Genomic DNA, 57,213 nt, shown 5'->3' on the forward strand with positions numbered 1-57,213 from the left:
TACGGCGTTTGATCTCAGTGATTCCGGTCGGTTGGTTTACGCCTACATCACGTATACCGCGATCACGATGGTCTACACTGCGATCAACGTGCCGTATTCCGCACTGATGGGCGTGATGACGGCGAAGTCGGAGGAGCGCACGGTGTTGTCGTCTTTCCGGTTTGTCGGCGCGTTTGCCGGCACTGCGGTGGTGAGCGGCACGATGTTGCTGCTGGTGAAAGTTCTGGGCGGCGGCAACGAGCGTCTGGGCTTCACGTTGGCGGTGAGTGTTTACGCAGTCATCGCAGCCATTTCGTTCTTCATCACATTCAAGACGTCGAAGGAGCGCATCAAGCCGCCGCCCGCGCAAAAGAGCAACGTGTGGGCAGACCTGAAGGGACTCGCGAAGAACGGGCCTTGGGTGATGATGATCATCATCAGCGTGTTGACCATCATCTGGATCGCGGTGCGTGGTGGTGTCACCATTCACTACTTCAAATACGTGTCCGGTCACACGGAGTGGGGCGGGTATTTCCACCTCACCAGCAACATCGTCCAGTTGGTGGGCGTGTTGTTCACGAAACAGATCGCAGAGTTCCTCGGTGGAAAGCGTCGCGCGTTCATCATCATCAATTTCGCCTCGGCGATTTTCATCGCGCTGTTCTATTTCGTGCCGGCCGACAATCTGCCTCTTCTGATTGGTCACCAGATCATCAGTTGTGCGGTTTCCGCGCCGCTCATGCCGCTCTTCTGGTCGATGATCGCAGACACGGCGGACTGGGGCGCCTGGAAGCTCGGGCAGCGTTCGACGGGTCTGCTGTTCTCCGCTGGCACCTTGTCGCAGAAGATCGGTTGGTCTCTCGGTCCGGCTCTGTCCCTCGTGCTGCTCAACAGCTTCGGCTTCATTGCCAATCAGGATCAGTCCCCGGAGACCATCGAAGGTCTGCGCCTGATCATGAGTTGGATCCCGGCCGGTTTCGCGGTGCTCGCGGGCGTCGCGGTGTTCTTCTACAAGATCACGCCGGAAGTGGAGAAGGAGATGGAGGCAGCGATCGCGGCGAACCGCAGCGACGAAGCGGCGGCGAGCTAAGTCGACCGCGCCGCACCTCGATCCTCACCAACTATACGCAAAAAGACCGCCGGGTTATCCGGCGGTCTTTTTTGTGTGTGGGCCCCGCGTCCGATGGAGAGTGGGGCCGGCGGCGGGCTTTGCCGCTTCGTGTTATTGGGCGGCTTTTACGCGGTCCCAGGCGGCGGTGTATTTGGAGAGGTGTTCGCCGACGTCCTTGATCTGTTCACCCTTGGCGAGGAGGTCCTGCGGGATGACCACGATGGGGTTCTGCAGCACCTCTTCGGAGAGGTGGTTGTAGGCGGCCCAGTTGGGGCAGAGGTAGGAGTTGAACTCGGTGTTGCGGGCGGCGATCTCCGGATCGTGGAGGAAGTTGATGAACTTCTCGGCCAGCTCGACGTTGTCGGCGCCGGACGGGATGGCCATGGTGTCTTCCCACATCGGGAAACCCTCACGGGGCAGGGCGAAGGCGATGTTGGGATCTTCGTTCTCATCGATGATCTGCTGGATGTCACCACCCCAAGCCTGCACGACGTAGAACTCGGAGGAGGCGATACCGGCCTTGAAGGCTTCGGAGGCGAACTGGGCGATGTTGCGCTTCCATTCGATGGCGAGATCGGCGGCCTGCTCGATCTCAGCGGCATCGATGCTGTTGAGGCTGTAACCCTTGACCTTGAGGGCGGCGCCCAGGACTTCGCGGTAGTCGTCGAGCAGGGTCATGCGGCCGGCGAGCTTGCTGCGGCCGAACATGGTCCAGGTCGCGTCGAAGTCATCGATCTGATCCTTGCGGTAGGCGATGCCGGTGGCGCCGGTCATGTAGGGCACGCTCCACTCCATCTTTTTGTCGATGGAAACGTTGCCCACGAAGATCGGGTCGAGGTTCTTGAGATTGGGAATGTTGTCGTGGTTGATCTTCTGCAGCAGGCCCTCGTCGGCCATCATGCCCACGACGTAGCTGGACGGAAACACGAGGTCGTAGCCGGTGGCGCCGCCCTTGAGCTTGGCGTGCATGACTTCATTGGAGTCGTAGACGTCGACGATGACTTCGCAGTCGTTGGCGGCGGCGAACTCCTCGACCAAACCATCGGCCAGGTAGTCACTCCAGATATACACATGCAGCACCGGCTTCTTCTTGGCGCAGGAGGTGAAGACGAGGGCGAGGGCGGCGACCAGGCCGACCGCGAGGAAGCGCAGGATGGGTCTTTTCATGTTTGGGATCGGGTGAAACGTTGGCTGAGGAGAACGATGACAAAGGTCACGGTCATGAAGATGACACTCAAGGCATTGATGACCTGCGGCGAACTGCGGCGCATCATGCTGAAGATCTTCACCGGCAGGGTGGTATTGCCGGGACCGGACACGAGGAAGGTAATCACAAAGTCGTCGATGCTGAGGGTGAACGCGAGCAGGGCGCCTGCAGCAAGACCCGGGCCCAGCAGCGGCAACAGGATGCGACGGATGATCGTGCCCCAACCCGCACCGAGATCCTGGGCGGCCTCGATCATGGCCGGGTCAAAATCCTGCAGACGGCCGAGCATCACCAGCGTGACGTAACTCAGGCAAAAGGTGGTGTGGGCGAGCACGATGGTGGTGAGGCTGAGCTGCGCGCCGACGTTCACGAAAAGGAACAGCAGGCTGAGGCCCATGAGGATGTCGGGCACCACCAACGGCGCGTAGATGAGGCCGTAGTGGACGCGCTGCGTGCGCGTCTTGAAGTGGTGGATACACCAGGCGGCGAGGGCGCCGAGCACGACGGACAGCAGCGTCGAGAGCAGGGCGATCAGGAGCGTGTTCCAGGCTGCCTGATGGATGTCGGTGCGGGCCCAGAGCTCTTCATACCAGCGGAAGGAGAAGCCGTTCCACTGGCCGCCGAACTTGGCGGCGTTGAAGGACTGCACGATCAACATGCCGATGGGCAGGTAGAAGAACACCAGCACCAGCAGGCCGGTGAGCAGCGGGATGCGGCTCTGCTTCACGGGTGGCTTCCTCCCGGTCCGGCGGCGACGGCGGGACCGTCGGTGGCAGCCGGGGTTTCCCGTTGATCCTTGCGGCGCAGGAAGGCGGCGATGCCGAGGGGCACGAGGATGACGAGGGTGAGCACGGCGCCGAGCGCGGCGGCTTCGGGCAGGTTGCGATCGGTGGTGGCGCGCTGGGCGATCTTGTTGCCGATCATCTCACTGCTGGGACCACCCACGATGGCCGGAATGGCGTAGGAGCCGAGCGCCGGGATAAAGACGATGAGGAACGCGGTCAGGAGGCCGGTGCGAATGCCGGGCAGGAAGATGGAGCGGAAGGCCCGCCATTTGGTGGCGCCGAGATCGCGGGCGGCGTCGAGCAGGGAGAAGTCGAATTTCTCGGCGGCGGCGTAGAGCGGCAGGATGGCGAACGGCAGGTAGGTGTTGATCAATACCAGCAGGATCGCGCCGTTGTTGTAGAGGAGCTGGTCGTTGGGCTGGGCCCAACCGAAGAACACGAGCAGGTTCTTCAAACCGCCGTCAGGGTGCAGCAGGGTGCGCCACGCGAAGATGCGGATGAGGAAATTGGTCCAGAACGGCAGGATGATGAGGATGAGCACGCGTTGCCGCCAGAGGCGCGGCAGGCGGGCGATCCAGTAGGCGACGGGCACGCCGAGCAGCAGGCAGACAACCGTGCAGATGATGCTCAGCCAGATCGTGCGCCAGATGATGGCGGGGTAAATCGGGTTGGCGAGGGTGCGCCAGGTGTCGAGGGTCCAGCCCTCGCCGACGCTGCCGCTGAGCTCGGCCGGTTTGAAAGAGTAGGCGAAGACCAGCAGCGTGGGCACCGCGAAGAACGCCACCAGCCACACGAAGCTGGGCACCGTCAACAGGGACTCCGTCCAACGCGGCCGTTTCATGAGGCGGCGGTGACCTCCTTGACGGGCTCCTCGATGAGGTATCCGTCATTGGCATACCAGCTGAGGAACACCTCTTCGTTCCAGGTGATTTCCTTGTAGTCGGGCAGGTAACGTCGGTGTTGTTTCCAGACCGAAAGCATGCGGTCGCCGACTTTGATGCGGTAGTGGGTGCGGGAGCCGAGATAGATGAGGTCTTCGACGACGCCGCGAATCGTATTTTGGCCGTGGTGGTGCGGCGGGCATTCGCGGCGCAGGGCGATACGCTCGGGGCGGATGCTGAGCACGGCGCGGGCCCCGGGTTGGAGGGCGTGTTCACCGTCGGCGAGGAAGACGCGACCGTGGGCTTCCTGGCCGTCCCAGCCGTGGCTGATGGTGCCGAGCTCGTCGGTGGCGAGGGCGAGAGTCGGTTCGCCGTTGCCGCCGGGCACGACGGTGGCGTCGATGAGATTGGTATCGCCGACAAAACCGGCGACGAAGCGGCTGTGGGGCGTTTCGTAAACCTCCATGGGCGTGCCGACCTGCTCGAGACGGCCTTCGCTCATGACGCCCACGCGGTCGCTCAGTGACATGGCTTCACCCTGGTCGTGAGTCACGTAGAGGAAGGTGATGCCCACTTTATCGTGAATGTTCTCGAGCTCGATGAGCATGCGCTGGCGCAGCTTGAGATCGAGGGCGGCGAGCGGTTCGTCGAGGAGGAGGAGGCGCGGCTGATTGACGAGGGCGCGGGCGATGGCGACGCGTTGTTTTTGGCCACCGCTGATCTGGTGCGGGCGCTTGGCGGCGTGCTCGTGCAGGTCGATGAGGTCGAGCATGCGATCGACCTCGGCATTGACCTCGGCGGGAGGGCGCTTGGCGACGGTGAGGCCGAAACCGATGTTTTCGCGCACGGTCAGGTGCGGGAAGAGCGCGTAGTTTTGAAAGACCGTATTGATGGGGCGCCGGTTGGGCGGAACGTTGGTGAGGTCCTGTCCATCCACGATGACGCGACCGGCCGTCGGCGTGAGGAAGCCGCCGAGAATGCGCAGCAGGGTGGTTTTGCCGCTGCCGCTCGGCCCCAGCAGGGAGAAGACCTCGCCCTGATTGAGCGCCAAGGACGTGTCGGTGACCACGGTCTGGTCGCCGTAACGATGGGTGATGTTCTGCAGCTCAATAAACGCGCCCATTTTGGGGGTTCAATTGGAGGACGAAGCCGGGGGTGGCCAGCACGAACATGCACCGGACCAATCGGATACGGCTTCGGCGAGGTAGTGGGCGCAAGGATACCGTGTTTTTGCTGTCGGCGCGCGGCGAATTCGTCTGAATGGCGCGCATGAGACAATGGCTTGCAACGCTTTCGGTGATCGCGGTGGGAATGGCGGCAGTGGGCGCGCCCGAAGCGCGGACGGAGTCGCGGCCGCTGTGGGTGCAGGGCGGCGCGGGGATTCATCGCTTGGAGTTGGACGACGAAACCGGCGCGTTGGCGGGACCGGAGGCGTTGGAAGCGTTTGCGGGCAGCTCGTGGCTGGTGGCGCATCCGACGCGCAACGTGGTGTTCTCCAGCCGCGGCGGCGAGGTTGCCGGGATCGGCTATTATACGTTCGATGCGGGCGGGACGCTGACGGAGTTGGGGCGGCGGGCTCTGCCGGGCGGCGCGCCGACACATATCGCGATCTCGGCGGACGGGCGAATACTGGCGACCGCGCATTACGGCAGTGGGACGGTGAGCGTCATGCGGCTGGGCGATCCGGCGGTGATCGGTGCAGACGGCATCACGACCCTGGCGCTGCCGTTCATCGGCTCCGGCTCATCGCGGGCGCAGCAGCAAGCCCGGGCGCATTGGTTGGGTTTTCGCGCGGATGGGCGCCGTCTCGACGTGGTGGATCTGGGCAATGATTGCGTGTGGACGTTGGCGGTCGACGAGGAGGCAACGGCGTTGACGATCACGACCCGCTTGGAATTTCCGGCTGGAACCGGCCCGCGGCACATGGCGTTCGCGCCCGATGGCGAGTGGGCCTACGTGAACGGCGAACTCGACAGCACTGTGCACCTGCTGCGGCCGGCGGCGGACGGCATCGGCTACGAGCGTGTGGCGGGCTGGTCGACCTTGCCGGCTGATCACGACGAACCGAGCAACAGCACCTCGGAGGTGCGGGTGCACCCGTCGGGTCGTTTTCTCTACGTCGGCAATCGCGGACACGATTCCATCGCCGTGTTTTCCATCGATGCGGACGACGGGACTTTGACGGCAGTCGAGCAGGAGCCGGTGCGAGGCAGTTGGCCGCGCAACTTTGTGATCGACCCGAGCGGCCGCTGGCTGGTGGTGGCGGGACGTCACTCGAATACGGTGGCGGTGTTTGCGATCGATGCGGAGACCGGACGGCTGAGTTTCGTGCGGCGCAGCATCGTGAATGTGCCGGATCCGGTGCGGGTGTTGTTTGTGCCGAAGGCGCGGGAGTAGGCCGACGGGGACGGGGCGGTCCCTGATTGAAGGACCCTACGAGTTGACGGATGTCGTGCGGTAGACCTGGCCGAGTTGGCGGAAGAGGACTTCGAGGGCGTCGAGGTAGTCGGACTCGGGCATGCTGTCCCGGCGGGTGCGGAGTTGTTCGAGTTCGGCTTCGAGGGCGTCGCGGCGGCTGCGTTGCTCGGCGGTGAGCGCGCGTTCGGCCGCGGAGGGCACGAGGGACCAAACGCGGGCGCGGGCACCGTCCGGCACGGCGGTGGGATCGGTGGGCTTTTCGGCGAGGCGGGTGCCATTGAAGAAGTCGTAAGGCGTGCCGCGGCCGTCGCCGTTGTCGTCGATGAGAGCGTGTTCGGTGGCGAGGCGGTTTTGCTCGAGGTAGAAGGCCTGCACCTGCTGCGAGGCGGTGAGGAAGGCTTCGAGCAGGGAAGTCTGACCGTCGCGGTCGATGTCGGCTTCCGGATCAATCACGGCGCGAGCGAAACGCAGACCGAAGCGAGCATAGTTCACCTCATGACCACTTTCGGTCGCGGTGATGATGATGCGATTGGGCCGCGAGAGGGCGTTGACGAAGGGCGCGCTGGCGGAGCCGCCGTGCACAAACACCAGCGGGCGTTCGAAGCCGCCCAACCATTCGCCGAGCTCGGTGGCGGAGACGTCGGGACCGGCGAGGTTGAGCTGCGCGTTGCGCAGGTCGTAGGTGCCGTGGCCGACATAGACGATCCACAGTGGATCGTCCGCGACGGGGCGTTGGGCGGCGAGGGCAGTGATGAGTTGATCGCGCGGGGCCAGGCCGTCGTCGCTGTATCCATCGATTCGCGACACCGTGAGGTTGGCCGCGGCCGCGGCGTCGGCCCAGGCTTCGGCGGTTTCGGCGAAGACCTCGGCGTAGTCTTCTTCGCCGGGGGCGCCAACGAGGAGCAGCAGGTCGGCGGCGCGGAGGGCGGGGACGGTGATGAAGGAGAGAAGCGCCAACAAGGTGACGATGACGGGGCGTAGCGCGATGTCGGGCATAACCACGCCAGAGGACGGGCAAGAGCCCGACCCACATGGAGGTGCGGTGAGTTGAGGCAATTGTGGGTCGGGCTTTACGCCCGACAGGATAGCGTGATCGAACGTGCTCACGGCAGGCCTTTCCAGCGTCGCCAGATCCATTCGGCGGTCCAGCAACCGAGCATGAGGATGAAGATGACGCCGTTGTGCCAGAGCGGCAGGGAACGCGATTCGGTGATGGGCGCAGGGGCGCGCGTGAGGGTGGCGGAGAGATTGGCTAAACCCTCGCGATCGGCCAGCTGGAGCACCTGTCCGCCTGTCTTGAAGGCGAGGGCTTCGAGCAGGGCGAGGTTGGGTTCCAGGGAGGCAAACTCGGCGCTGAGCGGATCATGGACCCAGCCGCCATCGTCGCGGCCGAGGAGTTTGCCGGTGCGATCGGTGACTTCGGCGCTCACGCGATACGCGCCCGGATCGCGGGCGGTGAAGGTCGCGGTGTAGCGGCCGGGGGCATCGATCTCGGGTTCGGCGGTGAGGGTGACGGTGGTGAAGGCGTTTTGGGTCGGTTCGCCGGATCCGACGACGTGCTCGATGGTGAGGTTCACGCGGGCCAGATCGAGCGGGCGGTAGGCTTCGTCGCGCACCGTGACGCGCAGGCGCATGGCTTCGGGGGCGTCCTCGGCGGGCGCGAGCTGGAGTTCGACCTGGCTGGGCACGTCGGTGACGAGCCAGCGTGAAAGTTGACGCCAGAAGCGGGCGAGGTCGGCTTGGCTGCCGGCGTCCTGCAGGCCCCAGCGCCAGAGGTCGCCGACGGTGACCGCGGCGACGCGACCGGCGCCGAAACGTTGGGCGGCGAGACCGGGAAAGGTGCGTCCCTCGTCGTCGGTCAGCGAGGCCAGCACGGTCGCGCCCGGTTTGGTGTCGGTGAGACCGTTGGCGATGAGGAAGGCGGGCATGTCGGCGAGCCGGTTGCGCTCGTCTTCGGCGTTGGGCAGGATGCGCACCCAGGGCTCGACCCAGCCCTCGCGGGTGAGGTCCCAGCGCAACTCGCCGCGCGGCGCGCGATCGGCGCGGCGGTCGAGGTAGATGGGCAGGGCGGCAGCGAGGGGGGAGTCGGCGTAACCGCCGTTTTCGAGGGTGTCGGCGCCCCCGAGGAAGAGCAGGCCGCCGCCGCGTTCGGCGGCGAAACGGCGCAGCAGCATCTGTTGGCTGGTGTTGAAGAACGCGGCCTCCACGTCGTCGAGAATGATGGCGTCGTAGGCAAAGAGCTCTTCGGCGGTGCGCGGGAAACCGGCCCGCAACTCCTCCTCGTCGCGGGTGTTGAGGCGGGTGAGCACGGGTTCGTCGTAGCGGGGCGCGGCGTCGGTCTCGCCATCGAAACCGCGGAAGAGCGGGTTGTTGGATTCGCCCGCGCCGCCGCGGAATTCGAACTTGGGCTCGCGGCGGGCGAGGCGGAGGAGGGCGACGAGGTCGAGCTGCGGGTCGTCGGCAAGGGCACGGTTGAGGAACTTAAACTCCCAGTTGGGACGGCCGCCGACGTAGAGAATGCGGTAGGCGGGGCGACCGCGATCGATCATGAGATGGCGGCGGTTGTTGAGCGGGGTGGCTTCTGCGTTGGTGGAGTCGGCATCGGTCAGTTGGGCGCTGACGGTGTAGAACTGCACGCCGCTGCCGCTCGGGCGCCACTCGAAGGTCGTGTCGGCGACGGCGGTGGGATCGGTGGGCAGGTCGAGGCTGCGCGCGGGTGGTAGAGCGCTGGCGAGGGATTGGTCGAGCGGAGCGATGCGGAGGGTGGTAGCTGCGCCGTCGAGGCCGGTGCCGGTGATGGCGGTGCGCACGGCCACCGGCGCGTCATCGAAGGCGGTTTGGCGCAGGTCGGCGCGACTGATGCGCAGATCGCGCACGCTGTTGGGCGCTCCGATCACGACGGGGTAGATAGGCGGCAGGCCGTCGAGGTTGGGGAGCGTGGCGTCGAGGTCGGTGGCGTTGCCATCGGTGAGCAGCACGACGCCGGCGAGCGGTTGATCGGCGAGGCGGTCGCGGAGCTGGCGCAGGGCCGTGCCAAGGTCGGAGCGGTTGCCGCGATGGTCGAGTTGTTCGAAGCTGGCGATGCGACGCAGGTCACGGTCGAAGGCGTAGGAACGCAGTTGAAACTCGCGGGACAGGTCGTCGAGCCACGGGGTGTCGGGCGCGAGCAAGGCTTCGCGCAGGACGGCGGCGCGGGTGGTGTCGGCACCGATTTCGGTGATGTCGAGACCGCGGCTATTGTCGGCGATGACGGCGACGATATTGGCGCCGCGTTTCGCGCGGGACACGATCCACTGCGGATCGAGGAGCGCGAGCAGGAGGAGGGCGATGCCGAGTCCGCGTAGACCGAGGCCGACGGCGAGTGCGGCGCGGTTGGGCTGCGCGGGTTGGAGCGCATACCAGGCGAGGGCGCCGAGGAGGGCGGCGAGCGGAAGGGCGAAGACCCACCAGGAGGCGCCCGCAAAGGAGATGAGGGCCAACGGGGTCATGCCGGGTGGGGATGTCGGGCGTTGGCGTGGAGATGTCGGGCGTAAAGCCCGACCCACAGCGAGGAAGGATGGGCGTGGGCGTGGGGATGTCGGGCATGAAGCCCGACCCACAAGGGAAAGTGGGCGGATGCCGGGTGTGGGTCGGGCTTTATGCCCGACGTAGTGAAATTTTCGCTACGCACGCTCATTCTTGATTTGGGGTGGAGGTGCCGAGGGACTCGTAGTAGCGGCGGACGGATTCGGCGAATTTCTCCGGCACGGGATCGCGGTCGATGGGTTGCAGGGAGGTCGGATCCTCGCGGCGGGCGAGTTCCTGCTGCAGCCAGGTCTGCACCTCGACCAAGGGCTCCAGAATGCCGGTTTCCACCAGGTCCCATTGCGGATCGGCGCCGTGACGTTGCCACTCGGCGCGCTGGGCTTCGGCTTCGGCGCGGGCTTCGCTGAGGCGCTGACGCAGCTGTTCGTCCTCGAGCAAGGATTCGACGGTGCGGAGGCGATCGGCCCAGTCGGCGAAATCGGAACCGGTGAGCGGGCCGTTGCCGGGCTGGCGTTGGTTGCCGCCGGGTTGCTCGGACGGATTGCCGCCGAGGAGCTGGGCCAGGGCTTGGGCGAGGGCTTCGTCTTCGGTTGGGGAGTCGCCGGGGGCGTCGCCCGGAGAGTCGCTGGGCGAGTTGGATGCGGAGCCCGAGGGGGACGGGGATTGGGCGTCGCTGGGGCGGTTGTTGGGGGGGCCGGGGTCACCGACTCCGGCTACAGATTGGGTGGTTTCTGCGGAATCGGGTTCGGTGCCGTTGGGGCCGGGTTGATTGCCGTGCTCGGAACCGGGGTCACCGACCCCGGCTACAGATTGGGTGCCTTGCTCTTGGCCGGGTTCGGTGTCGCTAGGGCCGGGTTGATTGTCTTCTTCTGAACCGGGGTCACCGACCCCGGCTACAGCGGTGGGGTCTGAACCGGGCTCGGTGCCGGGTTGGGTTTCATCTTCGCCGGTGGCGGCGCGGCGTTCTTGGGCGAGTTGTTCGGCGAGGTCTTCCAGTTCGTTGGTAGCGAAGCGCATTTCGGTGGCTTCGTTGCCGAGCACGGAATCGGCGGCGCGTTCGATGCCTTGGCGGAGTTGTTCGAAGTCTTCCTGGATGCCGGCCTGACGTTGGCCGGCCTGTTCGAGGAATCCCTGGCGCAGGAGTTCGGCGGTGGTTTCGAGATCGCGGGTGGGGCCTTGGGTGCCTTGCTCGCGCATGAGGTCGTAAAGTTGGCGGTGGAGCGTCGGTTCGGTGCCTTCGCTGTCTTCGGTGACTTGACGCAGGTCGTCGAGGAGTTCGGCGTGGCGTTCCTGCTGGGCGGCGATGGCCTCGGCGAGGTCTTCGTTGGCGGCGGAACCGTCGAGGCTGGGCGGGGCGTCGGCGCGCTCGTTGAACTGTTCGGCAAGTTGCTCCTGTTGTTCGCTCAGTTCGCGGGCCTGACGGCGGAGCTCGCGTAGTTGATCGGCAAATACGCTGGAGGATTCGTCGCGCATTTCGTCGCTGGTCTGTTGGAGTTGTTCCTGGGCGCGGGTGCCGGCGGCGAGCGCGGAGGAGACTTCGCCATCGGCGAGGCGCTCGCTGGACTGCTGCATGTTCTCGCGGGTGTCCTCGAGTTGCTGGCGGGCCTGTTCGCGTTGCTCGCCGGGTTGCATGCGGTCGAGGCGTTGGCGGGCTTCGTCGAGGTCGGCGAGCATGCGACGTTGCTCTTCCTCGAGGCGCTTGAGTTCGCGGCGGATCTCCTCGCGCTCGGCCTCGGACGTGGCGGCGGCGAGGGCGGTCTGCAGTTCCTGGAGACGATCGTTGAGGTCCTGTTGGCGGCGGGAAAGTTCGCGCAGTCGGGAGAGGAGGTTGAGTTGTTCGCGATCTTCCGGAGTCGTCTCGTTCTCGGCCTGGCTTTGGGTGGCGTAGTCGTTGGAATCGCGCCGCATGCGGAGCTGGTCGATCTGGTTGCGGTTGCGGCTGCCGCTGCCTCCTCCGTTCTGGTTTTGGACAATGTTGTTTTCTTTGGGCTGGAGACGGAGCAGGGCTTGGAAGGCGGCCTGTGAGCCTTTCCAGGCGGCGTCGAGCGGATCGGTGCTGGGCGTGGATGCAGCGTCGGCGAGTTCGTCGAGAGCGATATCCATGGAGCGGTCGGCGAGTTCGGCGGCGCCGCGCAGGCGCGGGTCGTCCAACTGGGCGCGCACCTCGGCGAGTTGGGAACGGGCCTGGGCCTGGGAGTCGCGCAGGACTTCGACATCGTTGACGTAGCTCTCATCGGTGGCCTGCGCCTCCTGGCGGAGTTTCCAGATGGCGATGGAGAGCTGGCGTTGAATCTCGATCAGCTCGCCGGCCGGGCCGCCGCTTTGCATACCGGATTGGGCACCGCCGGCGCCGTCGCTGTCTTCGCGGAAGATCTCGTCGAGCGGGCGAACCTCGGCGAAGAAGAGATCGCCGGTGGAGCGGCGGACACTGCCGTCGGGGGCGTAGTCGTCGGCCCAGGCGAACCAGGTGATGAGTTCGTCGACTTCGACGTCACGTTCTTCGAGCGGGATGAGGTGACTCACCTCGGCCTGGAGGACGGCATCGGGTGAGTCGTGATAGGAAATGTATTCGGGATCGGCGCTGCCGATGGCGGTGGCGATCCCGTAGTCGAGCAGGCCAAAGTCGTCGCGGAGTTCGGCCTGCAGGGTGATCTCCTGGATGGGCGAGACACGTTGATCGCCGCGTGGGAAGAGCAAGGTGAGTTCCGGGCGGGTGTTGGGTGCGACCTCGATGCGGATGTCGGCCGGGACGGGATCCGTGCGGCCATCGGCGGTGACGAGGTGCAGTTTGTAGCGCGCGCTCTCGCTGAGGGTGGTGGTGAGGTTGAAGAGCGTGGCGTCGTCGTTGGCGGCGGTGAGCGGGGTGACGGTGCCGTGCTCGTCGTCGTGCAGTTCGGCGCGGGCGACGGGGCGATTGATGATGAACTGATAGTCGAGGTGCGTGCCTTCGACGGCGCTGATGCGACGGGTGTCGGTGATGGTGCGATCGCTAAAGCCGGTGTAGTCGGGGTAATCGAGGATGGCGTCGGCGCGCACGAGGGTCGGCAGCTCAAAGACGGTGAGGGCGAAGTCAGTGGTGGAGTCGTCGTCGTAGGAAACCGAATACACGGTGTCGGCCGTGATGTCGCTGAGCGTGGTGGCGAAGACCGGATCGGAGAGACTGCGCACCATGGGCGTGCGAGCGGAAAGACCATCGGCGTTTTGCCAGACGAGGTGCGCGGTGGTCGGCAGCGCGTTGGCCGGGAAGCGGGCGGCGATCACGACGGTGGCGCCGCGTTCGACCTCCTGGTTGCCGGGCGTAACTTCGATCGTGGTGGTGGGCGTGATGCCGGGGGCGTGGCTCCAGACGAGATCCCAGGTCGTGCGCCACGGAGCGCTTTGGTGGAGGGCGAAGAAACCGATGATGACGGCGGCGCCGAGGGTGGCGAAGTGGGCGAGGGCGTATTGGCGGGCGGCGGAGCGCGGCGTGGTATGCCAGGCGGAGACGGCGGCGTGGTCGAGGGCGTGTTTGAGCAGGCGGCGCTGGAGGAAGGTGAGGGGGGCGCCGTCGCGGGGTTTTTGTTCGGCCGCGGTGCGCAGGGCTTCCTTCAGCTCGGGGTAATCCCGCTCGATGGCGCGGGCCGTCGCGATGAGATCGAAGCGGTTGCGCACGGCGCGCCAAAGCGTGGCGCTGACAGCAGCGAGCAGGGCGAGCAGCAGCAGCGGACCGAGCCAGGGCGCGAAGCCGGGGACGATCCAGCGGAGGGTCAGCAGGACGAGTGCGATGGCGGCGAAGATGCCCCAAACGTGGATGCCGTGGCGGTGGAGCTGGGCGGACTGATGGTGGCGCGCGATGCTGCGCAGCTCCTCGTGGAGCCGAGCGTCGAAGGAAAAGAAAAGGCGGAAGGGACGGCGCATGGGGTCAGTTCAGGGCGGTGGCGCGCCGGGCGATGCGCAGGGAAAAGAAACTCTCGGCCGCGAGCAGGAGGGCGGCGGCGAGGAGGAGCCAGCGCCAGAGCTTTTGGCGGGATTCGGTGAGGTAGGCGGCTTCGGTGCGTTGTTGGGCGGCATCGAGCGGAGTCGCGACGCGGTCGGCGCCGGCGAGCGGAGCGCCAAGTTGGGCGAAGACATCTAGATCGAGCGGGGGGAGGTCGCTCTCGCTGGAAGGGACGTTGAGCGCGACGGTGCGCGGGGGCAGGTTGTCGCGACGAAGTTGATACAGGCCCGGGGCGGTGCGAGGGAGATCCGGATCAAGTGAGGTCAGGCTTGCGTAGGGGCCGAGGCGGTCGAGTTGATCGAGCTCGCTGACGGAGGCGCGCAGGGTGCCGCCGGCGGTGCGTTCCGCGAGAGCCTGAAGCCAGGGGACAAATTTGGAGGAGAGGACCCATTGGCTGGAGGTGGGCGTCCAGCCGCCGGTCCACCAGACGATGCGTCCGCGGCCGAGGGAGGCTTCGAGCACGGCGGGGCTGCCATCGTCGAAGCGGGCGGCGACCACGGCGGTCGAGTTGGGCGGCAACGTGAGGTGCGGGCGCGACCAGAAACGGATGCGGCTGAAGTCGCTGTAGCGCGGATCGGCGAAGGGCAGGAAGAGCGGATGGGTGAAATCGATCTGACCGAAAAGCGCGTAACCGGAGGACGTGGTGGCGGCGTCGGCGAAGCCCCAAGCCGGCTCGTCGAGGAGGCGGGCGGCTTGGGTCGCGGCGGCAGGGGAATCGAGCAGGAACACGGCGGTCGCGCCGGCTTCCACCTGCGCGCGGATGGCGGGCAGCAGCGCGTCGGCGGGCGGCGACGGGGCGAGGATGAAGGGTGGCAGGCTGGCGGAAGTCGTCGGATCGGCCAGCGGCGGCAGTTGATCGGTCAACGTCGGCACGGGATCACGCCAACCGGCGAGGGCGCGGGTCAGATAGTAGGCCGGGTCTGCGGGATCGTCGGCGTTGGTGGAACCGAGAAGGACGGTGGGCAAGGCACGTTCGGCGGGACGAACGACCCAGAGTTGGTTGTCGAAGGGCACGGCATCGCCTTCGAGGCGAATGGAGAGGGCGTCGGGCGCGTTCTCCGGCACGGGCAGCAGCACGGTGGTCGCACCGCCGCGGGCGACAACTTGAGTGGTCGGGGCGCTGAGCGGAGTGTTGGTGGACGGATCGAGCAGAGTCAGTTGCACCGAGGTGGTTGGCGTGTCGTATCCGGCGACAAGGCGCACGCGGGCGGGCGGCGACGGTTGTTCGCTGGTGGCGATGCCCCAGCCGAGCCATTGCAGGGCGATGTTGCTCGTCGAGGCTGAGGCGTCGGGGTCAACGCGATCAAGGTGCAGCTCGAGTCCATCGGGCCAAGCGATGCTGGCGAGACCACTCACGCGGGTGCCGCGAGCGAGATCGGATACGACGTGGAGCACGGGGGCGGACGGTTGGGTCTGGTCGGCGGCGCTGAGTTCCTGATGCCGTTCGAGGGCGGCGCGCACGGCGTCGTCGAGATGGAAGGCGGAGCCGCCGGGCGCGGGCAATTGATCGAGCAAACCGGCGACGAGGGATTCGCGATCGTCGGGCGCGGTCGCGCGCCAGGTTTCGGTGGTGATCAGCGGGAGGCCGCTGTCATCCGCGACCAGCAGGGTGAAGTCATCCAGGGGCGCGAGTTCCGTCGCCAAGTTCTGGATACGGAGCTTGGCCGCGGTCCAGAGTCCCGCGCGTTGCATGCTGGCGCTGCGATCAAGGATGGCCATCACGTGGTGCGGCGGTTCGGCCGTGGGGGTGATGGGATTGGCGGTGTTGAAGAAAGGGCGGGCAAAGGCCAGCGCGAGCAGGGCGAGGATGAGCAGACGGAGCAGGAGCAACCACGGATGCTGGATGCGGCTGCGACGGTCGAGGCGGGGCGCGGACGGCGTGAGAAAACGCACGGCGCTGAAGGTCACCCGGTCTTTGGTGGCACGGCGAATGAGGTGCGCCAGGATGGGCACCGCGAGCGCGGCCAGACCGGCCAGAAACCACGGAGCGAGCAAACTCATGCGGCGGCGGATTGGCGCAGGAAGGCGCGCAGGGTGAGGTCGAGCGGGCGACCGGTGTCGACGGACTGCAAGGGCACGCCGGCGCGGTGGAGGGCGTCGCGCACGGCGCCGGTGTGGGCGGCGAAGTTTTTCTGGTAGGTCGCGCGGGCCTGAGCGGGGTCGACGTAGAGGTTTTGGTCGGATTCGAGATCTTCCCAGATCGCGGCGTGGCCGAAGCCTTCGAGGGTGAGTTCGGCCGGATCGAGGATCTGCAGCGCCCGCAGATCATGACCGGCGGCGGCGAGGTGGGCGAGGGACGCGGACCATTCGTCGGCCGGGGAGAGGAAGTCGGAGAGCAGGACGATGAGCGTGCGTTTGGGGCAGAGGCGGCGGACTTCGTCGAGGGCCGGGCCCATGGCGGTGGTGCGGGAGGCGGGTTCGCGGGCGAGGGCGGCGTATAGGTGGGCGAGGTGGCCGGGGCGCCAGCGCGGGGGCAGCGTGTGGTGGACGGTTTGGTCGAAGAGCGCGAGACCGACGACGTCGCGTTGGGCGTGCAGGAAACAGGCGAGGGTGGCGGCGAGGGTGCGGGCGTAGTCGAGTTTTGAATACCCGCGGGAGCCGAAGGTCATGGAGCGGCTCGTATCCAACACGATGAGACAGCGCAGGTTGGTTTCGTCCTCGTATTTCTTGAGGTAGAAGCGGTCGGTGCGGGCGAAGGCTTTCCAGTCGAGGTAGCGCAGATCGTCGCCGGGGCTGTATTGGCGGTATTCGGTGAACTCGGACGAGAAGCCCGAGTAGGGACTGCGGTGCAGTCCGCTGGCCAGACCCTCCATCACGGTGCGCGCACGCAACTCCAGATCGCGGATCGCGAGCAAGGCGGCAGGATCGAGAGAGACGGACATGGGGAAGTAAGAAGTAGGAAGTATGAAGTAGGAAGTTGAGGGGGCGGGCTTTAGGGCGTGGGGACGTGGGCGATTAGTTTTTGAATGACGTCGTCGACGGTGACGCCGTCGGCTTCGGCGCGGTAGTTGAGGAGGAGGCGGTGACGGAAGACGGGGGCGGCAAGGGCGCGAATGTCGTCGGCACTGGCGTGGGTGCGGCCGAGCCAGAGGGCGCGGGCTTTGGCGCCGATGACGAGGGCTTGGGCGGCGCGGGTGCCGGCGCCCCAGTTGAGCCAGTTGTTGACGAAGTCGGGCGCACCGTCGCGGTGCGGGCGAGACGCGGCGGCGAGGCGCACGGCGTAGGAGACGTTGTCGCTCGCGATGGGCACGTCGCGGGCAAGCGATTGGAAGGCAATGGCTTCCTCGGCACTAAAGACCGGCGTGATGGGCGCGGGTTTGGCGGAGGTGGTGCGGGTGACGACCTCGATCTCCTGCGCTTCGGGCAGGTAGTCGATGAGGACGTTGAAGAGGAAGCGGTCAAGCTGGGCCTCGGGCAGCGGATAGGTGCCTTCCATCTCCACCGGGTTTTGGGTGGCGAGGACGAAGAAGGGTTCAGCGAGTTGGTGGCGCACGCCGGCGGCGGTGACCTGATGCTCCTGCATGGCCTCGAGCAGGGCGGCCTGGGTTTTGGGTGGGGTGCGGTTGATCTCGTCGGCGAGGAGGAGATTGGCGAAGACCGGACCGGGCACGAAGGTGAGTTGGCGGCCGGAGTCGGTCTCGGTGAGGATCTCGGTGCCGGTGATGTCGGCCGGCATGAGATCGGGCGTAAATTGGATACGCTGGAACTTGAGGTGGAAGGCCTGGGCGACGGATTTGACGAGGAGGGTTTTGGCGAGGCCGGGCGCGCCGGTGAGCAGGCAGTGGCCGCCTGCGAGCATGGCAACGAGGAGCTGCTCGATCACGTCCTCCTGGCCGACGATGGTTTTGGCGAGTTCGGCGCGGACGCGGTCGCGGCCCGCTTCGAGGGCGGCAAAGGCGGATTCGTCGGAGAGAGGTGGGGTGGTCATGTAGGATGTAAGATGTGGGATGTAAGATGTGAGTGGTGTGGCGCGGCCTCAGTGCGTCATGGCGTAGTAGATGATGTTGATGGCCATGGGGTAGGCCATCTTCTCGGCGAAGCGGCGGAAGTAGGTTGGGTCTTCGCCTTCGCGTTCCCAGCCGTCGCCGAGGTCGGTGTTGTGGCAGAAGATGGCCATCATGCGGCCCTTGTCGTCGTAGTAGGCCCAGTAGTGCGGCGGGCCGGAGTTGCGTTCGTCGGAACGGCCACCGCGCATGTAGAAATCGATGCCGGGCATTTGGGGCTTTTCGTCGAGGTCGAAGATGATGTGGAAGATGGGATGATCGATCTCGAGTTCGACGGGGTCGCGGTCGGGGAACACGCGGGCGAACTCGCGGCGCACGTTGTCCCAATCCTCTTCGCCCCAGAAATCGTCGAGCATGATGAAACCGCCGTTGAGCAAGTAGTCGCGCAGCGCGGTGACTTCCTCGTCGCGGAACATGAGGCGGCCCGGTTCCACCATGTAGACGAAGGGGTAGTGGCGGAGTTGCTCGGGCTCGATGTCGATGTAGGTGACCTCCGGATTGACCTTGAGGGCGGTCATTTGCTGGAGGCGGAACATCAAGTTGAGATCGGCGTCGGGGGCGTCGGTGGCCCAGCGGCCGCGGCCTCCTCCCCAGCCGCCCCAACCTCCCCAGCTGCCGCCCCAACTTTCGTAGCGGAGGCGGGCGAAGGAGAAGACATCGTTTTGAAAGGCCGGATCGACCGTCCACTCGGGCGTGTTGCGGCGATCACGATCGCGGTCGTCGCGACGGTCGCGACGCTGGGCGTCGGCGGGGACGGCGCAGGTGAGGGCGAGGATGGCCAGAAGGGCGAAGGTGGGGAGACGCCAGCTGAAGCCGGCGCTACGGGAGGGGCGTCGGATCATGGCGTGGCGGAGGCAGTGGCGGGAAGTCGGGCAAGGAGACGGTAGGCGTCGCGGTAGCGCGGGGCTTCGGCGAGGGCTAGGAGCACGTGACGGCGGGCGGAGGCGGGATCGCCTTCGGCTTGGAAGAGTTCGGCGAGGTTGTAGTGCAGGGCGGCGCGGTCGGGCGGATCGAGTCGGAGCAGGGTTTGCGCGGCGGTGATGGCGGTGCCGGACTCGCCGAGCGCACGGTGCGCTTCGAAGCGGGCACGCCACGGGGTAGTGGCAAGGGGATTCACAGCGATCCACGCATCGCTCCAGCGGGCCATGGCGGCGGTGTCGTCGGCGGCGGTGGCGAGGGACAGCAGACGCGTGATGGCGGAGAGGGCCTCGGCTTGGTTGGCAACGATGGCCTCAAGCGTGGCGCGCTCGGCAGCGGTGTCACCAAGTTCTCGATACGCGCGGGCGAGCAGGGTGTGGACGTTGAAGGGTTCGGGCAGGTAGAGACCGGTGGCGGCGATGGGGGCGAGTTCGTCGCGGATCTTTTCCCAGTCGCCGGCTTCGACGGCGGGGCGGAGGGAATCGAGCAGCTGCGGGAGGTTGTCGTCGCCGAACGGCAGCGGCAGCGAGGAGAGGTCGACGGGGCGGAGGAATTGAGTGAGCAGGTTGCCCTCTTCGGCGGGATCGGGTTCGGCGGGCGGTTGCGGCAGATCGAGATCGTAATCGGGGGCGAGGGCGGCGGCGCGTTCCTCGGCGAAGGCGACGAAGCCGGTCTCGAGATCGGGCAGAGGATCGAACCAGGCGGCGAGGGCGTCGTTGATGGGTTGGCCGCCGGCGAGATCGGCGAGCATGCCGCGGAGCGGTTCGAAGCCGTAGCGTTCCACCAGGAATTCGACGACGAGGTAGGATTGGTAGTAGGCGAAGAGGGTGTCGTCGGAGGTGCGGGCTTCGACGAAGGCGGCGCTCATGTCGGAGATGGGCTGGATGCGGCCGTTGACGATGCGGTTGTAGTAGTCGACCGACATGCGTTGGCCCCAGGCGGGATCGCGGCGCAGCTCCTCGTAAACGGAGATGCCTTCGCTGAGCCAGCGGGGCATGCGGTTTTTGGTGAGCGTGAGGGTGATGACGTGGGCGAATTCGTGCCAGAGCACGGCCTCCCAATTGGCGCGGGAGGCGGCAGGGCTGTTGACGGTGAAGACGGGGCCGAAGCAGACGCCGAGGTAGCCGCCCACGCCGGGCATGCCGAAGGTGCGCACGGCGAAGTCGGCCGGGTCGGGATAGATTTCGACGGTGGTGATTTGCTCGAGTTGAATGCCGTAGCGCTCGCTCAGGTCGACCCGGGCGGATTCGAGGAGGGCGAGGGCGCGTTGACCGTAGATGGGCGCTTCTTCGGGCGACATGCGGATGCGGAAGTGCGGGCTCTCGACGGTGGTGAAAGCGGCGACGCGGTCGCGCAGAGAGGTGAGGTTGTAGGCCTCGATGTTGTAGCCGTCGTTGGCGTGGACGAGTTCGGCGATGGCCCAGCCCTCGTCTTCGTGGCCGAGGCGGAGCAGGTCCTGAGCGAGTTGGAGGCGGGCGGGCTGGTAGGTCGGATCGAGGGCGAGGGCGCGGCGTTGGGCGGCGGCGCCTTCGGCGAAGCGATATTGGCGGGAGAGCTTTTCGCCGATGAGGTAGTCGGGACGCGGGTTGGTGGGCCAGAGGGCGAGGGCGAGTTCGCGTTGGATGGCGGCGAGGTCGTTTTCGTCGCGCAGGTAGGAGATGGCGGCGCGGTAGGCGAGGGCGTCGGGTTGGCGCGGGTTGACCTCGAGGACCTGTTCAATGGCGTTGGCGGCGGCGGCGTAGTCCTCGGCGTCGATGTGATGATCAGCGAGTTGGAGGTGGGCGCCGATGTGGCGGGCGTTGCGGGCGAGGGCGCGGTAGAGGTGGCTGATGAAGGCCTGGGTGTTGGACGGGCGGAAAGCCTCGGCGAGGCCGAGGAGCAGATCCGGATCTTCCGGATAATGTTCGAGCCCGGCGCGGAAGGTGCGAGAAGCGAGAGCGGGGTCCTGTTTGTCGAGCGCGAGGCGGCCGGCGACGATGAAGGCCTCGCGGGCGGGGGCGGGTTTTTCCTGGGCGGGTTTAAGGAAGCGATCGAGGACGAACTTGGGTTCAACGCCGGCGGCGAGGGCGCTGTGGGCGATAGCGGCGAGGAAGCCGGAATCCTCGAGAGCATTGGAGCCGCGGTAGGCGGCAGCCATGTTGATGGAGCGCACGAGGTCGTTCTGGGAGAGGGGCTCCTGGGGGCCGGCGGTGGCGATGAAGCGCTCGGCGTCGCGGCGCAGCATCATGAGCCAGAGGCTGTCGCTGTTGACGACGACGCCCAGACCGAGGAGGTCGTAGGCTTCGCGGTAGCGGCCGAGAGTGAGCAGCGAGTCAGCTTCGATGCGCCACCAATCCTCGTTCTCTTCGTCGGCGGCGCGACCGGCTTGGGCGAGCTTGATGGCCTCCTCGTAACTGCCGGTGATGAAGGCGTCCCAGGCGCGGTCGAGGTCGGGCGCGGATTGGGCCGTCGCCGAGATAGCGGACGCCAAAATGGCGGCGGCGACCCCGAGAATCTTCAGGTGGCTCCAACGGAGAAAGGCGGCGGGCAAAGCGATGTGGCCTGCGGTCATCAACGGCACGGTGGAATAGACGGACGAAGGAACCATTTCGCGACCGCAAAGCGCGTTTTTTGTTCAGCAAAACCGCAGGTTCGCGGTCGAAAGGCTCGGGGAGCGCGGGGTGGCAATCGTTCGTTGCTTCGCTGCGGGGATGTGATCAGGGATAGCGGCTCCAAGGCGGCGACGCTGCGGCTGGAGCGCGAGGGGAAGGCGGAAGAATGAGGGCAACAAAAAGCGCGCCCGGGATGCGGGCGCGCTGAGAGTGTTTTGGGCTCTGGATTCCTGAAGAATCAGAGGGAGGCGCGCAGGTCCTCAAGCTGGCCGGCGGAGCCGAGGAGCTCGTTGCGGCTGGCGATGAACTTGGCGTATTCCTCGATGAAGATCTTGCCCGGGGGACGGAAGTCGAAGGCGGAGGAGTTGTCCTTGAAGAACTCGCGGTGAACGCGGGTCCAGACGAGGCGACCGTCGGTGTCGATGTTGATCTTGGTCACGCCGAGTTTGGCGGCCGGGAGATACTCGTTCACGTCGACGCCCATGGAGTCCTGGATGGTGCCGCCGGCCGCGTTGATGCGGGCGACTTCGTCCTGCGGGACGGAGGAGGAACCGTGCATGACGAGCGGGAAGCCTTCCATGCGGCTCTTGATCTTCTCGAGCACATCGAAGTGCAGGGACTGCTTGCCCTTGAACTTGAAGGCGCCGTGGGAGGTGCCGATGGCGCAGGCGAGGGAGTCACAGCCGGTGAGCTTCACGAATTCCTCGGCCTCGGCCGGGTCGGTCAAGCAGGCGTTACCTTCTTCGACGACGATGTCTTCCTCGACGCCGCCGAGCATACCGAGCTCGGCCTCGACGGAGAGACCCTTGGCGTGAGCGGCTTCAACGACGCGCTTGGTGATGGCGACGTTTTCCTCGAACGGGTCGTGGGAGGCGTCGATCATGACGGAGCTGTAGAAGCCGGAGTTGATGCAGTCGTAGCAGGTCTCTTCGTCACCGTGGTCGAGGTGCACCGCGAAGATGGCCTCCGGGAAGATCTCGTCGGCGGCACGGATGATGGCCTCGAGCATCTTCTTGTCGGTGTATTTGCGGGCACCCTTGGAAATCTGGATGATGAAGGGAGCCTTCGAGTCGATGCAGCCTTTGAAGAGGCCCATCGCCTGCTCGGCGTTATTGATGTTATAAGCTCCGACGGCGTATTTGCCGTAAGCGTGCTTAAAGAGCTGTGCGGTGGTTACGATCATGGTTTATGAGGGAAACTGATAGTGAAACTGACTGACCGAAAGGTCACGCTATCGGCGTCGTGAAACGAGCGGCAAGGTGTTTTTAACCGACCCGACAGGTGTTTACGCTGCAGCCCTTGCCGGGCGTTGCGCGAATGTTGCGAGATCGCGCGGTCGTTGCGCAAAACGCTGAGGAGTCGAACGGTAGCGCGAACGACGGTGGTGGGCTGGCGATTCAGCCGCCGGGAGGCGGGGTCGGGGCACCGCCCCCGCGCTGGGCGCGAAACTCGGCCCGCATGGCGTTGCGCACGGTGGCGGCGGCTTGTTGTTCGGCCTGCAGGTCGCGCAGGGCGTTGACTTGGTCGGGCGCGAGCACGCCCGTGGCGCGGACAATCATGTCGTCGGTGATCGGGGTGGAGCTGTTGCCTCCGCCCCGGCCAAAGAAGCGGGAGTTGCCGCTATCGCCCGTGTCGCCTGCAGCCTGGGCCATGATGGTGACCAAGGCTTCGCTCTGGGCGGTATTGAGCGGCGTGCCGGCGTAGGAGAGGCGGTCGGCGAGGTCGGCCACCACGTTGCGCTGGGCGGTGGTTTGCTCGTATTGATTGAGGGTGGCAAAGGCGTCTTCGCCGATCGTGGCGCGAATATCGGCGTCGATCTCGGCTTGGGTGGCGGCGATGAGGTCGTCGATCTCGCCTCGGTTTTCGCGGCCGAGGCCCTCGGCGCGGGCGGCGGAAAAGACGTCGCGGGGGACGTTTTGTTTCTCGGCCAGCAGGTCCTTCAGGGCGGTAAGTTGGGCAGGGGGGAGATTGAGCTGGGCGAAGAGGGCGGCGTAGCGGTTGTCGAGTCCGGCGCGTTGCTGGGTGCGCATGGCTTCGGCGAACTGGGGATCCTGCAGCAGGCGCTCCATGATGACGCCGGGATCGCGACGGTTGCCGCGGTCGCGACGCGGAGGACCTCCGGCGTCGTCGGTCGCGCTGTCGTCGAACGCGAAGTCTTCGGAGCCGGGGGCGGAGCGTTCGTCGAGGTGGCCCGGTTTTGGCGCGGAATCTGGGGCGGGCGGAGGCGTGGTGGCGGCGAGCTTTTCGGCGGCTTGGTTTTGCGCGGCGGCGAGTTCGGCGGCGAGGGCTTCGGCTCGCTGGTATTGTTGCCAGGCGAAACCGGCGGCGGTCACGGTGGCGAGGCCGAGAATGGCAAGGGCGGCGAGTCGGGGCGAAGGCATGTCCTACGATAGACGGCGGAGGACGGGGGAAGTTTCAAGCACGGGGCGGAAATGGCGGTGGGGCGGGCGGTGTAGTGGAGGTGGCGCCGAGGCTGGAAGCCTCGGCCACGGGGCAGGGCACGGGGGGCGAGCGGAGGGGCAGGGTGGAGCGGCCGAGACGGCCGCTGCTACATCCCCGCAATAGGTCGTTGCGCTTAAGCCGGAGGCGAAAGCGTGGCCCAACGTCTCGCTGTCGCGCTCCGTAGAAGTCGATTTTGAGTTCTCTCCTCAGCGAGGCGGAAACTCAAAATCCGCTTTGGCTTTGGTTTTGGAGAGGACGAGGTGGGCGTTGAATTTGCTGCCGCGCTTGGAGACGAAGCCTTCGAGGACCGGGGTTTTGCCGTCTTTGAGCAGGGTCTCGATCTCGGGTTGGGTGATCTCGCGGTCGCAGAGTTTCTTCTTCACCTCAAACACCACGCGGGGCTCGTTCTCGGCGCCGCTGGGTTTGGTGACGACCCAGGCGTCCTTGGTGGACTGGAGCTGGGCTTCGTCGCCATGCGCCGGACTGGGGCCGATGAGGGTGGCTTTGGTCGGATCGAATTTCTTCTTCTCGCGGGTCTTGGCACCGGGTTTGGCCTCGCGAGGCGGGAACTCCCAGCGGACGCGGTTGCCGGCTTTGAGCAGGAAGGCATCGAAGGGGCGGCCGCGCTTGGAGATGAAACCTTGGATGAGGTCGGATTTGCCCGTCTCGACCATCTTGATGGCCTGATCGCGGGTGACCTCTTTTTGGCACATGATGCGGCCGACGCGGAAGACGCGCTTGTAGTCGTCGCCGTCTTTTTCGCGGAGGATGAAGTTGGTGGAGTCCTCGCAGAGCTCCTGGCCGGTCTTGGGATCGGTCCAGAACGGTTCGAGTTCGCCGAGGTCCTCTTCCTTTTGGCCGAAGTCGAGTTCGACCTTCTTTTTGCCCTCTTCGCCGTTGTCGACGAGCTTGAGCTTGGCCGGGAAGTGTTTGCCGGTGCGGGCGGAAACGAAACCGTCGATGGGGCCAACCTCGCCGGCGGTGACGAGTTCGCGGATCTCGGGCTCTTCGAGACGGCGACCGCTGGTGACCTTGTAGACCAGGATGCTGCCGTCCTGCGAACGGTAGGTGCGCAGGGTCTCGAGCATGGGTTTGCCGTCGGAGGGCGAGACGATGTCGGTCTCGCGGACGTCGCCGTCCTCTTCGTTGAAGTTCTTGGTGCGGTCGACGACGCCCTCGGTGACCTTGACGATCTCCTGCATGAAGGTGTCGCGATCGTAGCGGCCAAACTCCATCTGGCGCAGCTTGTATTCCCAATCGCCGGTCATGTCGGGCTTGGTGAGGTCGTCGGCCTGGACGGCGTGGAGGAACTCGAGGAGCTGCTCGGCTTTGGCGGTGGGGATGAGGTCGCGTTGTTCGCGCTCGAGATACTTTTGGCGGATGAGGCCGTCGATGGTGTCGGCACGGGTGGCCGGGGTGCCGAGGCCGCGTTCCTTCATGGCTTCGGCGAGTTCCTCGGAATCGACGAGCTTACCGGCGGTTTCCATGGCGGAGAGCAGGGTGGCTTCCGTGTAGCGCGCGGGCGGCTTGGTCTGCTCGGCGTGAAGGATCGCTTCGAGGGTCTTGGCGTCTTCGCCGTCGGCGACGGCGGGCAAGGTTTTGTCCTTGGAGTTGCCGGGAGCGGCGACGGCGGAATCGGCGGCATCGCGGCCGTAGACGCCGAGCCAGCCCGGCTCGGTGAGGACCTTGCCGTCGGTCTTAAATTGGTGTTCGCCGGCGACGGTGGAGATGCGGGTGGTGACGTCGAACTTGGCAACCGGGAAGAACGCCGCGACGAAGCGGCGGGCGATCATGTCGTAGACCTTGGCCTCGAGGTCATCGAGTTTACGCGGCTCGGCGGTGGTGGGGATGATCGCAAAGTGATCGGAGATCTGCGCGTTGTTGAAGATGCGTTTGTTGGGGCGCACCCAGCCGTTGTTGAGGGCGGTGGAGGCGTGTTCGCCGAGGTCGCCGTCGAGTTTGCGCAGGGTTTCCTGGCAGGTGGGGATGTAGTCCTCCGGCAGCGCGCGGGAATCCGTGCGCGGGTAGGTGATCATCTTGTGCTTCTCGTAGAGCGCCTGGGCGATCTGGAGGGTGCGGCGGGCGGAGATGCCGAAGCGGTTGTTGGCCTCGCGCTGCAGGGTGGTGAGGTCGTAGAGGCGCGGCGCGATCTGGGTCGTGGCCTTCTTTTCCTCGGTGACGACGGCGGGCGGCTGGCCGGCGCAGGCTTCCACCACGGTCTTGGCGGAGGCTTCGTCCCAGAGGCGATCGACGCGGTCGTGTTCGCCGGACTTTTTGAAGTTGGGGCGTTGGTAAACACCCTCGTAGTTGCCGGCACCCACTTGGAAGGTGGCGGTGACGCGCCAGAAGTCTTCCGGCTTAAAATTGCGGATCTCGAGCTCGCGATTGACGAGCAGGGCGAGTGTCGGGGTCTGGACGCGGCCGACGGAGGCAACGTTGCCGGCGCGAGAGCCAAACATGCGTTTGGTGAGGGCGCGGGTGCCGTTGATGCCGATGAGCCAGTCGGACTCGGAGCGGCAGCGGGCGGCGTCGGCGAGGCCGGCCATCTGTTCGCCGTCGCGGAGGTTTTCGAAGGCGGTGCGGATGCCCTCGGGGGTCATCGTTTGCATCCAAGCGCGCTTCACCGGGAGCTTCGATTTGGCGAGCTGGTAAATATAGGTGAAGATGAGCTCACCCTCGCGCCCGGCGTCGCAGGCGTTGATGACTTGATCGATGTCCTTGCGCTTCAGCTGCTTCTTGAGGGTTTTGAGCTTATCCTCGGAGGCCTTGATGGGCTTGAGACCGAAGGTGGTTGGGACGATGGGCAGCGTCTCGAGGCGCCAGTAGCCGTATTTCTTCTTGTCGATGTCTTCGGGCATCTCGAGTTCCACGAGGTGACCGACAGCGGCGGCGATGACGTAGTCGTCGTTTTCGTAGACGTCGCCCTTCTTGGGGACTCGACCGAGGGCTCGGGCCAAGTCTTGGGCTACGCTGGGTTTTTCGGCGACGACAAGGGACTTCATATAAGGGGGGCGAGCGGTAAGGGGGCTCGCTAGGTAAGATCAAGGCTTAGTTTTCGGAGAAAAAAAACGGGCGGACCGAGGTCCGCCCGAAATCGAGGTGCAAATAGCTGGCTGCAATCAGCCTTCGAGGACCGGCGTTTTGGCCATGGCGGCGACCACGGAGTCGAGCATGGCGGCGATGGTTTCGTCGGTTTCGTCACCCATGTTGGAGATGCGGAAGGTCTTGCCCTTCAGCTTGCCGTAACCGCCGTCGATGACGAGGGCGTGCTCGGACTTGAGGGTCTTGTTGAGCGCGGGCAGGTCGATGTTGCGGGTGTTGGCGAAGCAGTTGAGGGAGAGGGAGCCGTATTCAGGAGCCGGGAAGAGTTCGAAGCCCTGGGCGCCGATAGTCTCGCGGACCTTGGCGTTGAGGCGGGCGTGGCGGGCAAAGCGGGTCTCCATACCCTCGGTCATGATGTCCTCGAGCTTGGACTTGAGGGCATAGATGTGAGGGATGTTGGGCGTGGAGGGGGTCATGCCCTTCTCGTGGTTGGCGTGGAATTCGAGCAGGTCGAAGTAGTAACCCCGGTTGGCCACGGTGGCGGCGCGCTCGCGGGCGCGGTCGGAGACGGAGCAGAGGGCGAGACCGGGGGGCAGGGCGAGGGCCTTCTGCGAGCCGGTGATCATGATATCGATGCCGAGCTCGTCCTTCGCGATCGGCACGGCGCTGAAGGAGCTGACGGTGTCGACGATGGAGATGACCTCGGGGAACTCACGCACGACGGCCATGACGGCGGCGAGGTCGGTCATGGTGCCGGTGGAGGTCTCGTTGTGAATGAGGGTGATGGCGTCGTAGCCGCCCTTGGAGAGCTCGGCACGGACGGCCTCGGGATCGACGGGCTGGCCCCAGTCAAATTTGAGCGCGGTGGCGTCGAGTCCGTTGCGCTTGGCGACGTCGTTCCACTTGTCGGAGAAGGCGCCGTTCATGCAGTTGAGGACCTTCTTGGCGCACACGTTGTTGAGCGCGCCTTCCATGATCCCCCACGCAGAACTGGTGGAGAGGTAGACCGGATCGGTCGTCATGAACAGCTTCTGCAGATCCGGTTGGACGGACTGGTAGAGCTTCACGAAATCCGGGGAGCGGTGGCCGATGGGGGCCGACATGAGGGCACGCAGGGTCTTCTCAGACACGGCGATGGGACCGGGGATGAACAGTTTGTAGCTCATGGAAAGGAAACGGCGGTAGAGGGGCGGGGTGGCTCGAGGAAGGAAGTGTCGGCTCAGACGGTGGGACGCTTGATGATCTTTTGGTTCTCATCGCCCAGGACGAGCACCTTGGGCTGCCAGGCATCGGCTTCGGTGGCGGCGTCGAAGTGGGCGAAGGCCATGATCGTGACCAAGTCGCCGCGCTTGCCGAGATGGGCGGTGGCGCCGTTGAGGGAAATGGCCTTGGAGCCGGCGGGGGCGGCGATGGCGTAGGTCTCGAAACGTTCGCCGTTGGCCATGTTGCCCACGAGGATCTTTTGGAATTCGCGGAGGCCGACGAGATCCATAAATTCGCGGTCGATCGCGAGGCTGCCTTCGTAGTGCAGCGACAGATCGGTCACCGTTGCCCGGTGAATCTTGGAATGGAGGAGATTGAGTTGCATGCGGCGAGTGCGGTCGCGATAGAGAACAGCGAGCAAAGCCGCTCGCCTCGTCCGCCGTCAATTGCCTATTCCCGCCCCTAAATGTCCAGTCCGTGGCTTAAGCAGAAGCTGATCTCATTTGAGCAGTTTGCAATCGATGTAGTTTACGGAAGACGGGACGACCTGCCGGCCGTGGTGTTCGCAGGTTTTTTGCAGGGTATGTCCTACCTCTTTACCGGCGTGGTGAAGTTGCGCTGGTGGCTCTACCGCAAGCGGGTGCTGCATGACCAACATCTGGGCTGCCTCGTGGTGGTGGTGGGCAACCTCACCGTGGGCGGAACGGGCAAAACTCCGGTGGTGGAGAAGTTTGCGCGGGCGCTGCGCGATCGAGGGCGTCGCGTGGCGATCCTGAGTCGCGGCTACAAGAGCAAGGCTCCGCCGATGTGGAAGAAGTGGTGGTTTTGGCTCACCCATACGGCCGAGCCGCCGCCGCGGGTGGTGAGCGACGGCAAGGAGGTGTTGCTCGACAGCGAACAGGCCGGCGACGAGCCCTACATGCTGGCGCGCAACCTCCCGGGCGTCCATGTGCTGGTGGACAAAAACCGGGTGAAGGCCGGGGAATACGCCATCAAGCGCTTCGGCTGCGACACGCTCATTCTGGACGACGGTTTTCAATACCTGCCCTTGAAGGGACGGCTCAATCTCCTGCTGGTCGATAAGACGAATCCCTTCGGCAACGGCTTCCTGCTGCCGCGCGGGATCCTGCGCGAACCGATCACGCATCTGAAGCGGGCCAGCTATGTGTTTTTGACCAAGAGCAATGGGCGCCGCGACACGGAGCTTGAGGAGCTCATTCAACGCCACAATCCCGGCGTGGACGTCATCGAATGCACGCACCGGCCCCAGTATTTGCAGCGCTTGGGCGAACCGCCGGAGACGGCAGCGACGCGTCTGCCACTGGAAGATTTGCAGGGCAAACGGGTGGGGGCGTTCAGCGGCATCGCGACGCCGGAGAGTTTTGAGAAATTTCTCCGCGATCTTGGGGCGGACATCGTGTTCACACGGCGGTTTCTGGACCACTACCGCTTCGTGCCGTCCGACTTTGTGGAAATCTTCAGCGCGGGTCTGGAGCAAAAGGTCGACATGATCGTGACGACCGAAAAGGACGCCGTTCGTATCGACAGCGAGATGCCGTGTCCGGTGCCGATCTACTACCTGCGGCTCGAGATCGACATCCTGCACGGCGCCGACGACTTCGACGAAGCGGTCGGGCGGCTGTGCTTCGAAGCAGCCCGGACCCCTGACCGATAAACCGAGCGGTCAGCTTTTATCGCTCCAGCACGTAGACGGGGGTCCCGCCGTCTTTGAAAAATATGCCCGTGGTCAGATCTCCGTCGTCGAGCATGGCGTCGAGTTGGCGCAGACGGTCGTCGGCGTAGGAGCAGTTGGAGAGCACGATGGCGGCGTTGAACATCGGGGTGGCGACTTCCCAGTCCCATTGAATGTTGCCCGCCGCGGTTAAGGTCCACGCGTCGGATTTGAGATAGGATGCCATTCCGGGCGGAATCACCCCGGCATTGGCGTCGGCGGGCCAGAGGCCGTTCTCGAGGGAGTATTGTTCGAAAGCGGAAGAGAAGGTGCGGAGGTCGTTCACCAGCGTGGTGTGCTCCGTCTTTTGGGTTACGCGAGTGAAGGCGGGGAGGGCGACGGCGGCGAGGAGACCGATGATAACGACCGCGATCATGATCTCCACCAAGGTGAAGGCGCGGGTTTGGCTGTGGGGTAAAATCCTCATGCTGATGACGAAAAGCGTGGGCGCGCGCCTATCCCCGAGTCAACGGCGCCGGGCGGCGCAAATTGCGCAGCATCAACTACGTAGTTGACCAACCTTTCGCCCTTGCGGCGGAGCGGGAGTGGCGCGATAGGTTCGCACCATGTTAATTGACCCCCGTTTCGATGATCTGGCGGCCGGCCTCACCGGCTTTTCCACCAAGCTCAAGCGCGGTGAACGCGTCTTGATTGATGCCTTCGACGTGCCCGATGCCATGGTCATCGCGCTGGTGCGTGCCGCCCGCAAACGCGGTGCGGTGCCCTACGTGCAGGTCCACCGGGCCCGCATCACGCGCGAGCTCATGTTGGGCGCCACGATGGAAGACTACCTGCCGCACTCCGCCGTCGAGCTGAAGCGCATGCAGGACATGGACGCCTACATCGCGCTGCGTGGCTCGGATAACATTTTTGAGAACTCCGACGTGCCGTCCGATCGCGTGCAGGCCGTGGCCCGCGCCATGAAGCCCGTGCTCGACCACCGCGTGAACGACACCAAGTGGGTCGTGCTGCGCTGGCCGACTTCGGCGATGGCCCAGCAGGCGGCGATGAGCACGGAGGCCTTCGAGGACTTTTACTTCCGCGTCTGCACCCTCGACTACGCCCGCATGATTCCGGGCATGCGCGCCCTCAACAAACTCATGTGCAAGACCGACGTCGTGCACATCAAGGGCCCGGGCACCGATCTGCGTTTTTCGATCAAGGGCATCGGCGCGAGCTCCTGCGGTGGCGATCGCAACATCCCCGATGGAGAGGTGTTCTCCTGCCCGGTGAAGGACAGTGTGGAAGGCGTCATCCAATACAACGCGCCGACCGTTTACCTCGGTTCGTCCTTCGACGGCATCAAGCTCGAGTTCAGCAAGGGCAAGGTGGTCAACGCCACCGCCAGCACGCCCAAGGCCACCAAGCGCCTCAACGAGATCCTCGATAGCGACGAGGGCGCACGCTACATCGGTGAATTCGCGATTGGCTTCAACCCGCACATCCTCGAGCCGATGCGCGACATTCTCTTCGACGAGAAGATCGCCGGCTCCTTCCACTTCACGCCCGGCCAGGCCTACGCCGACTGCGGCAACGGCAACAAGTCGCAGGTGCACTGGGACATGGTCTGCATCCAGCGTCCCGAATACGGCGGCGGCGAGATCTGGTTCGACGGCAAGCTCATCCGCAAGGACGGCCTCTTCGTGCCGAAGTCCCTGGACAAGCTCAACCCGGACTACCTGCTGGGTAAGGCCTGAGCGCACCGCTGCGCTGCATCCGTTCGTCACGAAAGTCTGAATACGTCGTCATGGCCGCATCCTCGCTCCGCGCCTTCATCCGGGCGCTGCCCAAAACCGAAACGCATCTGCACATCGAAGGTTCGCTCGATTATGGGTTGTTGCGGGCGTGGGATCCGGCGCGCTTTGCGGCCGACCCGGCGTGGCGACGACCGGAGTTTCGTTTCGAGTCCTTCCCGAAGTTCGACGAGATTCTGCTGGGGCACGCCCTGCCGTGGTTTGATTCACCGGAGCGTTATTACGAAGCGGCCCGGGTGACCTTTGCCCAACACGTTGCGCAGAACGTGCGCTACGTGGAGACCAGCTTCCACCTCGGCATCGTCGAATTCCTGCCGGTGAGTGGCCGTGAGATCATCGCGGCCATTCGCGCGGCGGTGCCGCCGGGACTCGAAGTGCGGATCTTCGCGGGCATGCTGCGCAACAACTACCACGGTGCGGTCAAAGATGTGATCGACGAGATGCACACCTGGGACGAACTGGCCGGCATCGACCTGCACGGGTTTGAGCAGGTGCCAACCGAAGCCTGGAGTGAATCGGTGTGGCAGCGGGCGCGGGAAGCCGGCAAAGTCACCAAGTGCCACGCCGGCGAATTTGACGGTGCGGCGCGCGTGCGGGAAGCGATCGAAGTGCTCGGCGTCACCCGCGTGCAGCACGGCGTGCGCGCGATCGAAGATGACGCGGTGGTGGCGCTCGCCGCCGAACGCGGCGTGACCTTCGACGTGTGTCCGCTCAGCAACGTCAAACTGCAGGTGGTGGACTCCATCGCGACGCACCCGCTGCGGCGCCTGCGGGCGGCGGGCGTCAATTGCACGGTCAGCTCCGACGACCCGCTCGCTTTTGGCAACAAGGTGAGTGACGACTACGAAGCCCTCGCGACCGAAGGAGACTTCAGCTTCGCCGAGCTGGCCGACATCGCCAAAGCCGGTTGGCGCGTGGCCGATGTTTCGGCCGAGACGCGGGCGACGATGGAGCAGGAAATCGACGCCGTGCTGGCGCGGTTTACGGCGTAATGCAGACGGCGACCTTACAGGCATTGTCGGGCATAAAGCCCGACCCACAGCTACAGTGTTGGTATCGAACCGACAATGTGGGTCGGGCTTTACGCCCGACATTTATCGTATCGGAGAACCCACTACGTCATGAGTGAAGCGTCCAAACAGTTTGTGGTGCCTGATTCGATTCCGCGGGCGCGCGTGGACAAGGCGCTGGCGGTGGCGTTTCCCGAGCAGAGCCGGGCGGCTTGGCAGCGGGCGCTCGATGCGGGACTGGTTTCACGCGAGGGCGTCGTGCTCGTGCGCAAAGACGAAGTGCGCGCAGGCGACGTGATCGACTACGCCATGCCGGCGGTTGAGCCGACCGAACTCACGCCGACGGACATTCCGTTGGAGACACTCTTCGAGGATGAGCATCTGTTGGTCGTCAACAAACCGGCGGGCATGGTGGTGCATCCGGGGGCGGGCACGGGAGACGATACTTTGGTGCACGCGCTGTTGGCGCATTGTGCAGGGGAGTTGAGCGGCATCGGCGGCGTGGAGCGGCCGGGTATCGTGCATCGACTCGATCGCGATACGACCGGCGCGATCGTCGTCGCCAAAAGCGACGCGGCGCACCGCGGGCTGGCCGAGCAATTTGCCGAGCGGCACCTGCACAAGGAATACCTCGCGCTGGCGAGCGGCACGCCGCGGCTGCTGAGCGGCTCCATCGACCGCGCCATCTCGCGGCATCCGCAGCACCGGCATCGCATGACCACGGGCGAAGGCGGCAAGCCGGCCCGGACCGACTGGTTCGTTGAAGATAAATTTCCGACCTACAATGTGACGCTGTTTCGCTGTCACATTCACAGCGGTCGCACGCACCAGATCCGGGTGCACTTGAAGTCGATCGGGCATCCGCTGCTCGGCGATCGCACCTATGGCTGGCGGCCGGACGACCGGCTGCCGATCGCACCCGAGCGCGTGATGTTGCACGCAGCCTACCTGAAGTTTTTGCACCCGGTCACCGCGCGTTCGATCGAGATCAAAGCGCCATTGCCGGAGGATTTTTCCAAGCTGATGGACGCCCTGCGGTAGGGTTGAGCTGCGGCGCTCTCTAAGGATGAGAGGGCCGGCTGAAGACCGGCCCTACGGCAAAGTCAGTGCTTCGCTGGCGATGCCCCAGCGCAGGTTGTAGAAGGAGTGCTGGAAGGCTTCGAAACCGCCAAACTCGGCCAGGGCGAGCACGGTGGCGAGGGCGGTCGGCATGACGTCGGCGCGGCGCGCGGGCAGGCCCGGAATCTGTTGGCGTTCGGCCAACGGCAGGCGACCGAGCTTTTTGAGCAAGGCGGCGAGCAGTTCGGCCGTCACGCGGGCCTGAGTTTCCTTCAAGGTGAGATTGCGGGCCTCGGCGACGATGGCGCGGGTCGTGGTCACGGTGCCGCCGCAGAAAACGGCGGGGGTGCCGGCGGGCGCAAAATCGAGTCCGGCTTCCCGCAGGGCGTCGCTCACGTAGGCGCGGATCTTCGCGTCGTCTTCGGGCGAAAGCGGTTGGGCGGGATCGGCGACGAGGCGTTCGGTCAGTCGCACGCAGCCCAGCGGCAAACTGATGGCACGCACCGGCTCGCGGTCTTTGAAGCTGAGGCATTCGAGACTGCCGCCGCCGAGGTCGAAGACATGAAAGTCGGTCCAAGCGGCGAGGGCCGGATCGCAGAGCAGACCGCGGCCGATGTAGCGGGCTTCCTCGTCGCCGCTGAGGATGCGCAGCTCGAGTCCGGTTTCGGACTGGATGCGGGCGGCAAACTCGGCGCCATTGGCGGAATCGCGCACGGCGCTGGTCGCGACGACGGTGAGTTGATTCGGCTCGTGGGCGCGGCACATCGCGGCCAGTTCGGCCACGGCGGCGGCGCCTGCAGCCATGGCTTCAGCGGTGAGGCGCGGTTGGTCGGCGTTGAGGCCGGTGCCGATGCGGGTATCGAGAGTGCGTTGCTCGAGGGCGACGATACGACCATCCTCGCGGCGGGTGGCGACGAGAGCTTTGATCGAGTTGGACCCGATGTCGATGACGGCGGTGGACGGGCTGACGAGCATCATAGCGTGAAGGAAGCGGGGGCGATGAGGACGACAAACTCACCCTTGCGGCTGGCCTTGAGGAGTTGGTCGCAGACCTCGCCGGCGGGACCGACCCAGAAAGTCTCGTGGAGTTTGGTCAGCTCCTTGGCGATGCAGACGACGCGCTCGGGACCTAGGGTGTCGACGATCTCGCGGGCGAACTTGTCGATGCGGTGGCAGCTCTCGTAGAGCGCGAGGGTGTAGTCGAAATCCTGATACTTGGTGAGAAAGGTGATGCGGGCGGCGGACTTGGGCGGGAGGAAGCCGGCGAAGAGGAAACCGTTGGTAGGCAGGCCGGCGGCGCAGAGCGCGGTGGTGAGGGCGCAGGGGCCGGGCACGGGCACGACCGGGAGTTGGCGGCGGCGGCAGGCGCGCACGAGACGGAAACCCGGATCGCTGAGTGCGGGCGTCCCGGCGTCGCTGACGACGGCGACGGATTTGCCGGCGGCAAGTTGTTCGGCGAGGCGTTCGGCGGCTTCGGTTTCGTTGTGATCGTGGTAGGCGATCAACTCCCGGCGCAGGCCGAGGCGGGTGAGCATGGCGCCGGTGGTGCGAGTGTCCTCGCAGGCAACCAAATCGACGGCGCCGAGAATGGCGCGGGCGCGGTCGGTGAGATCGGCCAGATTGCCGATGGGCGTCGCCACCACGTAGAGGTGGCCGGGAGTGGGAGTGAGCGACGCGTTGTCAGACATGGGCACAAAAAATCCGGTGCCGCGGGGCACCGGATGGCGAGTGAAAAGTGGGCGGATGGCGGGCGAGTCGCTTAGCGAATGCCGGAGCCCTTGCCGGTGCCCATACCCGGAACCTGACCTTCCCAGTTGGCGGGGCGGCTCCACGGAATGGAGGAGTCGGCGTCGGTCTGGCTGGTGCAGCCCGTGAGGAGGAAGGAGCCGGCGATCCCGGCCAGGGCGAGGAAGAGGCGGAAGAGCAGTTTCATGACTTTAAGGTGTTAAGGAGGCGGCATCGCCTATGCGCAGTTTGCCAGAGAGGGATTCGGCTAAGACCTGCGCAATGGAATAATTCTCCCTCGAATCGCTAATTTCAACCATAGCGAGGCGCTCGGGGCCGCGGGAGATCGTGAGACGTTGGTTGGGACGGGCGCCGTGGCGCTCACCGAAGTTGATCACCACAAACGCGTTTTGCGGGCCCACCTGCACGACTTGGGCGTGATCACCGCGGCCGGCGACGAGGGGATTGGGCGTCTCGGAAAGGCGATTCTCGAGGGCGAAGATTTGGTCCTCGAGACTCGCAATCACTTCGCGGTAGTGCGCGGCCTGGGCGGAGGGGAGGGCGCGGCGGAGTTCTTCGCGGGTGCGCGTGAGCTCCTCGTTGAGTCCGGCGGCTTGAGCCTGCAGGTCCAGATAGGCGGCTTGGGATTCCGTGAGTTGGTGCTCGGTGTCGGCGAGGGTGCGGTCGCGTTGCTCGAGCTCGATGTGGAGGTCGGTGAGCTCACGTTTGGTCGCCGCGCAACCGGTGTCCATCTCGCGGATACGTTGTTGGAGGACGTCCTCCTCGGCCTGACTGGCGGTCAAGCTGGCGTCGAGCACGCCGATCTGGTGTTCGGCGTGGTTGAGCTGGATGGCGAGGCTGCGTTTCTCGCGGGCGAGCAGCGCCACCATCACTCCGGCGGCGACCGCTCCGATCACCATGACCCATCCCAGAGCGAGCTTGAGGTGGCGCATGGTGACGGAGAAACGAAGGCCGAGCGGAGGACGGTTTGGCGATCGGTCAGACGCGGGACTTAGCCGCGGAAGGTGCTCTCAAACCACGGGTCGCCGGCGGTCTCGGTGAGTTTGCCGTTGGCGGCGAGGCGGTGGAGGATCTTGTAAACGAGCTCCGGGTTGCCGTCGGTCTGCGTCGCGAGCTGCTCGATGGTGAAATCGGTGCCCGGGGCGGCGGCGAGGGCGGCCTGCAGCTTGTTTTTGAGCGCGATGACGCCGGTGGCGGCTTTCTTGCCGGCTTCGACGCCGGGCTGGTGGTAGGCGTTGATGCCGACGAGGGAAGCGTAGAGGCCAACGACACGCTCGTAGAGCGCGATGAGCATGCCGAGGGTGCGCGGGGAGACGTCGGGCACGGTGAGGGTGACGGACCAGCGGTCCTTCTCGGAGAGAGCGTCACGGGTGCCGAGCAGGAAGCCCTGCAGGTAGTCGCCGGAAGTGGTGCCGTCCTCGACTTCGAGGGCGTCGCCGTCGCGATCCTTGAGGACCTCGATGAAGGTCACGAAGAAGTTGTTCACGCCCTCGCGGAGCTGTTGCACGTAGGCGTGCTGGTCGGTCGAACCCTTGTTGCCGTAAACGGCGATGCCTTGGTTGACGACTTTGCCCTCGAGATCGAGCTCCTTGCCGAGCGACTCCATGATGAGCTGCTGGAGGTAGCGGGAGAAGAGCAGGAGGCGATCCTTGTAGGGGAGGACGACCATGTCCTTGGCACCGATGCCGTCGGTGGCGAAGAGCCAGCCAAGAGCGAGCAACGCGGCGGGATTTTCGGCCGTGACGGGCACGCGGGTGGCGGCGTCCATGGCGGCGGCGCCCTCGAGCATCGCGTCGATGTCGAGACCCTGGAGAGCGGCGGGCAGGAGGCCAACGGCGCAGAGCTCGGAGGTGCGGCCACCGACCCAGTCCCACATGGGGAACTTGGCGAGCCAGCCCTCGGCGTCGGCCACCTGGTCGAGCTTCGAGCCGTCGCCGGTGACAGCGACAAAGTGTTTGGCGGGATCGAGGCCGGCGGCGCGGAAGGCGGCCTGGGCTTCGAGCATGCCGTTGCGGGTCTCGACGGTGCCGCCGGACTTGGAGATGACGACGGCGAGGGTGGAGCCGAGTTGCTCACCGATCTGGCCGATCACGTAGTCCATGCCGTCCGGATCGGTGTTATCGAAGAAGTGCACCGCCATCTTGTCGGCGGCGGGCTGGCCGAGGGCGTGCTGGACAAACTGCGGGCCGAGGGCGGAGCCGCCGATGCCGATCACGAGCAATTGGGTGAAGGGGCCGTTGGGACCGGCGATTTTGCCGGCGTGCACGTCGGCAGCGAAGGCTTTGATGGCGGCGAGCGTGTCGGTGATGGCCGAGCGCAGTTCCTTGGTCGGAGCGAGCTGAGCGGCGCGCAGCCAGTAGTGGCCGACCATGCGTCCCTCGTCGGGGTTGGCGATGGCGCCAGCTTCGAGCTCAGCCATGGCGGTGAAGGCCTTTTGCATGGCCTCCTCCTGGCTGCTCAAGAAGTCGGCGGGCAGCGGCAGACGGCTGAGGTCGAGCGCGAGCCCGAGTTCCGGATAAGGGTGGTAGTGGGTTTTGAAGTTTTCCCAGGACATGGTGAAAAAGAGTGAGCTTGAGAGCCTAAAATTCGGGCGGGCTATAACGTAGCACAAAAGAGGCGCGATGGGTGAAAATCGCGCCTCTTTTGGATTACAGATTTTTGTCGGTCACGGCACCTTCGGAGGCACTGGCGACGAGTTTGGCGTATTTGCCGAGCACGCCGCGGGTGGAGCCGGGGCCGCGCGGCTTGAAGGCGGCCATGCGGGCGGCGTAGTCCTCGTCGGGGATGAGCAAGGAGATGGTGTTCTTCACGGCGTCGATCTCGATGATGTCGCCGCTCTGCACGATGCCGATGGGACCGCCGTTGGCGGCTTCGGGCGTGATGTGGCCGACGTCAAAACCGTGGCTACCGCCGGAGAAGCGGCCGTCGGTGATGAGGGCAACGTCTTTGATGAGGCCGCGACCGGCCACGGCGCTGGTGGGCGAGAGCATTTCGCGCATGCCGGGGCCGCCGACGGGACCTTCGTTGCGAATGACGACCACGTCACCCTTCACGACGTCGCCGCGGAGGATGCCCTTGAGCGCGTCTTCTTCGCCCTCGTAGACCTTGGCGGTGCCCTTGAAGTAGAGGCCTTCCTTGCCGGTGATTTTGCCGATGGCGCCGTCGGGGGCGAGGTTGCCGCGGAGGACGCGCAGGTGGGTCTCGGTCTTGATCGGCTGATCCCACGGGCGGATGATGTCCTGACCATCCGGATACGACGGATAGGGCTGCACGTCGGCGAGGGTTTCGGCGAGGGTCTGGCCGGAAACGGTGAGGCAATCGCCATGCAGCATGCCGCGATCGAGCAGCATCTTCATCATCGGGCGAATGCCGCCGATGCGCACGAGGTGGCTCATGTTGTATTTGCCGAAAGGCTTGAGGTCGCCGAGGAGGGGGACGCGTTCGCCGATCTCCTTGAAGTCATCGAGGGAAAGGGGGACTTCGGCCGCGTGGGCGATGGCGAGGAGGTGCAGCACGAGGTTGGTGGAGCCGCCGAGCGCGGTGCAGGTGACGATGGCGTTCTCGAAGGCCTCGCGGGTGAGGATGTCGCGGGGCTTGATGCCGCGGCGGAGCATTTCCATGACGGCGGCGCCGGCGCGTTGGCAGTCCTTGCGCTTGTCTTCGCTGATGGCGAGTTGGGCGGAGCTGTTGGGCAGGCTCATGCCGAGGACCTCGATGGCGGAGGCCATGGTGTTGGCCGTATACATGCCGCCGCAGGAACCGGGGCCGGGGATAGCGGAGGCCTCAACATCTTTGAGGCCGGCGTCGTCGAGTTCGCCCTTGGCGTGTTTACCGACGGCTTCGAAAACCGAAACGATGTCGAGCGGCTTCTTTTTGTCGCAGTCGCCGGACGTGAAACCGGGCATGATGGTGCCGCCGTAGATGAAGACCGCCGGCCGGTTGAGGCGGGCGATGGCAATCATCATGCCGGGCATGTTTTTGTCGCAGCCGCCAATGGCGATGAGACCGTCAAAACCCTCGGCTGCGACGGCGGTCTCGACGGAGTCGGCGATAACCTCGCGGGACACCAGGCTGTAGCGCATGCCCTGGGTGCCCATGCTGATGCCGTCGGTGACGGTGATGGTGTTAAAATAGACGGATTTGCCGCCGGCCGCGGTGATGCCCTGCTGGGCGTGCTCGCTGAGGTCGCCGAGGTGGACGTTGCAGGGCGTCATGTCGCTGGCGGCGGAAGCGACCGCGATCTGAGGCTTGGAGAAGTCCTCATCGGTGAAGCCCACGGCGCGCAGCATGGAGCGGGCGGGAGCGCGGTCGTTGCCATCGACCACGGTGGAAGAGTAAGGGCGGGGAGTGGAGGGCGTGTCGCTCATGACGAAGGAGAACGACCTCAGCAAACGCCGGAGCCACCGGCAAGCGGTGTTTTCGGCATTGCACCGAGCCGAGGCGCGCCCCGAAATCGCGATTCTCTTTCACGCATGGCTTTCGACCTCCAGTCCGTCCTCAAGGCGCTGCTCTTCTCCTCCGGGCAACCGCTGACTCTCAAAGACTTCCAAGCGGTCTTCACCCGCTACAAGGAGCAGAATAAGCCTGTGTCCGAGACGGGCGATGAGAGCGAGACGCCCGCGGAGGGGGGCGAGGAGAAAACCGCGCCGGCCGCCGGGGCGGAAGAGCAGGCCGAAGTCGATGCCTTGGAGGCACCGGATGAGACCGTGCCGGACCTGATTACCGACGCTCAACTGCGCGAGGCGCTGGAGGCGATCGAAGAGGAGCTGCGTTTGGCGGATTCGACTTATTTGGTGCTGGAGGGCGCACAGGGTTACCGGATCGTGTGCAACCCGCGTTATGCCCGCTGGGTGCGCGCGTTGCGCAATGAACCGCCGCCGGCCAAGCTGTCGCAGTCGGCGCTCGAGACGCTGGCCGTGGTGGCTTACCGCCAACCGGTCACGCGCAGCGAGATCGAGGCGGTGCGTGGCGTGTCGGCTGACGCCGGTCTGAACAAACTGCTGGAGCGCGAACTGATCTACATCACGGGCCGCGCGGAGCTGCCGGGACGTCCGCTGCAGTATGGCACGACCGAGAAGTTTTTGGAGTTTGTCGGCGTCAAGACGTTGGTCGAGTTGCCGGCGTCGGACGTGCTGTCACCGCGCCAGATAGATCAATGGCTGCAGGACGCCATGAACCCGAGCACCCCGGGAGACGCCGAAATGGGTCTGCCGCTCGAGGCAGGCGAAGGCGAAACGCCGATGGAAGACGAAGCCCACGTCGAGACCGAGCACGAGGAGGCGGCCGCCGAGGCGACCACCGAGGAGCAGCCGACCGTGGCGGTGGAAGAGCCGGTGGCGGAAATCGAAACCGTCGAGGCAGACGCCCCGGAGGCGGAGCCGGACGGCGGCGAGACGGACGACGAAGACGAGACCTCCAACAAACCGGCTTAATTGCCACAGCCCCTTTTTCCCATGGACGACGCCCTGGCTCCCATCCGCCAAAAAATCGATGCAATCGACCGCGAGTTTGTGCGGTTGCTGAACGAACGTCTCGAGCTGGCCGGCGAGATCGGCAAAGTGAAACGCAGCAGCGGGGGCTCCATTTATGCCTCGGAGCGCGAAGACGCTGTGCTGCGCAAGGTCTGCTCGTGGAATGACGGGCCGATCAAAGACGAGGCCCTGCGCGCGATCTATCGCGAGATCATGTCGGCCGCCATCGCGTTGGAGAAGGCGACCAAGATCGCCTACCTCGGACCGGAGGCGACCAACACGCATGCGGCCGCGATCAAGAAGTTTGGTGCCAGCGTCGATTACGAGAGCATCGCGACCATCGCCGACCTGTTCACGGCGGTGGAGAAGGGCGAGGCCGACTACGCGGTCATTCCGATCGAGAACTCGACCGAAGGCAGCGTGCGCGAGGCGCTCGATAATTTTGTCGAAAGCGATCTGAAGATCGTGGCGCAGATCTACCTCGAGATCTCGCACGCGCTCATCTCCAACGATTCGCCGGAGAAGATCACCAAAGTGTATTCGAAGGACCAGGCGCTCGCTCAGTGTCGCAACTGGCTGCAGCGCCATCTGCCGCACGCGCAGCTCGTCGATGCGCCGAGCACCTCGCGGGCGGTGGAAATCGCCAAGAACGAACCCGGCGCGGCGGCGGTGGCCGGCGAACTGGCGGCGCAGTTCCACGAGGTGCCGGTGCAGGTGCACAACATTCAGGATAAGAGCGACAATACCACGCGCTTCTTTGTGTTGGGTAAGAAGCCGGCCGGCTCGGCGGGCGACGGTCGCGATATGACCAGTTTCCTCATCTCGCTGGGCGATCAGGCGGCTTCCCATTCCGGTGCGCTGCTCAAGATGCTCATGCCCCTGGCGGAGCGCGGGATTAACCTCTCCAAGATTGAATCGCGACCGAGCAAGAAACGGCCGTGGGATTACTACTTCTTCGTCGACGTCTCCGGTCACTACACCGACCTCAACATGAAGGCGGCGCTCAAGGAGCTCAGCACCTTCTGTCCGATGGTGAAGTGGCTCGGCAGCTATCCGGTCGTCAGCTGAGACGGTCGCGTTTTTTATGACCGCGCTGCGGATCGGATTCATCGGCGCCGGCGGTAATACGAAGCTGCGGCACCTGCCGGGCTTTGCGGCGCTGCCGGAGGTCGAGCTCGTGGCCGTGGCCAATCGATCGGTGGCTTCGGCCCAAGCGGTGGCGGCGGACTTCGGTATCCAGCGGGTGGAGACAGACTGGCGGGCGATCGTCGCCGCGGAAGACATCGACGCCGTTTGCATCGGCACCTGGCCGGACACCCATGCCGAGATGACCACGGCGGCGCTGGCGGCGGGGAAGCACGTGTTGGTGGAAGCCCGTATGGCCCGGAATGTGGCGGAAGCCGAAACGATGATCGCGGCCGCGACGGCAGCTCCCGAACTTGTGGCGCAGATCGTCCCGTCGCCGTTCACGCTGAATTTCGATGCTGAGATCGCGCATGCGGTGGCGACGGGCGAAATCGGTGAATTGCGAGAGGTGGTGGTTGAACACGCGACCGCGGCCAACCTGGATCCGGTGGCACCGCTGACGTGGCGGCAGGACGCCCGTATTTCCGGCGTGAATACGCTGAGCCTGGGCATCTGCTACGAGCCGCTGCTGCGCTGGTTGCCCGGTGATGGCGAAGTGTTGGCGGCCGATGCCGTCACGTTCACCCAAGAGCGACCCGGCGCGAAGGGTGAGCTACGGTCTGTCGACGTGCCGGATGCGGTGGCGATCCTTGGCCGCTGGACGGGAGGCGCACGGCTGGCGATGCAGATCAGCAGCGTGGAGCCGGGCGAAGGGCGTCTGGCTTACCGTTTGGTGGGCAGCAACGGCACGCTGCACTACGATGTTTTGGCTGGCCGGGCGTGGGTGGAGTATGCGGTGGGAGGCACCTTGGAGTTGCCCAGCGCGGGGTTGCCGGAGGGCGGTTGGCAGGTGGAGGCCGATTTTGTGAGTTCCGTGCGAAACGGGACGCCGGTGCGCTTGACCGATTTTGCGACGGGCCGTCGTTACATGCAGTTCACCGAAACTGCGAGGTCGGCGTGGCAGACGAAGTAGGTGACGGAGAGGGGCCTGGCTCCCGGCGAGACGGCTCAGCCCCAGAAGAAATAGATGGCGGCGAGGGTCAGGCCGCAGCCGAGGACCATGAGGGCGGCGAAAATGAGCCAGCAGCCGGTTTTGGAGATGGGCGGCTTGTTGGAGTCGTCGCTTTGCAGGAGGTCGTCCAGCATGGCGTCGACATCGCCAACGGTGCCGGGGGCGGGCTTGGGTGCAGCTGTGGGCGGCGGGGGCTCGGTCGGGACCGGCGGCGTGGGGGCTGCGGGAGTTGGTGTCAGTGTCGGCGTGCCAGAGGCGGCGACGATCTCTTGGTCCAGCCAAGCCAGGTGCCGGGCAACGAGCTCGCGCTGGGCTTGTAGTTGCTGGAGGCGAGAGGGGTCGGGCACGGGCGAGATAGAAGCCGGGCCGGGGACTTACGGGCAAAACAAAAAGCGCCGGTCGAAACCGGCGCTTAGAAAATTGGAACTGAGATCGCGAATTAAGCTTCGACGACGTTCACCTTGCGGTGAGCCTTGTCGAATTCCACGACGCCGTGCTTGAGGGCGAAGAGGGTCCAGTCGCGGCCGACGCCGACGTTCTTGCCGGGGCGGAACTTGGTGCCGCGCTGACGGACGAGGATGTTGCCGGCGATGACCTTCTGGCCGCCGAACTTCTTCACGCCGAGGCGCTTCGACATAGAGTCGCGGCCGTTGCTCGTGGAACCTGCACCTTTTTTATGTGCCATGACGAATGTTCTCCTTGGTTAGGGGGCTGTGTTTAAATCAGGCGCTGATGGTCTCGATCTTGATGACGGAGAGCTCTTGGCGGTGGCCACGCTGCTTGTGGTAGCCCTTGCGCTTCTTCTTCTTGAAGACGATCACCTTGGTGCCGCGCTTGTTCTCGAGCACTTTGGCGGTGACCTTGGCGCCTTCGAGACGGGGAGTGCCAAGCTTAAATTCGGCGCCCTCGCCAGCGGACAGAACGTCCGTAATCTCCACCGTATCACCGGCTTCCGTCTTCGGATAGCGGTTTACGGTCAGGATGTCGCCTTCGCTGACGGCGAACTGCTGGCCTTGGGTTTTGATGGTCGCTTTCATGTGTAAAAGGGCGATCTAAGAAGTTTAGCGGTCTCCCACGCAAGTCCGATTTTCGACAAATCACGTTGAGAGGGAGCGGGCTAGGGTGATGCGCGCCAAGAGCCAGAGGGGCGACCCTTAATTTCCGCCGTCGGCCGGTTTCTCGTCCTCCGGGTGGATGATGACACCACCCTCGGCGTTGATGAGCTCGACCTGCATGGTCTCGTGGCGGCGGCGTTTGATGTCGGCCGGGAGCACGGGACGGGAGAGTAGCATGCGACGAATTTGTTCTTCCTCGGACTCGGCTTCCTGCACGCGGCGGAGTTCGGCGAGGCGGGCGGCTTCGCGTTCAACGGCTTCGCGTTTCTCGCGCTCGGCTTCGGCGAGTTTCATGGCGGCTTCGCGGCGGGCGATTTCGGCCTGGAGGGCGGCGCGTTCGGCGGCTTCGGCTTGGGCGCGGGCTTCGCCTTGGGCAGCTTCCTTTTCGAGACGGAGTTGTTCGAGGCGTTCGGCGGCTAGGCGGGCCTGTTCCTCGGCGGCGAGGCGGGCGGCCTCGGCCTCGGCCTGTTCGGCGCGGAGCTGGGCGAGGGCGGCGGCCGCGGCTTCGGCCTCCTGTTGGGCTTGGAGGGCGGCGAGGCGGTGGGCTTCAGCCTCGGCTTCTATGCGTTGGCGGGCCTCGGCTTCACGTTTGCGCTCAGCGGCTTGTTCGGCGGCGAGGCGTTCGGACTCGACCTGGTTGGCGAGATTTGCGCGGTAGCCGCGGTAGGCGAGCGTGCCCCCGATCACGGCGATGAGGAGCAGCACGATGATGACGACATTCTTTTTCATGAGCGGGTTGGGGTGAGGAAAGAGGGCGCGAGCAGAACTCGGACCGGAAGCTAGGCGGGAAGTTCAAACTCGGCAATGCCCGGGTGCGCGGCATTGCGCGCGGCCAGCTCGGCGGCGCGGGTGAGGAGATCCGGCCAGGTGGCGTCGTCGCGCCAATCGCCAGCGAGCACGGTGGCGAAGAACACGTCGCCGGAGCCGGTGGGGGACACTTCGGTCACGGAGGGCGGGGTGAGTGTGCCGGCGGTGGTGGCGGTAGCGAACTCGATGTCGTTGCCGCCGTTGGTGACGATCCACGCCTGCACCGGGAGGGCGCGTTGCATGGCAGGCAGTTTCGGAGGGAGGTCGAGGGTATCGGCGAGGGCGTTGAACTCGTCGCGGTTGATTTTCACCAAGGCGAGCGGGCGTTGCACGAGTTCGACGAGGGCGGGGCCGTAGGTGTCGACGGCGAGGCGTTCGGGCGCAAGTTGCTGCAGGAAGCAGTCGCGCAGCGGGGCGTAGGCGGGGGCATCCCAACCGGGCACACTGCCACAGAGCGCGATGGTCGTCGACGGGTCGGCGGAGAGGAGGCGGGCGGCGGCGGCTTGGGCGGCGGCGCCGTCGATGACGCAGTCGGGGCCGAGGAAGGTGGTTTCGCTGCCGTCGGCGGCGCGCACGACGGTGCCTTCGCGGGAGGGCGTGGTGAGGGGAAGGAGTTCCCAGGCGAAGGCCGCATACTCCTCCAACCAAAGGCGGCAGACCTCGCCGGTGGCACCGCCAGCGAAACTGAGGGCGGTGACATCGCCGCCGAGGCGGTGGAGCATCTTGGCGACGTTGAAGCCTTTGCCGCCCACTTGGAAGGAGCGGGATGAGGCGCGCTGGGTGCGGCCGAGTTGGGCGGGGGCGGAGAGCTGCAGGGTGGTCTCGGCGAGCGGATTGGCGGTGAAGGTGAGGACAGGCTGGGGCATGACCAAAGCGGACAGTGAGGCGTGTCGGCGTTTGCGTCGAGGGGCGAAGGCGTTTCTAGAGAAAGGGATGGCGCGCGTGATGAAAGTGAAGGATTGGTCCAGCCGGGAGACGGTGGCGCATGCGCGGGCGTTGTTGGGCAAATGGCTCGTCGTGGCGGGGTCGGAGTCGGATGGGGCGCGGACGGCGGTGAGTCGCTGGCGCATCACGGAGACCGAGGCTTATGACGGTCCGGAGGATCGCGCGTGCCACGCGGCGCGGGGACGCACGGCGCGAACGGAGGTCATGTTTGGCGCGCCGGGGTGTTGGTATGTGTATTTATGTTACGGCATCCACGAGATGCTGAACCTGGTGACCGGACCGAAGGATTATCCGGCGGCGGTTTTGATTCGCGGGGTGGAGGGCGTGGTTGGACCGGGGCGGCTGACCAAGCGACTCGGCATCGGGCGGGCGTTGAATGGGGCGGCGGCCGGGCGCGCCTGTGGGCTGTGGCTGGAGGACGACGGATTGGTCGTGCGGGAGGAGGAGGTCACAAGCACGCCGCGCGTGGGCATCGACTATGCCGGGCCGGAGTGGGCGGCCAAACCGTGGCGCTTCGTGTGGCGCCGAGTGACCGATTAGTTGCGGTTGTCCTTGGCCTTACGGGCGGAGGCCATGGCATCGATGCCATCCTGAGTGTAGTCGGTGAGGATGGCGAGGGCGGTGCCGACGGCGACTTTGACCTCAAAGCGGAGCGGCAGGTGATCATCGTCGCGGGAGACCCAGACGCGCACCTCGCCGCCGCGTTTGAACATGCCTTTGGGGTTCTCTTCCATGCGGGGCACGAGGATCAGGGCCTCTTTTTTGCCCCACCGGGTTTTGATCGTTTCGACGGCTTCGGCGGTGATGGTCAGTTCGTAAAACTCGTCGTCGAAAAGCACGGAGACGTTGCGTTTCTCGCCCACCGCGATGTCCCACTGGCGGGTTTGGATCATGGTGGTAAGGAAATCGACGGGCTCGAGTTTGGGGAGCTCCACTTCGACGGAACGCTCGGGGCGTCGCACGTCGGTGTAGGTGGCACGGGCCTGATCGTAGTCGAGGATGATGTTGGCTTCGGTTTCCTTGGTGCGGGTGACCGTGGTGGCGGTGGCGCGCAGGAGACGGCCGGATTCGTTGTCGTAAAAAGAGTCGGCGCGGCCGTCGAAGGGATAGAGCGCGCGAATGAGGCCACGGGTGGAGGTCTCCATTGTCACGTGGGTTTCCTGGCCGGCGGCGTCCGCGGAATCGTCGGCGCTGATGCGCAGTTCACCGGCTTTGCCGAAGAGACCCCAGCTCAGACGGTAGATAAACTGTTCGCCCTTTTGCACGGGCACCTTGTCCTCGGCGTGCGGGGCGGCGAGGAAGAGTGCGGCGAAGGCCAGGCAGAGAGGGAGGCGAAAACGAGGGCGCATGGGGAGACGAGCAAGGAGAGGGCGCGGTGCGGTTGGGTTGCAAGATGGGAAACGCACGGGGCGTGGCGGTTCCCTGTCGAATTTCAGGCGTCGCCAGCCAGTCGGGCGCAGGTGGACAAGGTATCGATATCGGCGATGGTTTTGTCGGAGCGCACGCGGGCGATGCGCGGAAAGCGCAACGCGTAGCCGCTATCGTGACGTTTGCTCGGCTGGAGCGAATCGAACGCGATCTCGATCACGGTATCCGGATGCACGCGACGCTTGCGACCCTGCACCTCGAGGGTTTGCGCCGTGAAGTGGTCGGTGAGTTCGGCGATCTCGGCATCAGTGAGGCCGGAGTAAGCTTTGCCCAGCACGAGCAGAGCATCGGCGGAGGCGCCGTCGCGGTCATCCCGCACGGCAAAGGTGTAGTCACTCAAGACGCCGCGACGTTTGCCGTGGCCTTGCTCGACGGCGACCACCACCACGTCGAGGGTGGCGAACGCTTTTTTGAGTTTTAGCCAAGCGTGGCCGCGGCGACCCGGCGCGTAGAGGCTGGCGGGATCCTTGAGCATGAGGCCTTCGTTGCCGCGGTCACGGGCGGCGAGGAAGTGACGGTCGATTTCAGCGGCATCGGCCGCGGTGGCGCGCGGCGCGAGCCGCAGGCGGGAGGGGGCGGAGCCGTCGCGAAAAAGCGTATCCAAGGTTTCACGACGTTGGCGCAGTGGTGCGGCGAGCAAGGAGGTGCCGTCGGCGTGAAGCAGATCGTAGGCGGAGTAGGAGATGGGAATTTCGGAGCCGAGGAAGAGGTCGTCGCCCCCGCGGCCGAGGCGTTTTTGCAGTTCGGCGAAGGGCAGGGCGCGATCGCCGCGCCAAGCGAGCAATTCGCCGTCGAGGATGACGTCGTGGGACCAGCCCTTCAGGTCGCGCACGAGGTCGGGAAACTGATCGGTGATGCGATTGAGATCGCGCGAGTAGAGCTCGACGCGATCGCCCTGTTTGTGGAGTTGGCAGCGGATGCCGTCGAATTTGTCCTCTACCCAGACCGGCGGGGCGAGGCGCGAGAGGATGCCCTCGGCGTCGGGTTCGGGACTGGCGAGCATGAACTGGATGGGCTGGAAGAGGCGCAGGCCCACCGTATCCAATGTGTTGTTACCGGCCGCCAATGCGACGGCACTGATGTCGCCACAGAGCATGTGAGCGCGGCGCACGTCGGCGAGTGGGCGATCGTAGGCGGTCGCGACGGCTTCTTCGACGAGGCCCTCGCGCAGGCCGATGCGCAGATCGCCTGAAATGATCTTGAGCAGGTATTTGGCTTCGCGGGGCGTGAGGGAACGCAGGGCACTCTCGAGCAGCTCGATCTTGGCTTGGGGTCCGCGGGCGGCGGCGATGGCCGCCAGACGTTCGGCGATTTGGGCAAGCGATGGTGGAGGCGTGGTAGGTGTGAGGTGGGGGCAGCCGGCGAGCAGAGCCTCGGCGGTGTCGCCGCTGTCGGCGAAGCGGCGATAGGCGGTGCGCCATTCGCCGCGGTTGTGGCCGGTGACGGCGAGCACGGCGCGTTGCATGGCCGCCCAGCCAGTTTGCAGGCGTTGGTCGGAGTTTTGCGCGAACGGGCGGCCGGTGAGGTAGAGCGCGGCGCGAGCGGCCTCGGCGAGCGGGAGCGAGCGCAGGTAGGTGACGAGTAGCTCCGTTTTGCGCAGTTTGCCGGGGGCGGCTTTGATGGCTTCGGCGGTGTCGGCGAGATGTTGAAACGCGTCGGGCGGCGCCTCACTGGGGGCGGGCTCGGCGACGGTGGAGACTGCGGTGGAGGCGGGTTCGCTGATGCCGAGGGAGATTTCGAGTTGGTTGTCGGTGCCGAGGGCCCAAGCTTCGATGCCGCGTGCGCGCAGATCACGGGCGAAGTCGGCGGCGAAACCGTGGGTGGTCCACACCTGGCGAGGTTGCACGCGCTCGACGAAGGCGAGCAGATCCGGGTAGTCAGCGTGATCGGAGAGGGGAAATGCGGCGTCGCACTGGTAGCGGTAAACGGCGCCGGGATCGACGGCCCAGCCACTGAGCATGGCGGTGCGGCGACGTTTGATCTGGCGAATCATGCGAGCGTTGGCGGCTTGCGGCGGGGCGATGATCACATGGCCGGCGGCGGCGGCCGGATCGAGTGGCTCGTAGGGCGGGAAGGTGTAACCAAGTTCTTCATACACCGCCGTCATGCGCACGACCTGCGGGTGCAGCATGAGCGGAAGGTTGGCGGCGGCGAGTTGACCGAGCACCTCCTGGCTTTTGCCCAAACTGTAGCCGAAAAGGAGCGGGACATCGCCGTCTTCAAGGACGCCGCGGCAGAAGGCGACGATGTCGGCAAGGACCTTGGCGGTGGGCGGGAAGGTGTAGTGGGGGCGGCCGAAAGTGGTTTCCATGATGACCACGTCGGCGCGTGGCGTGGAGCAGGTTTCGGCTGAGGCGCCTTGGCGGAGTTTGAAGTCGCCGGTGTAGAGCAGGCGGCCGTGTTGCTCGTGCTCCAGCAGGCATTGGGCAGAACCGAAGATGTGGCCGGCGGGATGGAGCGTGATGGTGCACCCGGGCGTGAGTGGTTCGGTGTGACCGAAGGGCAGGATGCGCTCGATGCGTTTGGCCGGCAGGCGGTCACGCATGAGGCGGGCGGTGCCCTCGGAGCAGATGATTTCCTGGTGCAGGGCGAGGTGGTCGAAATGGGCGTGCGAGACGAAGGCGCGACTCACCGGGCGGTGGGCATCGAGCCACCAGCCGATTTGGGGCAGACAGATGCTGCCGTAGCGCCAAGACACATCCCAAGACACGGCGCGAAACGTGCGCGGGTGGCTGGGTCAGCGCAAGCCGAGGAAGGCCATCGCGATGGCGACCAGCAGGAAGAGTCCGGTGGCCCACCAATACCACGGCAGGCCGCCGACATCGCGGCGGGTGTCGCGCAGGGGTGCGGACGGTTCTTCGTCCCAAGCTTCGGGTGGTAGATCGATGCCGTCGTAGATATCCGTCTCGCGCCAGCCGGTGCGTTCATCGGCACCACATTCCGGGCAGGACTTGGCCTGCGGGGGGATGTCGGCGCCACAATTGGCGCATTCGGGCGGAGGCGGGAGAGGACGAGCCATGTTGGCGAGGCGGAACAGCGGTCGGCTCAGGTTAGGATTCGGCCTCGAAATACTTGTGTTTGGCGAGGCGCCAAGCGGTGACGAAGAAGGCGGTGAGCGGGATGGCGAGCACCATGCCGAGGATGCCGTTGAGGGCGGTGCCCCAGAAGAAGATGGCAAAGATGATCATGACCGGATGGAGGCCGGTGCGGTCGCCCATGATCTTGGGGGTGAGGAACCAACCCTCGATGTTTTGGACGATGATGAACACCACGACGACCTTGCTCAGGAGGACCCAGCCGCCTTCCGGTTGGAAGAAGGCGAGTGGCAAGGCGATGCTCAGGCCGATGATGGTGCCCAGGTAGGGCACGATGTTGAGCACGCCGAGGGTGAGGCCGAGGACGAGGGCGAACTTGAGGCCCACGGCCCAGAAGCCGATGAAGAGCATCAGACCCATGAGTAGGCCAATCATCAGCTGGCCACGGAAGAACGAGACGACGATACCGATGAACTCGCGGACGAGAAACACGACGTCTTCGCGGACGGGTTTTTCGAGGAAGGTGAGTTGATCGCCGAGGCTGCGGGTCGGGTCGCGGCGGGAGAGCAGGAAGAAGAAGAGATAGATCGGGATGATCGCGAGGTTGGTCACGAATCCGAAGACGTTGAGCGCGCCCGAGCCGGCGGCCTTGATGGAGGGCAGGGCCTGGCTGAGCAGGTGCTGGGCTTCGCCGAGGGCGGAATCCACCAAGGCCTTGATGGTGGGGTTGGTCATCTGCTTTTCGGCGATGGCGACCCAATCGGGATAGTTGGCCTGCACGTAGGCGAGGGCGCGTTGCCAAAAGACCGGTGCGAAGGCGATGAAATCGAGGATCTGCTCCACGAGCAGAGGGATGACCACGAGGAGCACGCCGGAGAACGCGAGCGCGACTACGGCGTAAAGGATGACGACCGAAGTGGTGCGAGGGCGCTTGAGGCGGAATTCCAGCCAGTCGACGACGGGGCGCAGGACGAGCGCCATGATGCCAGCGGCGGCGATGGGCCAAAGAACTTGGGAGAAAAAGCCGATGGTTCGAGCCATCACGACGAAGCACAGGACCAGCAGGCCGATGATCGCAACGAAGGCGAGGAACCCGAGGGCGAAGCCAACAAGCTTGCGTTGGCGGTTGGAGAGGAGGCGTGGCGCGGGGGAGTCGGACGTATCCGGCATGGGGCGGAGCAGAGACCGTCGTAGGCAAACAGGCCAGCGCAAAGGCGTTACAAGGGTCCTCGGCGATTGGATCGGAGGAGAGTTGGAAGGCGTCAGAGCAGGCGAAAATGACTGGCGAAAATTTATGCGAATTATCTCTTGCCCTGTCCGTCCAAAGCTTTCTTTTTCTCCCTTCCTCCACGCACCCGTAGCTCAATTGGATAGAGCGTCTGACTACGGATCAGAAGGTTTGGGGTTCGACTCCCTACGGGTGCGCCATTTTGGAAAACGCGCGATCTTCGACGATCGCGCGTTTTTTTTTGCGGCGGACGGGAGGTGATTCCAGAGGCAGGGGGAAGCGGCCGAGACGGCCGCTGCTACACTCGGACGCGGAAGTCAGCCGCGAGCTCGTCGCTGGTGTGTGGCGAGCCTTACACAGGGAGTGACGCGACCGGCGTAGGGCTCTTCCAGGGAAGCGGGCACGAAAAAGCCCGTCCCTCGGTCATTGGACGGGCTTTTTGTGAGTGGTTGGGTGGACGGTGCTAATCCGCTATACGGGATTGGGCACCATACCTTCAGAAAGTTGGGGCAGGGAGTCGCGATGGCGCTTTACTTTGATGAAGCGGGATCGGCGACGGAGCATCCGGTCGAGTTTGTCGGTGAGGAGGGATACTGCTTTGTGCGCTTCGTCGGTCATGACGGAGGCATTCATGTCGGGGCCATTAATTTCGATGTGACCCTTGGCGGTGAATCGGTGGGACGGTTTTTGTTGAGGATCGAATTCGATTTCTACGCGGAATCTGATGATGCGTTCTTCGTGGCGGAACAATCGGTCGGCTTTTTCCTGGACGAACGTCTTGAGTGACGGGGTGAGGTCGAGGTGGATGCCTGATACGATCAGTTCATTGGCACGGTTGTCATTGCTCATGGTTTATTTTCCTTTGTGTTTGGGACCGAGAAAAGGACGCCCTCCAACGCCATGCCTGTGGTCGAAAAACAACACCTCCCATACGCAGCGGTCGTTTTGACCGGCGGATCTTCCGGCATCGGAAAATCTTTTGTATCGCACATCGCCAAGGTGGATCCAGAGGTGCTCATTTGCAATCTTTCGCGGCGGAAACCGGACGTAAATTCAGCTCAGCTTAAGCTGTGTCACGTCGAAGTTGATCTTAGTGATAATCGGTCCCGATCGGACGGTCTTGAGCGCTTATTGGAAGTGTTGGCACAGAAAGCGCCGAGTGGGCCTATCTTGTTGATTAACAACGCCGGATTTGGCCACTACGGGGCCTTTTCCTCAGCCGATTCGGAGCGTTATCAGGCCATGGTGGAGCTCAATGTTGGGGCCGTTATGGCGGTGACGGCGGCGTTGTTGCCGCTGCTGCGCGAGCGAGGTGGGGCGATCATGAATGTGGCGTCGGTGGTGGCGTTTCAACCGACCCCGTTGATGGCGACTTACGGCGCGACCAAAGCCTTTGTTTTGCACTGGAGTCATGCGCTACGAGCCGAACTCGCACCGGTCGGCGTTGAGGTCATGGCGGTGTGTCCGGGCTCCACGCAGTCGGCCTTTCACGATGAAGCCGGAATGAGTCGTGGCAGCATGGGCGACGCCTTCACCCAGACGGCGGATCAGGTGGTCGAGGAGGCGATGCGTGCCTTGCGGCGGGGCAAGGCACACGTTGTCACCGGCTGGCTCAACAAGGTGCAGTGCTGGCTTTCGGCACGGCTGCCGCTGACGTGGTCGACTTGGGCGAGTCACCGAGTGTTGGAGAAATACCGGCCCAAGGCGTGACCCTCGGCGAGGCCGCGAGGCGGCACAAAGGTGGCTGCGGGCTTGCACCGCGCCGGAGGGCTCGGCTTTTTCTGCGAATGCGACTGCTAACGACCTTCGGGGTGATGCGACTGGGGCTTGGTCTGATGACTGCGACTTTTGCGGCGGCCCAAAACAACACGGCGACGGTGGACCTACCGGCCCTGCAGGAAGAACTGATCCCCAAAAGGGAGGTAGGGGCGGATGCGTTTATCGCCGAAAACCCGACCTTCGATGGTCGCGGGGTGGTGATCGCGGTGTTCGACACCGGCGTGGATCCGGCGGCCGCGGGTCTGACGGTGACTTCGACCGGCGAACGCAAGGTGCTGGATATCATCGATGGCACGGGTAGTGGGGATGTGGATACATCCTCTGTCGTGAAACCGGCCGAAGACGGCACCCTCGCGGGACTGAGCGGTCGCGCGCTGACGCTGCCGGATGGCGTGACCAATCCTTCCGGCGACTTCCGCGTGGGCCTCAAGCCAGCGAGCGAGTTGTTCCGGGGGGCGGCAATGGGTCGTCTTCAGCGGCAGCTTACGCAGGACTGGGAGGCAGAGCTCAGCCGTGTGCGCGCGGCGCGCGAACGCGAGGAAGACGAGGCGTTGACGAAGGCGAAGGCCAAGGCGGCGGCGGATCGCACCCGCGAGGAAGCAAATTTGGTGGCTCTCGCCGAACTGCTCGAGCAGGGGGAGGATACTCTGCTCAAGTCCGGCCCCGGGCCGATCTACGACTGTGTGCTTTGGCACGATGGCTCCGATTGGCGGGCGGTGGTCGATACCGACAGCGACGGCGACCTGGCCGACGAGACCGTGCTGCGACCGTTTGGCGTGGCGGGGGAATATGGCACCTTTGACGACTACACCCACGCGACCTTTGGCGTGCAGGTTTATGAGGAGGGCAACGTTCTTTCCATCGTGACCGTGAGTGGCACCCACGGGACGCACGTGGCTTCGATTGCCTCCGCGCATTATCCGGAGAACCCGGCCCGCAACGGCATTGCCCCGGGCGCGCGCATTCTGTCGGTCAAGATCGGCGATATCCGCACGGGCGGTTCCTCCTACGGCATGAGTGAACGTCGCGCGATGGCGGCGGCGGTGAAGTATGGCGTCGACGTGATGAACGCCAGCTGGGGTGGCTCCAGTATTTTTCAGGACGGCAACGATTCCAACGGCACGCTCTACAAACGGCTGGTGGAGCGTTACGGCGTGTTGGCGGTGATGTCGGCCGGCAACGAAGGTCCGGGTCTGAGCACCGCCGGTTCGGCGGGCGGCGAAGCCAGCCGGGTTTTAGGCATCGGGGCCTACGCGTCGAGCGAGATGGCCCGGGTGCTCTACAACGCAGTGGACCCGAGCCCGGATGCGGCGCTGCAGTTCACCAGCCGCGGTCCGACCAAGGACGGTGACGTGGGGCCCGACGTCATGGCGCCGGGCGCGGCGTGGGCGTCTTACTCGGCCGAGTCGCTGCGCGGCGCGGAAATGATCAACGGCACCTCGATGGCCGCGCCGAGTGCATCGGGCGTCGCTGCGCTGGTCCTGAGTGCAGCCAAACAGAACAACGTGCCGGCTCCGCCGGTGCTGCTGCGTCGGGCGCTCATGTTGGGCGCCGCTCCGATTGAAACAGAGGACGTGCTCACGCGCGGCCTTGGCATGATTCACGCGCCGGGTGGTTGGGCGAAACTGCAGGCGCTGCAGGGCCAGGCTGCCTTTGGGGCCTTTTATGATCTCGAAGTCGACGGCGGCACCTTCACTGACGAAGGGCGCGGTCTTTACCTGCGGGAACGGATCAACGAACCGCGTCGTCGCGTGGCGGTATCGATCACTCCGGCGTGGGGCGACGACGTTACCAGCGATCAGCGATATGCATTCGAAGCGGATCTCGTGCTCCAGCCGAGCGATGCGTGGGTGAAGGCGCCCGACTACGTGCACTTGGCCAACGGTGCGCGGCGCATTTCGCTCTTTCTCGATATTCCGCCGGCGGATGCGACGACCTTGGAAAACGGCGGTGTGCTGACGAGTCGGGTGGACGCCTTTGTGGCGGACGCGCCGGAGCTTGGTCCGGTGTTTTCGATTCCGATCACGATCGTGCGTCCGGCGAGAGCGGGCCTGTTCACGCACAACGAACTGAAGACGACGGTGCCGCTGTCACCGGCGGAGACGGCGCGGCGCTTTTATGAAGTGCCCGCGGGAATCGAGCGGCTTCAGCTTACCGCCAAACACACGGCGGAGGACCCGGTGGAGCGTCGTTTCTTTATTCAAGCGCTTACCTTGGCTGCGCAGTCGGGGCAGTATTACTACAAGGACGAGGACGTGGCTTGGCTGAAGGCTGGCGAGAGCTTTTCGATGAACATCCCGGTGGCGGCCGGTCACGTGGTCGAGTTGGCCTACAACCAATACTTTTACTCCGCGGGCAACAGCACGCTGGAGGTCGAGCTAAAATGGGTGGGCGTTGGCGCGCCGACGGATTCGGTCGCGATCGAACCCAACCAAGGTTGGCGACCGCTGCTGCTCAACCCGGGCAGCGACGGCACGGTCGGCGTGAGCGCCAAGCTGGAGCACGCCGTCGACGTGTATCTGCCGGTCAAAACTCAAACCGTTTACGACGGCGCGCGCGGTGAGTTGCCGGGCACGCCGGTTCACCCCGGTCCGATTCAGGATCCGATCACGCGGGTGAACTATGAATTGTCGTTCAAGGAGGCGACCAAAGCCGCCTTCCTCGATCCGCAGGATTACGACGCGTCGGACGGGATCGCGGGTGGTCGCTTGCTGGCGATTCACGAATCGGGCGAGTTCCTCTACGAAGGATTCCCGAACGATGAAGAGGTCATCGAGTTCCCCAAGGGCAAGACGACCGTCGTGATCGAGTATTCAGCTTTTGATGACGCCGCCTTGGCATCGGTGAAAGTCTTCCCGCTGCGCATGGGCCGTCCGCTCGACTCGCCCAAGTCGCTCAAAGTTGCCCGCGACCTGAATGCGCGTTTTGCCGGTCGCACCTCCAGCACCGTGCCGCTCGCAGCGGGTCGGGAGCGTTACCTGTTCCTGCAGGACACGGTGATCGACGATCTCGCCAAGGTGGATCCGGCGCCGGACTATTTTGTGGGCACGGTGGGCTTCGAGGATGCGGACGACCACGAGATCGTGGAGTTGCCGCTGCGTTACTTTGCCGGTGAGTCGCCGGCCAAGGTGACCGATCAGGACCCGAAGGCCAAACCGGCCAAGGATCTGAAATCGGAGGTGGAGAAGCTCGATGAGAGCTTGGCCGAAAGCCAACTCGCGTTCGTGCGGGAACACCGCTTCGCCACTGAAGCCGAGACGCAGGAACGCCGCCGCGAAGCCTTGGCGGATCTGCGCGAGTCGCGGCCGGAAGACCCGTTCCCGCTGATCGAGCAGGCCATCGACGGCGCCATCGCCGCTGGTTGGGCCAGCGACATCTGGGGCAAGGCACCCGAGGCCAAGGATGAAATAGAAGAGGATGCTGACGCGGCGAGCGAAGAGACGGTCGCCGCCGAGCCGCGTCCCGTGCCGACGCGTGAGACCGTTGACGGCTGGTTGGCGGAGGCCGAAGCCTTGGTCGATCCGGCGGCAGTGAGTCAGTTCTTCGGCGCCAAGCCGGTGGCGGCGCCGGGCGATCTGGAGGCGCGTGACAAAATCGCGGCGCAGGAAGCCGAAATGGATAAGATGCGCGATGCGCTGGCCTTGATCGCGCTCGTGCGAGCAGATCTGGCGCGGGCCGATGGTGACACCGACGCCGCTTGGGCACAATGGACCGAGATCGGACGCTGGGAAAAGAAGCCGAGCGACCGGACCAAGGACCTCCAGACCAAGTTGCTGCAGCAGGCCGGTCTCAAAGGGCTCTATCTGCAAGCGCTCAATGCGCGCATCGAAGACAAACCCTTTGACCGGGAGCTGCTGGAAGAACGCATCGCGCTGTATCGCGAGC

General features: G+C 65.0%; 46 protein-coding genes and 1 tRNA gene (2 of these 47 cut by a window edge). 13 read left to right on the forward strand and 34 right to left on the reverse strand.

Annotated features, from left to right (window positions below):
• Positions 1-1,069: the 3' portion of an MFS transporter gene (locus K1X11_RS01110; protein WP_221028978.1), read on the forward strand. The gene continues 329 nt to the left of window position 1, outside the view; 1,069 of the gene's 1,398 nt are visible here — the last part of the coding sequence; the start codon falls outside the window, past its left edge; the stop codon is at positions 1,067-1,069.
• Positions 1,070-1,201: 132 nt separating this feature from the next.
• Here K1X11_RS01110 and K1X11_RS01115 read toward each other — a convergent pair whose 3' ends face one another.
• Genes K1X11_RS01115 through K1X11_RS01130 form a run of 4 tightly spaced genes read right to left on the reverse strand, consistent with a single transcriptional unit; the run spans position 1,202 to position 5,086 of the window.
• Positions 1,202-2,257, reverse strand: a complete 1,056-nt coding sequence (locus K1X11_RS01115) for an ABC transporter substrate-binding protein (RefSeq protein ID WP_221028977.1) — start codon at positions 2,255-2,257, stop codon at positions 1,202-1,204.
• Positions 2,254-3,024: an ABC transporter permease gene (locus K1X11_RS01120; RefSeq protein WP_221028976.1), complete on the reverse strand. Its 771-nt coding sequence runs from the start codon at positions 3,022-3,024 to the stop codon at positions 2,254-2,256. Before K1X11_RS01120 ends, K1X11_RS01115 begins: the two co-directional genes overlap by 4 nt.
• The gene (locus tag K1X11_RS01125) at positions 3,021-3,923 is read right to left on the reverse strand and encodes an ABC transporter permease (RefSeq protein ID WP_221028975.1); all 903 of its coding nucleotides are present in this window, start codon (positions 3,921-3,923) and stop codon (positions 3,021-3,023) included. Before K1X11_RS01125 ends, K1X11_RS01120 begins: the two co-directional genes overlap by 4 nt.
• Entirely contained in the window at positions 3,920-5,086 is a 1,167-nt protein-coding gene (locus K1X11_RS01130; protein WP_221028974.1) for an ABC transporter ATP-binding protein, read from the reverse strand. Before K1X11_RS01130 ends, K1X11_RS01125 begins: the two co-directional genes overlap by 4 nt.
• 146 nt (positions 5,087-5,232) lie before the next feature.
• Here K1X11_RS01130 and K1X11_RS01135 point away from each other — a divergent pair, with 146 nt between their 5' ends.
• Complete coding sequence (locus K1X11_RS01135) at positions 5,233-6,360, forward strand: lactonase family protein (RefSeq protein ID WP_221028973.1); 1,128 nt, start codon at positions 5,233-5,235, stop codon at positions 6,358-6,360.
• Between the two features lie 36 nt (positions 6,361-6,396).
• Here the strand turns inward: K1X11_RS01135 and K1X11_RS01140 are convergent, their stop codons facing one another.
• From K1X11_RS01140 to panD, 13 genes are all read right to left on the reverse strand, one after another.
• Positions 6,397-7,377, reverse strand: a complete 981-nt coding sequence (locus tag K1X11_RS01140) for a hypothetical protein (protein WP_221028972.1) — start codon at positions 7,375-7,377, stop codon at positions 6,397-6,399.
• Between the two features lie 107 nt (positions 7,378-7,484).
• Positions 7,485-9,869, reverse strand: a complete 2,385-nt coding sequence (locus K1X11_RS01145) for a glutamine amidotransferase (protein ID WP_221028971.1) — start codon at positions 9,867-9,869, stop codon at positions 7,485-7,487.
• 184 nt (positions 9,870-10,053) lie between these two features.
• Positions 10,054-13,803, reverse strand: coding sequence for a coiled-coil domain-containing protein (locus tag K1X11_RS01150; RefSeq protein WP_221028970.1), 3,750 nt, complete (start codon positions 13,801-13,803; stop codon positions 10,054-10,056).
• A gap of 4 nt (positions 13,804-13,807) precedes the next feature.
• Entirely contained in the window at positions 13,808-15,883 is a 2,076-nt protein-coding gene (locus K1X11_RS01155; RefSeq protein ID WP_221028969.1) for a BatA domain-containing protein, read from the reverse strand.
• On the reverse strand, positions 15,880-16,764 hold the full coding sequence (locus K1X11_RS01160; protein ID WP_221028968.1) for a DUF58 domain-containing protein: 885 nt from the start codon (positions 16,762-16,764) through the stop codon (positions 15,880-15,882). The genes K1X11_RS01155 and K1X11_RS01160 overlap by 4 nt, the downstream gene beginning before the upstream one ends.
• Before the next feature lie 50 nt (positions 16,765-16,814).
• Positions 16,815-17,810: an AAA family ATPase gene (locus K1X11_RS01165; RefSeq protein ID WP_221028967.1), complete on the reverse strand. Its 996-nt coding sequence runs from the start codon at positions 17,808-17,810 to the stop codon at positions 16,815-16,817.
• Between the two features lie 48 nt (positions 17,811-17,858).
• Positions 17,859-18,728, reverse strand: coding sequence for a DUF4159 domain-containing protein (locus K1X11_RS01170; protein WP_221028966.1), 870 nt, complete (start codon positions 18,726-18,728; stop codon positions 17,859-17,861).
• Entirely contained in the window at positions 18,725-21,391 is a 2,667-nt protein-coding gene (locus tag K1X11_RS01175) for a tetratricopeptide repeat protein (RefSeq protein ID WP_221028965.1), read from the reverse strand. Before K1X11_RS01175 ends, K1X11_RS01170 begins: the two co-directional genes overlap by 4 nt.
• Before the next feature lie 242 nt (positions 21,392-21,633).
• Complete coding sequence (locus K1X11_RS01180; protein ID WP_221028964.1) at positions 21,634-22,578, reverse strand: class II fructose-bisphosphate aldolase; 945 nt, start codon at positions 22,576-22,578, stop codon at positions 21,634-21,636.
• Positions 22,579-22,792: 214 nt separating this feature from the next.
• Positions 22,793-23,776 (reverse strand): hypothetical protein, encoded by a 984-nt coding sequence (locus K1X11_RS01185; RefSeq protein WP_221028963.1) that lies wholly within the window; start codon positions 23,774-23,776, stop codon positions 22,793-22,795.
• A gap of 267 nt (positions 23,777-24,043) precedes the next feature.
• Positions 24,044-26,839, reverse strand: coding sequence for a type IA DNA topoisomerase (locus K1X11_RS01190; protein WP_221028962.1), 2,796 nt, complete (start codon positions 26,837-26,839; stop codon positions 24,044-24,046).
• Between the two features lie 117 nt (positions 26,840-26,956).
• A complete protein-coding gene (locus tag K1X11_RS01195; RefSeq protein ID WP_221028961.1) occupies positions 26,957-28,045 on the reverse strand; it encodes a pyridoxal-phosphate-dependent aminotransferase family protein in 1,089 nt (362 codons plus the stop codon).
• A gap of 53 nt (positions 28,046-28,098) precedes the next feature.
• Positions 28,099-28,467, reverse strand: a complete 369-nt coding sequence (gene panD, locus K1X11_RS01200; protein ID WP_221028960.1) for an aspartate 1-decarboxylase — start codon at positions 28,465-28,467, stop codon at positions 28,099-28,101.
• 81 nt (positions 28,468-28,548) lie between these two features.
• Between panD and lpxK the strand changes: the two genes are divergently transcribed.
• Positions 28,549-29,757 (forward strand): tetraacyldisaccharide 4'-kinase, encoded by a 1,209-nt coding sequence (lpxK, locus tag K1X11_RS01205; protein ID WP_221028959.1) that lies wholly within the window; start codon positions 28,549-28,551, stop codon positions 29,755-29,757.
• Between the two features lie 16 nt (positions 29,758-29,773).
• On the opposite strand, the gene K1X11_RS01210 is transcribed toward lpxK, so the two are convergent.
• Positions 29,774-30,241 (reverse strand): type II secretion system protein, encoded by a 468-nt coding sequence (locus K1X11_RS01210; RefSeq protein ID WP_221028958.1) that lies wholly within the window; start codon positions 30,239-30,241, stop codon positions 29,774-29,776.
• 139 nt (positions 30,242-30,380) lie between these two features.
• On the opposite strand from K1X11_RS01210, the gene K1X11_RS01215 reads away from it, so the two are divergent.
• The 3 genes from K1X11_RS01215 to K1X11_RS01225 all read left to right on the forward strand — a co-directional run bounded on the left by K1X11_RS01215 (position 30,381) and on the right by K1X11_RS01225 (position 33,619).
• A complete protein-coding gene (locus K1X11_RS01215) occupies positions 30,381-31,511 on the forward strand; it encodes an aminopeptidase (protein WP_221028957.1) in 1,131 nt (376 codons plus the stop codon).
• 50 nt (positions 31,512-31,561) lie between these two features.
• Complete coding sequence (locus tag K1X11_RS01220; RefSeq protein WP_221028956.1) at positions 31,562-32,560, forward strand: adenosine deaminase family protein; 999 nt, start codon at positions 31,562-31,564, stop codon at positions 32,558-32,560.
• Between the two features lie 129 nt (positions 32,561-32,689).
• A complete protein-coding gene (locus K1X11_RS01225; protein WP_221028955.1) occupies positions 32,690-33,619 on the forward strand; it encodes an RluA family pseudouridine synthase in 930 nt (309 codons plus the stop codon).
• Positions 33,620-33,670: 51 nt separating this feature from the next.
• Here K1X11_RS01225 and K1X11_RS01230 read toward each other — a convergent pair whose 3' ends face one another.
• The 6 genes from K1X11_RS01230 to ilvD all read right to left on the reverse strand — a co-directional run bounded on the left by K1X11_RS01230 (position 33,671) and on the right by ilvD (position 39,750).
• Positions 33,671-34,615, reverse strand: coding sequence for a Ppx/GppA phosphatase family protein (locus K1X11_RS01230; RefSeq protein ID WP_221028954.1), 945 nt, complete (start codon positions 34,613-34,615; stop codon positions 33,671-33,673).
• Entirely contained in the window at positions 34,612-35,325 is a 714-nt protein-coding gene (gene rsmI, locus K1X11_RS01235) for a 16S rRNA (cytidine(1402)-2'-O)-methyltransferase (protein ID WP_221028953.1), read from the reverse strand. The genes K1X11_RS01230 and rsmI overlap by 4 nt, the downstream gene beginning before the upstream one ends.
• Positions 35,326-35,396: 71 nt before the next feature.
• Positions 35,397-35,570 carry a hypothetical protein gene (locus K1X11_RS01240; protein ID WP_221028952.1) on the reverse strand — a complete coding sequence of 58 codons (174 nt, stop codon included), beginning with the start codon at positions 35,568-35,570 and terminating at the stop codon, positions 35,397-35,399.
• 4 nt (positions 35,571-35,574) lie between these two features.
• Positions 35,575-36,315, reverse strand: a complete 741-nt coding sequence (locus tag K1X11_RS01245) for a hypothetical protein (RefSeq protein ID WP_221028951.1) — start codon at positions 36,313-36,315, stop codon at positions 35,575-35,577.
• A gap of 59 nt (positions 36,316-36,374) precedes the next feature.
• The gene (locus tag K1X11_RS01250) at positions 36,375-37,937 is read right to left on the reverse strand and encodes a glucose-6-phosphate isomerase (RefSeq protein WP_221028950.1); all 1,563 of its coding nucleotides are present in this window, start codon (positions 37,935-37,937) and stop codon (positions 36,375-36,377) included.
• Between the two features lie 94 nt (positions 37,938-38,031).
• Positions 38,032-39,750, reverse strand: coding sequence for a dihydroxy-acid dehydratase (gene ilvD / locus K1X11_RS01255; RefSeq protein WP_221028949.1), 1,719 nt, complete (start codon positions 39,748-39,750; stop codon positions 38,032-38,034).
• Positions 39,751-39,855: 105 nt separating this feature from the next.
• On the opposite strand from ilvD, the gene scpB reads away from it, so the two are divergent.
• From scpB to K1X11_RS01270, 3 genes are read left to right on the forward strand one after another with little or no spacing between them, the layout of a single operon-like run.
• On the forward strand, positions 39,856-40,815 hold the full coding sequence (gene scpB / locus K1X11_RS01260) for an SMC-Scp complex subunit ScpB (RefSeq protein WP_221028948.1): 960 nt from the start codon (positions 39,856-39,858) through the stop codon (positions 40,813-40,815).
• Between the two features lie 21 nt (positions 40,816-40,836).
• Positions 40,837-41,922 (forward strand): prephenate dehydratase, encoded by a 1,086-nt coding sequence (gene pheA, locus K1X11_RS01265; protein ID WP_221028947.1) that lies wholly within the window; start codon positions 40,837-40,839, stop codon positions 41,920-41,922.
• A gap of 16 nt (positions 41,923-41,938) precedes the next feature.
• The gene (locus K1X11_RS01270) at positions 41,939-42,952 is read left to right on the forward strand and encodes a Gfo/Idh/MocA family protein (protein ID WP_221028946.1); all 1,014 of its coding nucleotides are present in this window, start codon (positions 41,939-41,941) and stop codon (positions 42,950-42,952) included.
• A 35-nt stretch (positions 42,953-42,987) separates the two neighbouring features.
• Here K1X11_RS01270 and K1X11_RS01275 read toward each other — a convergent pair whose 3' ends face one another.
• The 5 genes from K1X11_RS01275 to K1X11_RS01295 all read right to left on the reverse strand — a co-directional run bounded on the left by K1X11_RS01275 (position 42,988) and on the right by K1X11_RS01295 (position 45,779).
• Positions 42,988-43,338, reverse strand: coding sequence for a hypothetical protein (locus K1X11_RS01275; RefSeq protein ID WP_221028945.1), 351 nt, complete (start codon positions 43,336-43,338; stop codon positions 42,988-42,990).
• A 92-nt stretch (positions 43,339-43,430) separates the two neighbouring features.
• Positions 43,431-43,676: a 50S ribosomal protein L27 gene (gene rpmA / locus K1X11_RS01280; RefSeq protein ID WP_221028944.1), complete on the reverse strand. Its 246-nt coding sequence runs from the start codon at positions 43,674-43,676 to the stop codon at positions 43,431-43,433.
• 37 nt (positions 43,677-43,713) lie between these two features.
• Complete coding sequence (gene rplU / locus K1X11_RS01285; RefSeq protein ID WP_221028943.1) at positions 43,714-44,028, reverse strand: 50S ribosomal protein L21; 315 nt, start codon at positions 44,026-44,028, stop codon at positions 43,714-43,716.
• 117 nt (positions 44,029-44,145) lie between these two features.
• Entirely contained in the window at positions 44,146-44,835 is a 690-nt protein-coding gene (locus K1X11_RS01290) for a hypothetical protein (protein ID WP_221028942.1), read from the reverse strand.
• Between the two features lie 50 nt (positions 44,836-44,885).
• Positions 44,886-45,779: a PfkB family carbohydrate kinase gene (locus tag K1X11_RS01295; RefSeq protein ID WP_221028941.1), complete on the reverse strand. Its 894-nt coding sequence runs from the start codon at positions 45,777-45,779 to the stop codon at positions 44,886-44,888.
• Between the two features lie 79 nt (positions 45,780-45,858).
• Here K1X11_RS01295 and K1X11_RS01300 point away from each other — a divergent pair, with 79 nt between their 5' ends.
• The gene (locus K1X11_RS01300; RefSeq protein WP_225919206.1) at positions 45,859-46,398 is read left to right on the forward strand and encodes a DNA-3-methyladenine glycosylase; all 540 of its coding nucleotides are present in this window, start codon (positions 45,859-45,861) and stop codon (positions 46,396-46,398) included.
• On the opposite strand, the gene K1X11_RS01305 is transcribed toward K1X11_RS01300, so the two are convergent.
• The 4 genes from K1X11_RS01305 to K1X11_RS01320 all read right to left on the reverse strand — a co-directional run bounded on the left by K1X11_RS01305 (position 46,395) and on the right by K1X11_RS01320 (position 51,491).
• A complete protein-coding gene (locus tag K1X11_RS01305; protein WP_221028939.1) occupies positions 46,395-47,207 on the reverse strand; it encodes a DUF3108 domain-containing protein in 813 nt (270 codons plus the stop codon). The two genes, K1X11_RS01300 and K1X11_RS01305, sit on opposite strands and share 4 nt — an antisense overlap.
• Positions 47,208-47,290: 83 nt before the next feature.
• Complete coding sequence (locus K1X11_RS01310; protein WP_221028938.1) at positions 47,291-49,996, reverse strand: ATP-dependent DNA ligase; 2,706 nt, start codon at positions 49,994-49,996, stop codon at positions 47,291-47,293.
• Between the two features lie 27 nt (positions 49,997-50,023).
• The gene (locus K1X11_RS01315; protein WP_221028937.1) at positions 50,024-50,305 is read right to left on the reverse strand and encodes a zinc ribbon domain-containing protein; all 282 of its coding nucleotides are present in this window, start codon (positions 50,303-50,305) and stop codon (positions 50,024-50,026) included.
• Between the two features lie 31 nt (positions 50,306-50,336).
• Positions 50,337-51,491, reverse strand: a complete 1,155-nt coding sequence (locus K1X11_RS01320; RefSeq protein ID WP_221028936.1) for an AI-2E family transporter — start codon at positions 51,489-51,491, stop codon at positions 50,337-50,339.
• A gap of 181 nt (positions 51,492-51,672) precedes the next feature.
• Here K1X11_RS01320 and K1X11_RS01325 point away from each other — a divergent pair.
• A tRNA-Arg gene (locus K1X11_RS01325) sits at positions 51,673-51,749 on the forward strand.
• Positions 51,750-52,020: 271 nt separating this feature from the next.
• Here K1X11_RS01325 and hpf read toward each other — a convergent pair.
• On the reverse strand, positions 52,021-52,398 hold the full coding sequence (gene hpf, locus K1X11_RS01330; RefSeq protein ID WP_221028935.1) for a ribosome hibernation-promoting factor, HPF/YfiA family: 378 nt from the start codon (positions 52,396-52,398) through the stop codon (positions 52,021-52,023).
• A gap of 51 nt (positions 52,399-52,449) precedes the next feature.
• Here hpf and K1X11_RS01335 point away from each other — a divergent pair, with 51 nt between their 5' ends.
• Both K1X11_RS01335 and K1X11_RS01340 read left to right on the forward strand, forming a co-directional pair.
• Positions 52,450-53,259 carry an SDR family NAD(P)-dependent oxidoreductase gene (locus K1X11_RS01335; RefSeq protein ID WP_221028934.1) on the forward strand — a complete coding sequence of 270 codons (810 nt, stop codon included), beginning with the start codon at positions 52,450-52,452 and terminating at the stop codon, positions 53,257-53,259.
• Between the two features lie 125 nt (positions 53,260-53,384).
• Positions 53,385-57,213, forward strand: partial view of a S8 family serine peptidase gene (locus K1X11_RS01340; RefSeq protein WP_221028933.1) — the 5' portion only. It continues 86 nt past the right edge of the window; the window shows 3,829 of its 3,915 coding nt (coding positions 1-3,829); it begins with the start codon at positions 53,385-53,387; the stop codon falls past the right edge of the window.

Source organism: Actomonas aquatica, assembly GCF_019679435.2.
Classification (GTDB): domain Bacteria; phylum Verrucomicrobiota; class Verrucomicrobiia; order Opitutales; family Opitutaceae; genus Actomonas; species Actomonas aquatica.

Excerpts from the sequence above, each read along its gene's own strand:
- K1X11_RS01115 (WP_221028977.1), bottom strand. The coding sequence starts at position 2,257 with ATGAAAAGACCCATCCTGCGCTTCCTCGCGGTCGGCCTGGTCGCCGCC.
- K1X11_RS01125 (WP_221028975.1), bottom strand. The coding sequence starts at position 3,923 with ATGAAACGGCCGCGTTGGACGGAGTCCCTGTTGACGGTGCCCAGCTTC.
- K1X11_RS01130 (WP_221028974.1), bottom strand. The coding sequence starts at position 5,086 with ATGGGCGCGTTTATTGAGCTGCAGAACATCACCCATCGTTACGGCGAC.
- K1X11_RS01135 (WP_221028973.1), top strand. The coding sequence starts at position 5,233 with ATGAGACAATGGCTTGCAACGCTTTCGGTGATCGCGGTGGGAATGGCG.
- K1X11_RS01140 (WP_221028972.1), bottom strand. The coding sequence starts at position 7,377 with ATGCCCGACATCGCGCTACGCCCCGTCATCGTCACCTTGTTGGCGCTT.
- K1X11_RS01145 (WP_221028971.1), bottom strand. The coding sequence starts at position 9,869 with ATGACCCCGTTGGCCCTCATCTCCTTTGCGGGCGCCTCCTGGTGGGTC.
- K1X11_RS01150 (WP_221028970.1), bottom strand. The coding sequence starts at position 13,803 with ATGCGCCGTCCCTTCCGCCTTTTCTTTTCCTTCGACGCTCGGCTCCAC.
- K1X11_RS01155 (WP_221028969.1), bottom strand. The coding sequence starts at position 15,883 with ATGAGTTTGCTCGCTCCGTGGTTTCTGGCCGGTCTGGCCGCGCTCGCG.
- K1X11_RS01160 (WP_221028968.1), bottom strand. The coding sequence starts at position 16,764 with ATGTCCGTCTCTCTCGATCCTGCCGCCTTGCTCGCGATCCGCGATCTG.
- K1X11_RS01165 (WP_221028967.1), bottom strand. The coding sequence starts at position 17,810 with ATGACCACCCCACCTCTCTCCGACGAATCCGCCTTTGCCGCCCTCGAA.
- K1X11_RS01170 (WP_221028966.1), bottom strand. The coding sequence starts at position 18,728 with ATGATCCGACGCCCCTCCCGTAGCGCCGGCTTCAGCTGGCGTCTCCCC.
- K1X11_RS01175 (WP_221028965.1), bottom strand. The coding sequence starts at position 21,391 with ATGGTTCCTTCGTCCGTCTATTCCACCGTGCCGTTGATGACCGCAGGC.
- K1X11_RS01180 (WP_221028964.1), bottom strand. The coding sequence starts at position 22,578 with ATGATCGTAACCACCGCACAGCTCTTTAAGCACGCTTACGGCAAATAC.
- K1X11_RS01185 (WP_221028963.1), bottom strand. The coding sequence starts at position 23,776 with ATGCCTTCGCCCCGACTCGCCGCCCTTGCCATTCTCGGCCTCGCCACC.
- K1X11_RS01190 (WP_221028962.1), bottom strand. The coding sequence starts at position 26,839 with ATGAAGTCCCTTGTCGTCGCCGAAAAACCCAGCGTAGCCCAAGACTTG.
- K1X11_RS01195 (WP_221028961.1), bottom strand. The coding sequence starts at position 28,045 with ATGAGCTACAAACTGTTCATCCCCGGTCCCATCGCCGTGTCTGAGAAG.
- panD (WP_221028960.1), bottom strand. The coding sequence starts at position 28,467 with ATGCAACTCAATCTCCTCCATTCCAAGATTCACCGGGCAACGGTGACC.
- lpxK (WP_221028959.1), top strand. The coding sequence starts at position 28,549 with ATGTCCAGTCCGTGGCTTAAGCAGAAGCTGATCTCATTTGAGCAGTTT.
- K1X11_RS01210 (WP_221028958.1), bottom strand. The coding sequence starts at position 30,241 with ATGAGGATTTTACCCCACAGCCAAACCCGCGCCTTCACCTTGGTGGAG.
- K1X11_RS01215 (WP_221028957.1), top strand. The coding sequence starts at position 30,381 with ATGTTAATTGACCCCCGTTTCGATGATCTGGCGGCCGGCCTCACCGGC.
- K1X11_RS01220 (WP_221028956.1), top strand. The coding sequence starts at position 31,562 with ATGGCCGCATCCTCGCTCCGCGCCTTCATCCGGGCGCTGCCCAAAACC.
- K1X11_RS01225 (WP_221028955.1), top strand. The coding sequence starts at position 32,690 with ATGAGTGAAGCGTCCAAACAGTTTGTGGTGCCTGATTCGATTCCGCGG.
- K1X11_RS01230 (WP_221028954.1), bottom strand. The coding sequence starts at position 34,615 with ATGATGCTCGTCAGCCCGTCCACCGCCGTCATCGACATCGGGTCCAAC.
- rsmI (WP_221028953.1), bottom strand. The coding sequence starts at position 35,325 with ATGTCTGACAACGCGTCGCTCACTCCCACTCCCGGCCACCTCTACGTG.
- K1X11_RS01240 (WP_221028952.1), bottom strand. The coding sequence starts at position 35,570 with ATGAAACTGCTCTTCCGCCTCTTCCTCGCCCTGGCCGGGATCGCCGGC.
- K1X11_RS01245 (WP_221028951.1), bottom strand. The coding sequence starts at position 36,315 with ATGCGCCACCTCAAGCTCGCTCTGGGATGGGTCATGGTGATCGGAGCG.
- K1X11_RS01250 (WP_221028950.1), bottom strand. The coding sequence starts at position 37,937 with ATGTCCTGGGAAAACTTCAAAACCCACTACCACCCTTATCCGGAACTC.
- ilvD (WP_221028949.1), bottom strand. The coding sequence starts at position 39,750 with ATGAGCGACACGCCCTCCACTCCCCGCCCTTACTCTTCCACCGTGGTC.
- scpB (WP_221028948.1), top strand. The coding sequence starts at position 39,856 with ATGGCTTTCGACCTCCAGTCCGTCCTCAAGGCGCTGCTCTTCTCCTCC.
- pheA (WP_221028947.1), top strand. The coding sequence starts at position 40,837 with ATGGACGACGCCCTGGCTCCCATCCGCCAAAAAATCGATGCAATCGAC.
- K1X11_RS01270 (WP_221028946.1), top strand. The coding sequence starts at position 41,939 with ATGACCGCGCTGCGGATCGGATTCATCGGCGCCGGCGGTAATACGAAG.
- rpmA (WP_221028944.1), bottom strand. The coding sequence starts at position 43,676 with ATGGCACATAAAAAAGGTGCAGGTTCCACGAGCAACGGCCGCGACTCT.
- rplU (WP_221028943.1), bottom strand. The coding sequence starts at position 44,028 with ATGAAAGCGACCATCAAAACCCAAGGCCAGCAGTTCGCCGTCAGCGAA.
- K1X11_RS01290 (WP_221028942.1), bottom strand. The coding sequence starts at position 44,835 with ATGAAAAAGAATGTCGTCATCATCGTGCTGCTCCTCATCGCCGTGATC.
- K1X11_RS01295 (WP_221028941.1), bottom strand. The coding sequence starts at position 45,779 with ATGCCCCAGCCTGTCCTCACCTTCACCGCCAATCCGCTCGCCGAGACC.
- K1X11_RS01300 (WP_225919206.1), top strand. The coding sequence starts at position 45,859 with ATGAAAGTGAAGGATTGGTCCAGCCGGGAGACGGTGGCGCATGCGCGG.
- K1X11_RS01305 (WP_221028939.1), bottom strand. The coding sequence starts at position 47,207 with ATGCGCCCTCGTTTTCGCCTCCCTCTCTGCCTGGCCTTCGCCGCACTC.
- K1X11_RS01315 (WP_221028937.1), bottom strand. The coding sequence starts at position 50,305 with ATGGCTCGTCCTCTCCCGCCTCCGCCCGAATGCGCCAATTGTGGCGCC.
- K1X11_RS01320 (WP_221028936.1), bottom strand. The coding sequence starts at position 51,491 with ATGCCGGATACGTCCGACTCCCCCGCGCCACGCCTCCTCTCCAACCGC.
- hpf (WP_221028935.1), bottom strand. The coding sequence starts at position 52,398 with ATGAGCAATGACAACCGTGCCAATGAACTGATCGTATCAGGCATCCAC.
- K1X11_RS01335 (WP_221028934.1), top strand. The coding sequence starts at position 52,450 with ATGCCTGTGGTCGAAAAACAACACCTCCCATACGCAGCGGTCGTTTTG.